Raw genomic sequence first — 40,395 nt, forward strand, 5'->3', positions numbered from 1 at the left:
TGGCTTTTTGGATGTTCCCCAAATTCAACCTTGCGAAACCGCGCGGGCACGAATGGCTGGGCTGGGCAACCTTCATCACGTTCAACGCGGGCCTGGTTTTGCGGATTGTCGCCGAACCGATCAACGCCGCCGCCCCCTCCGCGTTGACCGGCTGGACGTTGGTCGCCTCCGCTCTTTTGCAATGGCTCGCCGGCGTCGGCTTTGCCATCAACACCTGGACCCGCGTCAAGGAACGATAGATGCCCCGCCTGAGCGTTTACTTTATTCGCGCATCGCTGATCTATGCCGTGCTGGGGTTTACCGTTGGCGGGCTGTTGCTGGCAAATAAGGGAATTATGTACCTGCCAGCGCTTTGGAATTTATTGCCTCTGCATATCGAATTCGCGTTCATGGGCTGGATGGCGCAATTAGCCATGGGCATGGTCTTCTGGATCGCGCCCCGTTTTTCAAGCGACTCTCCGCGTGGAAACGAAAAACTAAGTTGGGCGGCATTTATGTTATTGAATAGCGGCATACTTCTCGCGGCTGGGCAGAGTCTGCTGGCGGCGACCGGGCTTGTCTTCGCGGGAAGAATCTTGGAATTGCTTGGGCTGGCGGCATTCGCGGCTGGGAATTGGAAGCGCATCAAACCGCTCGAAACCGCGCCGCGGTCGTGACGCCCGCGCGAAATCTACATGGATGTTTTTCATCCTGTTCTAAAATCTTCTGTGTATGATACTGCGAAATATAAAAGGAGATTTCATGGATAACGACGACAAACCCGTAGGATTGATCCTCAGCCGAAGAGATATGCTCAAGTTGTTGGGCGTGGGAGGCGCGGCATTTCTTGCGTCGTGCGCGGCTCCTCAACTGACAAGCACCTTGTTCCCCGCGTTGACTTCAACAGTCGCGCCAACTACGCAAAACTTGCCTGCAACTGCCGAGGCGCTTTCCTGTGTGGTACGCCCCGAGTTAACACTTGGACCGTATTTCGTGGATAAGCAATTGAATCGTTCCGACATCCGCGCTGAACCTTCGGATAATTCGGTAAAGGAAGGCGCGCCCCTGACGCTGGCAATTGGCGTGTACGATGTGTCGCAAAACAGTTGCAACCCTATTGAAAGCGCTCAGGTGGACATCTGGCACTGCGACGCGGCTGGCGTGTATTCGGGCGTAACAGATCGGGCATTCAACACCGTCGGTCAAAAATTTTTGCGCGGCTATCAACTGACGGACGCCACAGGCAAGGCGCAGTTCCTCACCATTTATCCGGGCTGGTATTCAGGCAGAACGGTTCACATCCACTTTATGATCCGCGCGACGGGCGCAAACGGGAACGCGTATGAGTTCGTATCGCAGTTCTTCTTCGACGAATCGCTTTCAGATCAAGTGTATTCCGCGCAACCCTACGCGGCGAGAGGGCAACGCAACACGTTCAACGCCTCCGATGGCATCTTCAACAACGGCGGCGACCAGTTATTGCTCGACATCGCAGGCGATCACACAAACGGTTATGCGGCGACGATCAACATCGGGCTCGATCTCACCCATACATAACGATCTAATGGTCGTAACGCGAGATTTATCTCGCGTTTTAGGCTGTTCCGCCGCAAGAGCGGCATACATGTCGCATTACGAGAGCCGCCTTGACTTCAACTGCGTAACAGCAGTTATTAATTTCCCGACCCCAAAACCGCTGGATCAACAGTTTGAGTTTGAACTGTCGTCTCCAGCATTTCGGTTACAATCGCTCCCTATGACCATGGAAAACATAGACGCGCTGAAGAAGAATCCGCGTGAGGGCGGGCGTTTGGCATACAAGTTGAAAAATGCGAATGTCTTCGTTTCAAAAAACGGATTCCATTTCATTGATTATCTCGACCCTGTGGAAGACATCCCGCCTGAGGTCGACGCCTCCCAACTGACCGATGAAGTTGCCGCGTACATCGAGACGCAGTTACAAGCGAACGCGAAAAAATTCGATACCCAGGCGAACATCGTCAAAGCGCACCTCCCCCTCCAAGATGCCAAAGTACTCGACATCGGTTGCGGCGGCGGATTATTTCTCTCATTGTTGAAACAACAAGGCGCGGAGGTGATCGGAATCGAACTCAGCGACAGCCGCGCGCGCTATGCCAAAGTCAAACACGGACTCGTTATAGAGAAACATCCGATAGAAAATGAGTATTGGCAATCTGGCTACGCGACTCACTTCGACGCGGTCACGTTGTGGGATGTGATCGAACATGTGAATTATCCGTTGCAGACGTTGCAATCCGCGGCGAGGGTGTTGAAGCAGGGAGGCTTGTTGCTGATCGATACTCCCTGCCGCGATAGTTTTTATCACCGTTTCGGCGCGTTGACGTACCGTCTCAGCGGCGGCAGGTTTCCGACATTTTTGAACGCGATGTACTCGTCGCATTTGTTCGGGCACAAGCAGATCTTTTCGACAAGCGAAATGAAGCGGTTGTTTGAGTCCGTTGGGTTTGAAGTGATCGACTTGCATAAATTCCACGAGTTGTCTTTCCCGTACGAATTTTATTTGAAGAAATTATTCAAGTCGCAATTGCTTGTCAATGTAATATTGCCGTTCGTAAAATTGTTTTTCAAAGTGTTCAAGATACAAAATAAGATGTTGGTGGTTGGAAAGAAGCGCTTCGACTACGGGTCTCGCTAACGCTCGACCCTCCGCTCAGCGCGAATCACAGGAGAACTTATGCCAGAAGAGTACACACCAAGAATCGCAATGACCATCCAAGCGCACCCCGACGACCAGGAGTTCGGCATCGGCGGCACGCTGGCGAAATGGGCAAAGGCGGGATGTGAAATTATTTGCGTTGTCATCACCAGCGGCGATTCAGGGTCGAACGATCCCGCGAAGGATGGACGTCACAAAAATGAACTCGCTGAACTGCGCGAAAAGGAACAACTCGCGGCATGCGCCGTGCTTGGAGTCAAAGAGACGATTTTCATGCGCTACCCCGATGGGGAATTGGAGCCGACGATGCAACTCCGCAAGGACCTGACGCGCCTCATCCGCCAATTCAAGCCTGATACAGTCCTCTGCGGCAACCCCGAAGCGTGGTTTTACGGCAATGAATATATCAACCACCCCGATCATCGCGCCTCGGCGGAGGCGGCAACGACGGCAGTCTTCCCGTCGGCGGGGAGTCGGCTGATGTTCACGGACCTGCTCGAAGCGGGGTATGAACCACATGAGGTGAAGCGCTTATACGTCCACGGCTCGGAAAAGTCGGACACGTGGGTTGACATCACCGAGACGTTGGAACTGAAGATCAAAGCGTTGCAACAACACGCGAGTCAAATTCCCGTTGATGAAGTCGGCAAATGGATAACAGATTGGGCGGCGGAGGAAGCGAAAGACAAAGGCATGAAGTATGCCGAGAGTTATCGCGTGATGATTTTGAAAAAGGATGAGGAAGAGCAGGTTGGTTGAAACATGACTCACCCTGAATTAAATCTTTCGAGCTTTTAGCCACGGATTTCACGAATTTACACGAAAAAAGCCGACCAGTTTCAATTTGGTCGGCTTTAGTCTTTCTCAACTCGAGACAGAAAAATTAAAATCCGCGAGAATCCGTGTAATCTGTGGCTGATTCCTTAAGCTTGGGAGTAATTATGTTGCTAGAATACGAGTTGTCCGATGAACGCGCAAGCGAGAGCGATGGTAATGTTGTCAATATCTTTGAACGGAAGCGACTCGATCAGCGTTGCCGCTAACGCTACAAGAGCAACAGGGATAACAAAGCGCGTGGTGGGTCCGCTGAACGCGCCCAGCCACACGTAAATTGTGAAGATGAACATGGTCAACAGCCAGCCGCCGAGGAAAACGCTGAGGGAGCCGGCAACGCTTTTTTCGCGCGACCAGAACCACTTCGGAGAATTGACGCGGCGCCCCACGATGTCGGCGATCCCGTCGCCGCCGCAGAGGATCATCAAGGCGGGGATGCCGATGAGCGAATCCTTCCAGTAGATCAACGTCATGGCGACAAACACGATCCCATAAAATAGCGGACCGCGCAAGATCTCGCGCGGATCGCCCGTCCGCGACATGGCTTTAACCGCGGCTTCGTCTTTGATGATGCCCAAGCCGACCAGCGCGAATTGAAGTGTGATGACCAGCGGCACGAGCGCGGCAAGCCAGCGAGAGATGGACACATCGGTAAACATGAGCCAGCACAAGACAAAGATGGGACCCGTGCCGATGTGGATGAGTTTTCGACTCAACCGGCTTTCGATCACGCCGCGATGGGCGAGAAAATCCATGAGGCGGAGGAAGGCGATGGCAATGGCAAAGGTAAGAAGAGTGGCAATATAAGGCGACATGATTCCTCGGGGTTGAAACCATGATAACATATCGGGCGTTCTGTGTGAAAAAACTTATCCTTTCGGATTTACGCAGTTGAACCTGTTGCGCCGTAGTTGCACTGCGGCGGCGGCAGTACAACTGCCCGCCAACTGCGTAAGCGATGTCCTTATGAAATGCCAATGAAAAAAAGCGGATTTTATATTCCCGAACTCGACAGCCTGCGTTTTTTTGCCTTCTTGTTGGTGCTTATCCATCACGCGGGATACTCAGCCCTTATTCCATCCTGGGAGGTCGTTGCAAAGTACGGTTGGATGGGCGTTGATCTGTTTCTATGCCTCTCCGCTTTTTTATTCTCGCGGTTGTTGTATGCAGAATACCAAGCGACAGGAACCGTAACGGTCAAGAATTTTTATATCCGCCGCGCATTCCGCATCTGGCCCCTGTATGTGTTGTTCTTCCTTATCGCAGTCACATTGACGGTTCAACAGGAGGGGTGGAGCAACTCGTTGACCACGCGCGCGCTGGGAATGTTGACCTTTACCGACAACTTCATGGCGGCGCGTTGGGGATACAACAACGCAATCCTCTACTCAAATCACCTATGGACTATTTCATACGAAGAACAGGTCTATTTATTCATCCCGTGGGTCTTGCTATTTTTATATCGTCGAAAGACGTCTGTCGCAGGTTTGATTCTGCTGGGCATGGGTTTGCTCGGGACGTTCATCCGCGCCTTCATGATCTATCGCGGCACGAACCATCCCGATATTTGGGTGTTGCCGTTTTCCCATTTTGATTCCGTACTTGGGGGAATCGTCATCGGGCTTGGCGTACTCGATAAGCCGTTGAAGAAAATCCCGAATCTCATCTGGCTGGCGCTCGGCATCCTCGCGCTGTGGCAGGTAACACAGCTGCCTAATGTGACAAAGATTCAATGGGACTTGATGCTAACCTATCCGCTCGTGGGAATCGGCACATCGCTCATCATCCATTCGCTGACGCAAGGAAATCTTTGGGCGCTCTCGCCCCTGCTCAGGGTCAAGCCGCTCGCCTACCTTGGAAAGATATCGTATGGGTTATATGTGTATCACAAGTTGGGGATTTATCTTGCTTATCAAGTTATCAAACAGAACATAGACCCGTCCAGCGATCTTCCGTATCGTGTCGCCGGGCTATTGCTTTCGTTTCTGATCACGGTGATTATGTCTGTCATCTCATACGAAGCATTTGAGAAGTTCTTCTTGCGGATGAAAGACCGCTTTTCCATCGTCAAGTCACGACCTGCTTGAGAGGCAAAACTCCCTGATCCGTTCGATCACAACATCGGCTTGTTCTCGTGTCACATGCGGACCGATCGGCAGGCTCAACACAGTGTTTGCAAGTTTTTCTGCAAGAGGAAAATCGCCCGCTTTGTAACCGAGGTCGGCATACGCTTTAGACAGATGCGGCGGGACGGGATAGTGAATCAACGTGTCCACGCCGTGTTCATCAAGATATGATTTGAGTTTATCGCGATTATCGTGGGTAACGACGAAGATGTGCCAGCCATGTTCCGTCTGCGGCGCGGTGATCGGCAAGCCAAGCCCGGGCAGTCCGTTGAGGCGTTCGCAATAGTAACTGGCAAGTTTCGCTCGACGCATATTCCATTCATCGAGATATTTCAACTTCACGCGCAAGAACGCGGCTTGCAATGGGTCGAGCCGCGAGTTATGTCCCCTCACCTCGTTGTAATATTTTTTACGCGATCCGTAATTTCGCAACACGCGAATTTTGTCCGCCAGTTCATCATCGTTGGTGGTTACCGCGCCTGCGTCGCCGAACGCGCCGAGATTCTTTGTGGGATAAAAACTGAACGCGGCGGCAGTGCCTAAATTTCCCGCCATCTTGTCCATGTACTTCACGCCGTGCGCTTGCGCGGAATCTTCCACAATGCGCAGTCCATGTCCCTCGGCAAGTTTCCAAATTTCAGTCATCTCCGTTGGCTGACCATATAGATGCACCGGCATGATCGCCTTCGTCCGCTTGGTGATGGCTTGGGCGATACGCGACGGATCACTGTTGTGAGTCAACGGATTCGGTTCGACGGGAATCGGTGTCGCTCCAGCATAGGAGACCGACAGCCACGACGCGATGTACGTGTTGGACGGCACGATCACTTCATCCCCCGCGCCAATTCCATACGCCATGAAAATTAATTGAAGCGCTTCAAGTCCATTGCCTACACCCACACAATGCTTGACGCCGATACGATCTGCAAATTCCTGCTCGAACGCGCGCACTTCGTCGCTGAGAATATACCAACCCGAATCCATCACGCGCTGATACGCCTGATCGATTTCCTCTCGCAGTTCATCGTACTGCGCTTTCATATCGAGAAAAGGAACGGATGTTTTCATTTGGAAACCGATTCCAAATATTCGTTGTAATTGCGGATGTAATCATCGGCTTTGTACACATCGGAGGCGAACACGAGAAGAGCCGCGTCGGACGTGAATTTGTACTGGGTCGCCCAAACCATCGGCGGGATGTGAAGCCCGAGGGTCGGCTTGTCCAGCCTCACTTCGGCGCGAACGTTTCCGTCATCCAACACAACAGAACACGCGCCTTTGATGCACACAAGAAGTTGATGCAATTCCTTGTGAGCATGTTCGCCGCGCACGTCCTTGCTCGGCACATCGTAGATCATAAAAAAACGGCGCGGCTCGAACGGAAGCAGACCGGGAAATTCAGCAAAGGACAAACTGCCGCGCAGGTCTGTGATCTCGGGCAGGCGAATCAACACACCGCCTTTCACCGGCAGATCCTGATTCCCGCTCGCGGGTTGCGCAAGAGTCTCTTCGGTGTGAAAACTTTCGGTCACATAGTTCACGATCCGCGCGGGGTTGCCCATGACGATTGAGTTCGGAGGAACATCCCTTGTGACCACCGCTCCCGCGCCCACCATCGCATTTTGCCCGATCGTGATGCCGGGCAAGATGGTCGCATTCGCGCCGATCGAAGCGCCTTTTTGAACGACGATTCTGGAAAATTCCTGCGGATATTTTTTACTGCGGGGAAACGGATCATTCGTGAACGTGGCGTTCGGTCCCACGAACACATCGTCTTCCAGGCGGATGCCGTCCCATAACTGCACGCCGCATTTGACCGTGACTCGATCCCCAACCACCACGTCATTTTCAATGAAGACATGGTCGCAAATGTTACAGTCTTCGCCGATCACCGCGCCGGGTAACACGTGGGCAAACGCCCACACGCGCGTCGCTTTTCCGACCTGCGTGGACTCAACAATTGAATTCGGATGTGAAAAAAAATCAGCCATTCAATCTCCGTTATTTTTGGAGTGGCGGCTTTGGCGCGTGAAGCCACAGAGCGCACAGAGATTTTGAGATTTTTTCTCTATGATCTCTGTGGCGAAGAAGCCTTTTGCGCACAGGTTTCGCCACTTTCTTATTTTTCAGAGTCTGCCTGTTGAGGTTCTTGATAAATTTCGTCAATCACAAATTGAGGTCGCCGGCGGACTTCGTCGAGTGTGCGCCACAGGTATTCGCCTAACACGCCGAGCATTGCCATTTGCAAACCCGAGTTAAACGCCAGCGCGACAACAATCGGCACATAGCCTTTGACCTCGATCCCGTAAAAATACCAGTAAAACAAAACGTAGCCGCCATAGATGAATGACCCCACCGCCACGAGCAGTCCCAGCGCGGAAAGGATGCGGATCGGGACAAAGGAAAAAGCCACAAAAGTATCAATGAAAAGTTTGACTTTCTTTGCCAGCGTCCAGCGGGATTTTCCTTTTGTCCTTTGCCTGCGGATGTAGGGAATCATCACAGGTTTATATCCCAGCCAGTAGACGAGGGTCATGATGTTCGTGTTTTTCTCTTGAATGCGGTTGAGGTCGGCAGCCACCTGACGGTCAACGAGGAAAAAGTCAAATCCGCCGTTGGGGTAATCGGCAAGCGCGAACTTTCGGATCAGCGAATAATAGGTATTGGACAACATCTTTTGAACTAGATGCTCCTCCCTATCCTGCCGAACGGCGAAGACGGCTTTGCTCCCCTTTTCCCAGTGAGAGATCATGTCCAGAAATATCTCCGGCGGATCCTGCAAGTCGGCGGAGATCATGCCGACGCAGTCGCCGGTCGCCACCGTGAACCCAGCCTGAATAGCGGACATCGAACCGAAGTTGCGAGTCAACTTGACGACTTTGATTCTCTCCGGGCTCCGGGATTGATAGTCCCGCAGAACGTCAAGCGAGCGATCTCCTGAGCCGTCGTCCACAAAAACAAGTTCGAGAGAATACTCCGCGAGTTTCTCCTCCAAGGAAAGAAGTTGAGGAATGGTATCAGGCAGGTTGGATTCGTTGAAATAGACGGGAATTACGATGGAAATCTTTTTCATGGCAAGCCAAATCTGGTTCTCATGTTAACACAAAATGCCGCCATCCAGCGCGGCACAAATCGTCCATCCATAATCGAAAATCGTCAATCTGAAATCGTAAATTGAAAGTGGGCCCAGTAGGATTCGAACCTACGACCAAGCGATTATGAGTCGCCTGCGCTAACCGCTGCGCCATGGGCCCTCGTTTCAGTGATAAAGTAATCAGTGATCAGCAATCAGCGCAACAGTAATTTCTACTGATAACTGACAAACTGATCACTGCTCACCGAACTTGAGCGGGAGATGGGATTCGAACCCACGAATATCAGCTTGGAAGGCTGATGCCTTACCACTTGGCGACTCCCGCGTGCGAGCGAGATTTTACCACATTCAAAAACGCAGTCACACTTATTATCCAGAGGAGAAGATCGAATCAAAATATGGCGCCACAATAATCGAACAAAAGCGACATCGCCACCCCAAGGCGGTAATCACTGGAAGCAACAGCTAAACGGATGAGACTTGGAATGGTTACGGGCTGGCGCATTCAAGTTCTATTTCGACCTGCCTGATCGTTTCGTCTCTTTTCACTGAATCGAATGTTGTTTGTTCTATTTCGTTCCAAAGAGGGCAAAGGATAGAACTCATGGCTTTCGAGAGTTTGTTGGCTGATACTGTCAACTCTGCCGCCATCTGCCAATCAGAAAGATGAGCAAAGCCATCAATAAAAGGAATATACTCCACGCCAATTGTCGTTTGCAGATTATTACTAACTGCGCCATTCCACAACGGCTTGATTTCGTCCCATTGTTGATATTGACGCGCTAATTCAGCTTTTTGATAAAAGTAACACCAGGTTTTCTTTCCGCTGTTAAAGATATCGTCTCGCAGGTTTATATTTTGTCTTGTTTCCGGGAGAATTCTATCAACCGCGACCTGTGATGCAATTTCTTTGATGGTCCCCGGATACTGCTTATAATACTGATCTTCAGGAGTAACCAAGTGCAAACAGCGATCGTTTCGTGGGTCATAATAAAAGAACAAACTATCGGATGAATTTCCCTCAAAATAGGTTGTTGCGTGCTCCATTCGCAACGGGCTATTATCCATTCCAGTGGCGGATTCACCCGATACGAAATAATACCAGTACGATAGTCTGTTTTCAGCAGCAACCGGATTTGGTTCATACAATGAATTTACAGCCAGACTAAGGGAGAAATCTCCATAAAACGCAAAGTTAGCCTCCGAGTTGCCAATATCGGGCAGGGAGGGCTGCCAAACAAATAACGCTGTATTCCCTTCTATTCCTGGAGCCCTCCATATCAGTTGCTGAAGAAAGTTAGACTGATACTCCCACACTTTTCTATAGTCATTTGTATATCGAATGTGCCAAGTGATCGCCGCGCCAAGAATCATCAAGATCATGAATTTCTTGTGGTTTTGTTTAGAAACGATTCGTTCGATCACTGCGACGGAAATAAGAGCCGCGCCCGGCAACATGCCCAGGGCTAACCGCGAATTATATGGGGGCTCCGTCCACTGGATTGAATAGGACGCAATATAAAACGGGAGAATTCCAAATAAGAGGCTGGGCAAGCCCAAGAAAACAGCCTGGGTTGACCATTGTTCAGGGTTTTGCGATAAGCGATCAACTTGACGCAGGTACATACTCCCGGCGATCAATATCAGAATCAGCAATAGAATTAAAGCAAGGTTGAAGGGCCGAGCCAGATACATGTATTCTGAACTAAAGGTTTTGTACCAGGAAGTAACAAGCACGATACTTGCATCGGGCAAGAAATTCGCGGTCCATACGAGAATGGTTCTTATGGGATCTGCAAACAGATCGCTCTGAACCTGAAAAGATTTACGCAACGGGGTATAAAAAAAGCCTCTCCATACTACTGCAGAAACAAAAATAGCCCCTGTGGGCACCCATGTTTTGGCGATATGAATGATTTTCTTCCCCGGTCTCTCATCGGAAGGAAGGGCAAGCCAAATCAATGCGGGGCGCATCAACTCAACGAACCATGTATATTCTGACGTAAATATGTGTCCAAGCGCCAACGCAACCGAAATGATCGTAAATATTCGGCTTCTTTTAAGATCCTGGACAGCAAGGATCGTAAACAAGAAAGATAAAAACAATAATACATACCCTAGCCATATTTCATAAAACGAAATCGGGAAAATTTGTAATGTGAAGACCGGGTGAATCGCAAATAAAGCGGAGGCGAAAAAAGTCTGACGGTGGTAATCGGGCCAGATTCGCTTCAGACATAACCAAAAAGAGAGAACTGCTAGCCAGCGCCAGAGTAACGAATAGAGATGCCAGGCAACAGGGTTATAGCCCAACAAGTAGAAACTAGGAATATACGACCATACTGCCTGGGGGTGACCGTCGTAGTTAAATATTTCAGTCAAGCCTTGCGCGCCGCGAGTAGCATAGTAAACAAAATGCCATTCGTCGAATTCATGCCCCAGCCACGGGATCATTAATCCAAACGAAAGGAACAATATGATCAAAAATATGAAGGGCGTTCCCCAAACTACCCACTTATGATTTTCTATCATGAATTAATTCCCATATATAGCGCATTCATTGATCGGTCATTTCATACATTTCGGCGCGACCATCCTTTGTCACAAACACCGCACGCGGAGAAAAGTATCCATCGACTTGTTTGCCTACCATATAGACATCTGACAAGTTGGGGAAATACTCCGGCGAATACTCTAAATTAAAGATCACCAAATAGTGATTGGGACCCGTCAGATAAAATACCAGGCGCGGGGTTTCGCTTATTTCGTAGCCCAACTTTGCCGTTTCAGGCTCTCCATCCCCCGCCGCGTAATATCGAGGGTAAATTGCGCGGCCATACAGCGCGATCTCTCCAGGTTGCGCTGTTGCTCCGATTTGCTCGAGGATTTCTTTTTGTGATTTTGGAGGGTATTTTTGCGGAAAAACAAATTCGGTCGTTGGCGTAAAACCACCTAAAACCAACAGCAACAGAAAACTTCCGATTAAATTTCGACGGGTGAAAGAAGGCAGGGATGGCAAGGATAAGCCAGCGCCGTTCCGCATCGGGAGCCAATACTTCAAACTGTCTTTCCCAATTTTTGTAAAAGAGAGAAGGAGTCCACATAACAACAATATGCCAAAGAATTGGTATAGATGAAAACCCCAATCTACTGGGATAATAAAGCGCGCACCCGAACTAAAGAATAGCGAAGTCCACAAGTTGTAAACAATACCCAGGCAAAGAGGAAATAGCCCGATCAGCCCCAGCCGCCGCCAAGCCGCGGAAAGCCCCAGGGAAAAAAATATAATGTTAATGGCAAGACGCGAGACCCGCTCGCTCGTGAACGGCAAATCCCAAAACGCATGTTGCGGCAAAAATAGTTCGGTTGGGGAAAGCAATTCATCGCGCACCGGGAACGCTAAAAGACTCGTGATCGTATTATCGACAAAATGATCGGCAGCCGTGCCTAAAATATAACCTGGATGCTGCAGAAGGCTCTTGAATGTCATCTGCGTGAGCCGGCTCGAGTACTGCGCGTCATTTTCACCCGGAAGGCGAGGTAGTATTTCGTTGCCCCAACTGCCGCTCCACCGACGCGCCATTGTCATTGTCTGAGATAGCGGATTGTCCAAAACGAAACCGCCAGCGGCTAAATAATTCCGCGCGAACCATGGGGCAACGACTACGCCAAGTCCCGTGACTAATAATAATGTGTTAATGAGCCATTGCTTACGATCAGAAAACATAAGAAACGTTATGGCGATCGCCACAAAAATAAACACAACACTTTGCAACCGAATAAGAACGGCGACTCCGATCACTCCGCCTATCAATGCGGAAAGCCAGACAGGTCTATGGATAGACCGCAGCCAAAGAAACAACAACAACGTAGCCAGGCTGATGAACAGCGCCGTAGGCAATTCCGAGAGAAACAATTTGGAATTTGTAACATTATTGGCAAGTAGAACAGCGCCGTTAGAATTCACGTCGCGGAAGATCGTCAATAGCGAAAGTCCCACGCCCAGGGGCCATCCGCCAATCTCCCTGCCCAACAGGTAGAGTATGACAGGAAAAAACGCAAGTAACAATGACTGAACGAATATGACACGGAGATAACTTTGGTTTCCAAGCAAGTGAAACCAGGTTAACAAAGCGTCGTAAAACGGTCGCGAGGGAATTTCGGGCCAATGAAAGCCGTTCCCGGTCAATGCTGATTGGGCATATTGAGCGTAGAAAAGAGGATCAGAAAAAGGATAAATTTCAAAATTAGGCGCGCGCGGAGGCGTCGCGGTAAAGCCAGGGTTGATAGGCTGGCTCCACCAAATAAACACAGTAAGCGCGTAGATCAACAAAGGCGCCCAAGATATGTTGATCAATAACTTTGCGCGAGATAAATAAGCAATGACTCCAATGATGAATAAAACAAACAGAATTTGCCATTCAAAATAAGGGACCGGTGGTCCGCCTAAGTTATCAATCGGAGTGATACCAACTCCGGTAATAATTATCAGAAAGCCCAAAATGACAAATAGACCAAGCGCGGCGACGAAGCCAATAAAAACAGGGCGCCACAGGTCAAAAATACCTTTAACTTGTTCATATCTGTTCCGCCCGATCAAGAATGCACATTCAAGCCCGCAAAGACCAAACCAGAGTTGTAACGGCTGTATTCTAAGCGCGTAAGCTTCATATCTAGAAGAATGGTGAAGTAAATTAAATAGTTCCAAACTAAGGATCGAAGAAAGCACGACCACAACAGAAGCAACATACAATGCGTCCCAAAACGCCTCGCGCTGTATAATCTTCAACCAGAAAGGCTGCCGCTCCAAAACCTTGTATCTGAGCGACAGTACAGCAAACAACGCCGCAGGGGCGAGCGCGGCGCTCATCAACATCAAGCGCGCGGGGGAAAAACCGAAAAGCGCGGGGTTTTCCGCATCCGTCGGAATCATGACGATCCACAGGAAGGCAATAAATCCCTGTAGACTCCACAAGCCAAACATCAATTTACACTGACGGGCGGACATCAACCTTATCCATTCAAATTATTCGGGTTCTGCGCTACGGAAATTGTCATTTCAGTTCAGGGAGCAATCATCAAGACAACCATTATATACGAATACCATTCACACAACCTCTTCTAACCAACCCGCTCTCCACCTCTCTCATGGATATCTTTGGAATCTATCTTCAAAATTGAAACCCCAATGCGCGCAATTCCTCTAGCAGAATTGATCGAGTCTGACAATTACACTTCCTTTTCGTGAATTCACCACTGATGTGCATGAACTTCATGAATCAATCTCCAATCTCCAGTCTCCAATCTCAAATTTCCAGTCTCTACTCCCAACTCTCAATTCTCCAATCCTCTAATTCTCCGCTCTTTCAGCCGCCAGTCTCAAATCTCTAATTACCACCCTTCGACAAGCTCAGGGCAGGCTTACCAATTACTCTCTGCTCCTCGGCTTCTCGGACTCCTCGATCAACTCTTGTGGAGTCGGCGCGCCGCAACTGGGACAAATATATTTTTCCTCAGAAGGCACATATCCGCGATTACAACTCGGACAATTGATCGAACGCGGTGCAACCGGCACTTCCACTTCTTTCACAACTTCTTTGGTCACTTCGCGTGTGCGTGTCCCACCGCCGCCTAAAACGACAACATTTCCAAGATTCGGCGCGTTCCATCCGCTCGAAGAAACCGAACTGGATTTCGATCCGCCTGACGACACCTTTGATTTCGATCCCGAAGACCGCGACGAGCCGCCGCCTTTCGACTCGCCCAACACGAAGAACAACACAGCGACGATCACCACCGCCGCCAACGTGAGGAACACAATGATCGCGGTTAATCGAATTGCGCGAGGGATGTTGTACAACTCATAGCCATAACTGAACAGGAACACGCCGCCGACATAAAATGGAAAGAGCAAGCCGATCAGAATCAGCCCTGTGCTTTGATCAAGCCGGGTTTCAATCCAGGTGAGATAAGCGACAAGGATGATCGTGCCTAACGCGCCCAACGCGACGAGTCCGCCGGGCACCATGATGTGCAATGGCTTGCCGGGCTTTGAATCATCGTGGTCGTATTCAACGACCTCATGCGTCTTCGCGGCAACCTGCCGCGCGCGATATTGTGATTGGGACATATTAACTCCTTCCGTCCTGAGCGGAGGACTGAGCGTTCGTTGCGAAGTCCGCAGACGAAGGACGCTTCGTCTGCGCTCGCCTAACGGCTCGCTCCGCTCAGCGCGACTTACTTCGACAACTCTTCCGCTGTCTGATCCATCTGAGTCAAAATGACAGGCACCTGCCCCTCTGTCAGATCGGGATGGCGGATGGTGTCAAACATATCACGGAAACCATCTTCCAACATGACTCGTACGAGCCGCCATGATGAAAGTTGCGGTGTCACTTCGCCGCTTGATAGATACGTCACTGCTTCTGCCCACTGGGGATGATCGGCTGAATAATCGGCGAGCAGGTCCACCGTCGAGGAACGAAGCGGGAAAAGTCCCGTGCTTCTCACCCAGTCCGCTTGAGTCTCCGAGGAAAGCATCCAGCGGATGAACAGCCACGAGGCGAGTTGAGTCGCGTCGTCCGAATTGAACACGATGAACGACGAGCCGTAGACGACGAGCGCGTCGCGATCGGCGCCGGGGAATGGGAGGGCGATCCATTCGTCGGTGTTGCTCGCGGCAGAAAACGCGCGGGAGAGATTCGGAAATTCTTCGAGGCTCGCGGTGACGAACAATGCCTGCCGCGCCGCGAAACGATCATACACAGAGAGATCGGGCGACGCGACCCACGCGCAACTTTTTTGTTGCAGTGATTTCAAATATTTGAACGCGTCAATGTTGCCGGGCGCGAGGAAACGATAACCATCTGCCTCTTGCGCGCCGCCGTTGAAGGCGAACATCCACGAAAGCGCGTTGTGCGCGTCCGCGTCGATCAACCAGCCGCCGAGCGAATCGTTGGCGGTATCGGAATCTTTCGTGAGCGCGATGTGCGCCGCGCAGGCTTGCGCCTCAAACTCGGAAGAATTTTGAGGCGGCGAGTCAAACCCAAGTTGGCGCGCCCAAGTTGAATTGTAGAGAATGAAGCGCGCTGTCCGTTGCGCGGGCGCGCCGAATCGTTTGCCGTCCACTTCATCCTGCCGCCAGATCACGTTCGCAAAATCCGACATGTCGAGCGCGCTCATCCCAAACTCGACATCGTGCGCATACGGATTCAGATCAAGCACATCGTCGCCCCACGCGAGCGCGTGCTCGGGCAACGCGATCACAATTTGCGGATTGCTGGACTCCTCCAGCGCGGCGGAGGTCTGCGAAAAAATTTCGTTGTAATTATCTTTTGATTCCGCGTTGACGACGATGCCCCACTCATTCGTCGAATTAAATTTTTCGACTTGCGACTCGAACAGACTCGCCTCCGCGCCGAACCATGGATGCCAGACGTTGACCTGCTTCCCGCGCAACGCTTCTTTCTCGACGCCAAGCTGGCTCGCGGCAGGCGTCGGCGTTTTCACGTCTTCAATATTTGGCGTCGCGCTCGGACGAGGCGTTTGCGTAGTTGAGTCGGTTGAGGTCGGTGCGCAGGCGGAAATAATGAAAATGAATAACAAAAATACGGTGAGGAATTTTCTGATTGGCATTGAAACTCGCATAAATTAGATTATAGCGTCAACGACCCCGAAGGGGTCGCATGATTATAGATGACGATATGAAAATTTCAAATCCCGAAGGGATGACATACATTGGTCGCTATGTCATCCCTTCGGGATTTCGTGTCATTTCATCTTCATCTAGAATCCTACCATCCCTTCGGGATTGGGAGTCATCAATACGCCATCATCGGGATCGGGGTGAAGAGCAAAACAAAAACGATGAGCATCACAAATCCCAACACGCGGCGGCGGGAGTCGAGTTCGGTGATGTCGTCAAGCGGCTGTGCGCGGACGTTGCCCAGCCAGTACAAGATGAACACCCACAGAAGCCAACTGAAGTTGAACGATTCGAGCGAAAGAGTCAGCAGGGATGGGAGAATGCTCAACGCGATCAACGTTCCGATGGCGAAGGGAAAAATCTTCCGCGCTTTATCGCCGAACAAGCCGTACGCCACGTGACCGCCATCGAGCGTCCCAACTGGGATGAGATTCAACGCGGTGACGAGCAGTCCCGCCCAGCCAGCGAGCGCGACCGAATGAAGTTGCACGTCCATGCCGCCGAAGGGAATGGGCGAACCTGAGAAAAAATATTGAAGCCAATACACGGCTTGCGACAATCCGCCGGTGCTGACGGGCGCGGGCAACAATTGACCGAACACCATGAACTTAGAAAACAGGTAAAAGATCGAATTCCCTTCGAGGAAACCAGACATACCTTCAGGCGCATGTTGAATTGGACCCAAATTCGAAAGCGACAATCCGATGAACAGAACGGGAAGCGCGACGATGAGACCCGCGATCGGTCCCGCCACGCCCACATCAAACAGCACACGTTTGTTCTTCGGGATGCCGCGCATGGCGATAAACGCGCCAAACGTCCCCAACGGGCTGATCATCGGCGCGGGCAAAAAATACGGCAACGTGGCAGGGACTTTATAAATGCGACAAGCAATGTAATGTCCCATTTCATGGGCGAACAAAATACCCATCATGCTCAGCGCGAAGGGCCAGCCCGAAAGAATATTGAGGAGCAGATACATGAAGGGAAACGATCCGTCCGCTGGCACGGCGCTTGGGGGAATTTCAACCCCCGTGAGCAACATGCTGATGATCGTGAGAATAAAAAGGATGATGTTGATGTGTACCCGCGTATTCGTCCGCGGCGTTGGGAGGCTTTGCACAAGAAAAATGACTTGCCTGCCGTCTTCGCCTTTTCTGAACAACGGGGTGAGGTTGAAGCCGCGAACCGCGTCGGCGAGTTGATCGTACGCGGCGACAGTGTCTTCGCCGAGCAGGTGTCCGCGATAACGGACGATCCACTCGCGCGGGTCGCCCGCGGTCACATCGTCAACGCGGAAGATTTTTGAAACGTGGGAGGTGAGAATTTCGATTTCGGGGAGGGACATGTGTTTCCTTGTTGGCATCATGTCACTCTGAGGGAGCGATAGCGACCGAAGAGTCTTGCTGGTCGTGTTGGAGATCCTTCGCTTCGCTCAGGATGACATGGGTAGTCTAGGCGAGAGTGGATGGGAGTCGAACCCACCGCGGCACGCAACGCGTCCCACCACAGGTTTTGAAGACCAGGAAGCCCACCGGGACCTAACCACTCCCAAGCGCAAGGATAATCGAAGCAAGAAGGCTTTGCAAGGAAGTTTATCAGTGAGCGTTAAGGTCTAGCTTGCTCAATCATTTGTTGAACGGTTTGAGAAATATACGGGAAGAGCAACACGCCCGCCGTAACAAAACATAACATGGCAAGCAAGGTAACACCGCCTGCCCAGACTGCGAATAACGCGAGCGCGCGTCCGTTTGTGCCGTCGGTGCGGGTTTCGCGGAGGGCGATGAATCCGAGGATCAGCGCGGCGAGGGAAAGGACAAAGCCCGGCGGGTAACAGATCAGCGCGGTGAGTGGGACGGGCAAGAAGCCCGCGCACAACGCGAGGACGGCGAGAATGGATAACACAAATCCGAGCAGGGCTTTGCGGTTGAAGGAGGAGATGGGGATGAATTCGGGAGTCATGTTTTTATCAAAAAGACCTCACAGGTCTCTCTAAATAGATACGACGGCAGTTCAACTGCCGTCGTATCGGATTCAGTCGGGGCGACAGGATTTGAACCTGCGACCCCTTGCACCCCATGCAAGTGCGCTACCGGGCTGCGCCACGCCCCGAATGATTCGTTGCGGATGTGACATAACGACCCTGGCGCTCTCAGCGCCATGCGCTTACCGATACGTCATTCTCCGATCAACTAGGGAAAAGTCCCCGGTGACAGGGCGGGATTATAGCCCCGTTTCATCATTCTTGCAACAAAATAATTTTTCCGTCATTGCTTCGTCGGCTGCTCTTCGTCTGCGCTCGTTGTCACTCGCTCCGCTCAGAGCGAGCCTTCTCGCAATGACGGGGGTGTTGTAACTGCAATGACATCCATCATTGAATGGTGTACAATAGAAAAACTCGTTTGGAGTTTCCCATGGCAAACATGATCGAAGTGCAAATAGACAGCGTCCGCGTTCACTTGATGACGCCCAACCGCTTGGTTGTGCTGAAACAAGTTAACGAAGATCGCTATTTACCCATCTGGGTCGGCGTGTATGAAGCGGAGGCGATCACGGTCGCGTTACAGGAAGTGGAAGTGAGCCGTCCGCTTACGCATGACCTGCTCAAGAATGTGTTCAACGCATTCAACGCGCGCATCACGCGCATCGAGATCGTCAAGCTGGAGAACGATACTTATTACGGCGCGATCATCGCGGATGTGAACGGTAAAGAAGTGCGGATCGACTCGCGCTCGTCGGACGCGATCGCGTTGTCGGTGCGGGCGCACGTGCCGATCCTCGTCCACGCGAGCGTGATGGACGTGGCGAGCATCGTCCCTGAGCAGGATATGCCCGAAGGGGAGATTCCGCCGCAGAAAAGCGAACCAGCTCCCCTGTCGAAAGAAGGAGCCGAGCGTTTATCCGTCTTCGAAAATTTTTTGGATAAACTCAACTTCGATAAACCCGATGAAAATAAATCCGAGGACGACTCTTCCGATAAACCGAAAAAGCCAAAGAAAAAATGAACGACTTCCTGCCCAATGAAACTGCCCCCGCCGCATCAACGGTAGTGCCGCATAGCCGCGAAGCCGAAGAAGCCGTCGTTGGGGCGGTGTTCATTAACCCTGAGGTGTATTACGATGTCGCGCAGTTTTTGAGCGCGGACGATTTTTACATCCACCGTCACAAGTGGATCTGGGAATCGTTCACGAGCCTGCACGAACAACGCATCCCCATCGACCTGCTGACTGTTTCGAACGAACTCGACAAGCGCGGTCAACTCGGCGAACTCGGCGGACCCGCGTACCTCACCGCGTTGGTGAATCAAGTGCCGTCGTCGCTCAACGCGGAATCGTACGGGCACATTGTGGAGGGACATTCGATCCGTCGCAAGATGATCGACGCGGCGAACAAGATCGCTTCGATTGCGTACAACGAGAAGACGAACGTTGACGATGTGATGGATGAGGCGGAGAAGGCGGTCTTCAACGTCAGCGAGCGGCGGCTCAAACACGACCTTCAGCCGATCTCCAATGTGTTGAGCGAGTATTATGACCGAATTGATACGCTCGCCAAACGCCCCGATAAAATTGTCGGTGTGCCGACGGGATTCATTGACCTCGACAAAATGCTCACGGGTTTACAACCATCGGACCTGTTGATTATCGCGGGCCGACCTGGCCAGGGTAAAACGGGCTTTCTTCTTTCCATCGCAAAGAACGCGGGGTTGACACACAAAAAGCATGTGGCTATTTTTTCATTGGAAATGTCCAACGAACAAGTTGTGCAGAGATTGATCGCGCAAGAGACGGGAATCGACTCGCAACGTCTGCGGACGGGAAAGTTGCAAGAGAACGAGTGGCCCCTGTTCACACACTCGATTGAAGTGTTCGGCGATACGCACATTTATCTCGACGACACGCCCGCGATCACGCCTTTGCAATTAAGAACAAAATGCAGAAGACTTCACCTTGAGTTTGGTCTCGACCTCATCATCATTGATTACCTCCAACTCATGGGCGGCGACACGCGCACCGATAACCGCGTGCAGGAAGTTTCATACATCTCGCGCAATCTCAAAGTGCTGGCGCGCGAGTTGAATGTACCCGTCCTTGCGGCGGCGCAGCTGAGTCGCGCGGTGGAGCAACGCTCGGATAAACGTCCTGTGCTATCGGATTTGAGAGAATCGGGATCTTTAGAGCAGGACGCCGACATCGTGATGTTCATCTATCGTCCCGACCAGTACGAGAAAGATACGGTGAAGCAAAACGTGGCTGAGATCATTGTGGCGAAGCATCGTAATGGTCCCGTTGGGAGCGTGGAGCTGGTCTTCCGCGGCGCGTTGGCGAAATTCGAGAATGCGGCGACGAGGGTGTTTAAACCTAACGAATGATACGAGTTACGGGATACGCAGTACGGAGTACGAAGTATTGCGTACTGCGTATTGCGTAGATGAAGGTTATGAAGACTTTCCGTGGATTTACCGACTCCGAGACATTCATTTCTCTGCCTGATAAGTTCTTTCACGAGTTGTTGAAAGAGATTGACGATGCGGCGGAGTTGAAAGTGACGCTGTATTTTCTCTGGCGCGCGGAGCATATGGACAGTCCGTTTCGGGCGTTGACGAAGATGGATTTCGATGTGAAGGAGTTGGGGCTGGGGGCGGAGGAGATCAAGCGCGGGCTGGAGAAAGCCGTCAAACGCGGGAGCCTGCTGACGGTCGAAAGAGAAGCGGTGGTTTACTTCCTGTTGAATTCTCCGAGGGGACGGGCGGGAATCCAAGCGATAGAAAGTGGAAAGTGGAATCCATCCAGTGTTGTTTCTGCGCCGCCGATGGAGCGACCGAATGTGTTTCGGTTGTACGAGGAGAATATCGGTCCGCTGACGCCGATGATCGCGGACGCGTTGAAAGATGCGGAAGGGACGTATCATGCGGAGTGGATCGCCGAGGCGATCGAGCTCGCGGTGAAAAATAACAAACGCAATTGGAAATATTGCGAAGCGATTTTGAAACGATGGAAAGATGAAGGCAGGCATGGAAAAACGAATCAACGGGACGCTCGACAAGGTTCTGAGCGCTACACAAAAAGCGAGTTCGCCGAATATCTCGATGGATAACGTCGCGCCGTTGCTCGGTAAGCCCGATTGCCCATACTGCGGAGGCGTGGGCTTCTTGCGCGTGGACGTGCCAGTGGGACACGAAAAATTCGGTCGGCTTGAACCGTGCGTGTGCCGCGCGAATGAGATCGCGGACAACGCGCGCCAGCGTTTGTACGAGATGAGCAATCTCGAACGGCTGAGTCATCTCACGTTTGCGAATTTCAACTCGTCGGGCAACCCCAAAGCGGAATTTGTCTCGCCGCAGGAAGTGGCGAGTCTGCGCGACGCGCTCGACGCTTCGGAACATTTTGCAAAAACATTGAGCGGATGGTTGTTGCTCGAAGGCTCGTACGGATGCGGCAAGACGCATCTCGCCGCGGCGATTGCAAATGAATGCGTGCAACGCGGCGTGCCGACGTTGTTTATCACTGTCCCCGATCTGCTCGATTCACTTCGCTTCGCGTATGCCGACCCCGAAACAACTTTTGAGGAACGCTTTGAAACCATCCGCACCGCAGACTTGCTCGTGATGGATGATTTCGGCACACAGAACGCAACCCCATGGGCGCAGGAAAAACTATTCCAGATCATCAACGCGCGGTACATCAACAAACTCCCGACGGTCATCACGACGAATTTGATTCTGGATGAAGTCGAGAGCCGCATCCGTTCGCGTTTGCAGGATGCGGAGTTCGTGAAATACATCCGCATCACCGCGCCCGACTTCCGCCGTCCCACCGAGACAAGCAACCCTGGCATCTCGATGCTGTCGCTTTCGCACATCAAGGACTTGTCATTTGGCAATTTTGAAACACGCGACGATGAGGTCGGCAAGGAAATTGTCACGACGATCACGAAGGAGCGACAAGATCGTTACGGACGTCCCGTCAAAGACAAAGAGATCGTGCGCGAGAAAGTCACCGCGCAACACATCAAGCGCTTGCACGAGGCGCTGGATGCGGCTGTCCATTTTGCGGAGGGTCCCAACGGCTGGCTGGTGATCCTCGGCGGATCGCACTCAGGCAAGACGCATCTCGCCGCGGCGGTTGGGAATTATCGCCTGCTCCTCGGCGGACAAGCGATCCTTGCGGAAGTATCGACTCTGTTGGATTATCTCAAAGCCACCTTTCGCCCCAACTCGGACGTGACGTTTGATCGCCGTTCCTACGAAATCCGCACCACACCCCTGCTCATGCTCGACGACCTGAAAGAAAGCGGAATCAGTTCCGTGTGGGCAGAGGATAAACTGCACCAGATTTTGAATCACCGCTACTACGCCAACCTGCCGACGGTGATCACGTCCACGCTTGACCCCGAGTCGTTTGCGAAGAGTTACCCGAGTTTGTGGAATAAGTTGCTGGATACGGGCAAGTGTCAGATCTGCGTGATTGATATGCCGCCGTATCGGAGAGTCGGCAAGACGAAGAAGGCGGCGAAGAAAACGTCTAAATGATTAGCCGAAAGGCAGTTCAATTTCACCTACTCCATCGCCAAAATAAGACTCTGCTGTTTGCGATATACTGAAATTTGGAGATTAAAACCATGACCCAATTCAATCGCATCACATTCGATCCGTTAGTGATGGGCGGGCGCCTTGGTCGTTAATCTCGTCGCTAACGGGATGAATGCCGCCGAGATCGTGAAGGATTATCCCTATCTCGAGGAGGAAGACGTTCGTCAGGCTCTGCAATACGCGGCGTGGCTCGCAGACGAATCGATTCAAATACTGGAACCGTCTGCCGCATGAGGTTTCGGCGGGTCGCGTAGCATCCTGCCTCAGTTCATGAAAGTCCGCTCAAGCGGACTCATTACGCCAGCCCCGAAGGGGCTTCCACATGCTGAGCCTTGGATTGAGCTTGTCGAAATCAGGTAGCTTTAGCCCCGCTCGTTGAAAATCGCTGAGCAGTTACTACATCTATCTGTAACTCAACAAAAAACAACCTCCACGCGGAGGTTGTTTTATTTCCAAAAATCATCAACCCAGTTGAAAACTCTCCTCAACGAGGCTTATGAGAATCTGCATAGGCACATCTGGAATAATCTTCCGCGTCTTGATATAAAGCGGCGGGAAATCAACTCTGTTGAGGAGAACTACTGAATGTTACCTACCTACTTACTGTCCCTGCGCGAAGGATTCGAAAGAGCGATCTACCATCTATCCGCAACGATTGATCGCCATGGAAAGGTTATAATGACGAGGAAGAGAAATTAAGCAAAGATACCCCGGCTCAAAGGCAAAAGCCGAAGGCTGGTAAACGAGAGATAGAAACGATCCTACAATTCAATATCCGAGATCAAGCAAAGTAAAGTAACGTATTTATCCATGGAGGTTAGATGACAACGCCTACACCGACAATCTCAGAGATTCGTCAATATCTAACGGGTTTTTCTCAAGAAGGCGGCGAAAACTGGCAGGAGGAGAATCAGCGGTATTTAGACGCCCACGCGCATCGTTTTCACGAATCCCTGCGCTTTATACCGTCTGGAAATCAGGGCGAGAGGCTGTTAGAACTGGGGGCGGCGCCTTATTTCACCACCTTGTTGCTGAAAAAGTATTTTCCGTACTCGTTGTCCCTGTCAAATGCGGTTATTCCCGGAGAACCGTCTGAAAGTTCGATCAAACTCACAAAGCCCGCCATCGGCGAGGAGCATGTGTTTAAGTATCAGACCTTCAACGTCGAACTGGACCGTTACCCATACCCCGACCATAGTTTCGATACCGTGTTGTGCTGGGAAATCATCGAGCACCTGGCGCTTGACCCTACGCATATGCTGATGGAAATCCATCGCGTGCTCAAGCCCGGCGGCAAGTTATTGATCACGACCCCCAACGTGCTTGTATTGCGCAATATCCTTGCCCTGCTTAAAAACAGGCAAAATATCTATCATCCCTACTCGGGTTATGGCGTGTACGGCCGCCACAACCGGGAATGGACGCTGGATGAATTGACCCAGATATTAACCGGTTGCGGCTATTCGATACGCGCCGCGGAAATTGTCGATACGTATGCTCATCGCGGATACTCGAAGATGCTAAAATGGTTCTTTCCATCCCTTCGCGATATGCTTGTGGTTCTCGCGCAGGCAGAAAACAACGCGCCACCATACTACCCGGAGAACCTCTATACCTCCCTGCCTAAAAATTACTTGAGTGAGAACCCGATACCCAGCCACTTGCAAGACTCTTGATCCTCATCCGTTGGGAGCGGCAATAAAATTGACTCAACCCCTCTCCATGTGGTACACTGCCGCCACAATTCAATAGCCCTGCAAGGCGCTCTTATCCAGAGAGGCGGAGGGAACGGCCCGACGATGCCTCGACAACCTATCAACAATGTTCTCATTAGACTACCGTTGAAAAGGTGCCAATTCCTACAGACGGATGTTCTGGGAGATGAGAGGGTTTCAAACCAAAAACTGATTTGCCCTTTCTGCTCGTCTGAAAGGGCAAATTTTTTTAAAGGAGTTAGAACGAAATGAGCAACACTTTTATGACCTCCCCCAAACTGATGTTCACGTCTGAATCAGTGACGGAGGGACACCCCGACAAAATGTGCGATCAGATCTCGGACGCGGTGCTGGACGCCTGCCTTGAGCAGGACCCCCGCTCGCGCGTGGCGTGTGAGACCGCCACCAAGACCGGCTTCGTGATGCTGTTGGGCGAGATTACCACCAACGCGAGTTTCAATTACGACGCGCTCGTCCGCAAGGTGGTGAACGAGATCGGCTACGACTCGAGCGAAAAAGGATTCGACGGCAACACCTGCGGCGTGCAGGTTGCCATTGCCAAACAATCCGGCGACATCGCCATGGGCGTGGATAAAGCCCTCGAAGCCAAAGCCGGCGAAATGACCGAAGCCGAAGTGGAAGCGGTCGGCGCAGGCGACCAAGGCATGATGTTCGGTTTCGCGTGCAACGAAACGCCCACCCTCATGCCCCTCCCCATCTACCTCGCGCACAAGTTGACCCGTAGACAAAGCGAACTCCGCAGAGATGGGAGCATCCCCTGGCTGAGACCCGATGCGAAGAGTCAGGTTACGATCGAATACTCGCAAGGCAAGCCCGTCCGCGTCGATACGGTTCTCATCTCCACACAACACGCGCCGGATGTTTCGCAAAACGAAATCACCGAGATCGTCACCGATCAGATCATCATGCCTGCGCTTCCCGAAAACATGGTGGACAAACATGTGAAGGTGTACGTCAACCCAACCGGGCGATTCGTGGTCGGCGGTCCGATGGGCGATGCGGGCGTCACCGGTCGCAAGATCATCGTAGATACCTACGGCGGCATGGGACGTCACGGCGGCGGCGCGTTCAGCGGCAAAGATCCCACAAAGGTGGATCGCTCCGCGGCATATGCGGCTCGCTACGTGGCGAAGAACATCGTCGCCGCGGGACTCGCGGATCGAGTCGAAGTGCAAGTTGCCTACGCGATTGGAGTCGCGCGTCCGCTTTCGGTGAACGTCGAAACCTTCGGCACCGCGAAGATTGCGGATGAAAAGATCGCCTCCCTTGTGGATGAGTATTTTGACCTCCGCCCCGGCGCGATCATCCGTGATTTGGGCTTGCGCGCGCCGATCTACCGCAAAACCGCCGCCTACGGTCACTTCGGTCGCGACGATATCGAATTCCCATGGGAACGGACCGACAAAGCCAGCGCGCTGAAACAAGCCGCGGGTCTATAATGAAAATCAAAAAACGGACAGCCGCTCGGCTGTCCGTTTTTTGATTCGTATGACGTTGCTACGGTGTGGCTGTTTCCGTCGGGCTTGGAACGATGATGGTCGGCGTCAGAGTTGGTTCAGGCAATGCTCCATTCGGCGCCGCAAGACCGAGGTGGATGGCTTCGTAATCGAGGAACGCGTCTCCATTCGCATTGTTAGATTTCAAGAGGATGCGGATCTCGCCACTGGATGAAATGTAGCGCGAAATGAACGGCAGTGCCATCAACTGCTTGCGCCACTCCACCGAACTATCCACGTTGGTGGCGCCGATCGTGAGCCATTTCTTAGATCTCCAATCGTACAGCGCAATGGTCCAAACCTGCGTCGAAGGTCCCGGCGATTTATAGTTGAGTTCCAGCGCCATGCCGGTCACCAGCGAGCGGTTTAAATCTGCCGGGATAAAGAATGACTGGTACCCGTCGTACACGCTAGACGGCGTCTGGAAGGCGACATACGCCTGAGGATTGTTATCCGCTCCCTTTTGGTCGAACAGGCTCAAACTGGCGAGCGAACCGGTGACCGATCCTTTGCTCGTTGTCCATGCGGTTGGGAAGATCGTGCGAACCAGCGGCGAACCGGGAATGGAGGTGTTCGTCGGCAATGGGCTGACCTGCGTAAGCGTATTGGTTGGCACAAACACCGGCGTATTCGTATTCACTGGCGGGTTTGTTACTCCGACCACCGGCGTGTTCGTGTTCACCGGCGGATTCGTCACTCCGATCACCGGCGTGTTCGTGATGGTCGGCAAACTCGTCGCCGGCGGCAATGGCGTGTTCGTGACCGTCGCGCTGGGGAGCGCGATACTCGTGGATGTTGCCGTATTCGATACAACAGTTGTCGGCGTGGATGTGAATGTGCTGGTCACCGGCACAGACGGCGTGTTGGTAGATGTTGACACAAACGTGGGAGTAACGTTCGGGCCCGCCGTTGCGGTTGGTCCGCCTGTGCCATTTGCCGCCTCAGCCCGGGCGATGACTTCGATCTCACCAAGGGCGGCGGCATTGCCACTCACCGAATTGAACTGAACGCGCACGACGCGAGTAAACACTTCAGGGAAGTCCACATTCGTGCCTGTGTCGGTCAACGGACCCGAGTTTTTATTGGCAACTTCAACAGTGCCTGCCGCGTCGCTATACAAACGGACGGTCGCATCCAACACCTTGTTCGATGAGTCGAAACTGGCAGGGTTATACAAACGCACCGTGCGCACAGTGACTGGAACAGGGAAGGTCAACGTCACCCATTGCGCGCTGGGGTTGCCGCCGCCACTCGACCAATAACGCGGGGTGGCGCCGTTGGGGATGCTCATTTTCACGCGACGGTCATTGATGCCGCTGGGCGAACCACTGCCTGTCGAAGAAACCGACACGGTCGCGCCGGTGGCGAGGTTGGTCCACTTGGCGGCTTCCGCATTAGGCACATCGATCATGGTATGCCCGGCATGACAACCGACACACGCAGTCACTGCGCCGGGGCGACCATAGTTTTCGCCCGCTACGTGCGCCGCGCCAGGGGATTCGAAGTAGAACTTGTTATTTCCAACCAGCGGAACTTCATAGCCCGGCTGAGCGGAACGGATCTGCTCGAACAGCGGCACATTGGCTGGGCTTTGCGCCGTCACAGAACCGTCCGGGTTAATCTGCACCTCCTCAAGCAGGATGGGCCAGTCGAAGGCTTCGATGGAGCCGGTCTGTTGCGAACGCTGGTGATCGATGAAAAAGCGGATGGTGTTCGCCGAACCCACAGGCATGGCGTTGAGAATATTCACATCCACCGGCGCATTGAAGTACACGTTCAACGCCTGGAAGGTAAACGTCCCATCGGTGTTGTAAGGACCTTGCGCCAGCGGAGGCAGTTGGCTGGGGTTTTGGGTGATCTTGTCGGCGATCACCGGCGCGGAACGAGGGCGGATCGCGCGCGCGCGGAGTTCGGTGGTGCCAACGTTATCGTACAGTTTGGTCAAGCCACTGCCATCGGCATTGATGATGTATAAGCCGTAATCCTGTGTCGCATCTTGCGCCCACGAGATGATCACGCGACCATCGGGCAAGACATCCGGTTCACCGGCGTAATTGCCCACGTACACGCCGTACGAGTTGGGGTTCGTCTTCACAAACTGTTGAACGCTTTCATCGCGAGTAGTAATGCCGATGATGTGTGAATAGCCATTGGGTCCGCGCTGGTAGCGTCGGATTCCGCCAAAGCCTGCGGCTTCCGTTCCGTTCGCCATCGGGAAGAAGGTGGTGTAAATGGAACCGTCCGGCGCGATCGACCCGCCGTACGCATGGTTAATGTTGCTTCCGTTGAACGTCGTGTTGGATTGCCCGGCAAACTGTTCGAGATCGGTGCCATCGGGGTTGATGGAGGCAAGGAACCAGGAATTGCGTTCCATGTTGAACTTGCCGCCCGGCTCGAAACAGCGCGCGCCGGAACTGTTGAGGGCGCACAAGCCGTCTTTCATAATATATCCGCCGCGCGGGTCTGGGATGGTGCCCATATCGTTGGTAGCGACATGATGGTTGCGCCACCAGCGCGAAAAAACGATCTTCCCGGTCAACGGGTCGACGAGCGGACGATCCGCGCCGTTACGTTCGGATGTGATGCGGTGCAGGTTGGATCCATCGCCGTTGACAACATACAGGTTGCTGGTGCGCGCCGCGCCATACATGCCGAACGAGGGCCAGCGCGTGGACGAAAACGCAACGCGCCCATCCGGAAGCCAGGCGGGATCTGTATCGTCGTAGCGAGAGAGGGATGAAGCCACCCCGCCAAACTGCGACATGTTCAGGTTTTGATCTGCAAAGGTGAGTTGCCTTAGCCCGGTGCCGTCCACATTGATCACGTAAAGCCGCCAGGCGCCCGGGTTATTCATCGGATTTGACGAATAGGAACCGTTTGCCAAGCCGGCGAACACGATCTTTGTTCCATCGAACGAAACGTCCGGCGCGTTAACGTCGATCAGGTTCATCGACGCGGCGGTTGGGGCGGCGCCATCGATCAAAGTGCGCGTGGCGCCGCTCGCTTCACGGACGATCAACTTGCCCGGGGCGGCAACTTGAAAGCGGCTATATGGCATTACGCCCGGCATTGAGCCGCCGGCGGGGTAGTACACGCTTCCGTTCGTCGGGATCTTGCGCGAGACGAACACGATCGCGTAACTGAGCGATTGCTCGCTGGCGCTGGCTTGCGCTGGCGCCACTGCTCCAAACCCTGTGGAGAGAAGCATGAGAAGGAGTAAGCCGACATTCATGACTTTCCTTGCAATCTTTGTCGAAATAGTAAACATGGGACCTCCAGGAAATGAATTGCCACACGAGTGGGCAAACCCTTTTCGATCAGGGTGTGCCTAAAGGTTACATGCCAACCACTTGTATTGAAAGTTTCGCTAAGCAAAAGTTACAAACATTTTTGTAAGAGTCGTCTGAACGAAAGTACTGGGCAGACCAGAGTACCGGCGCGCCTCGTTTGAACTGCCTAACAAACATGCAAAGTGGAAAAATCGCTCCGATTCCCCAGAAGCAAATGCGTGTTTTAAAACCTTTCCGCCGACAGCGGAGTCAAACCCAATTGCGACGCCTCTCCCCGCGCCAGCTGTGAAACCAGTTTGCCGGTGATCGGTCCCAGCGACATACCCAGCATGGCGTGACCAGCCGCGACGATCACATTTTCAAGCTTCTTCACGCGCGAGACGATCGGCAAGCCATCGGGCGTGCACGGGCGAAGACCGCGCCAAATCTCGATGACCCTCGCCTCCGCCAAACCAGGCAGGTAGTCCGACGAGGCGTTTCGCATTGCCGCCACCCGCCGGGGATTGAGCGAAAAATCCATGCCAGCCAGCTCAAGCGTCCCGGCGATGCGAAGCGCGTGACCAAGGGGGTTGATCACCACACGCGCCTCCGAAAACAATAGGGGCAGGCGCGGCGTCACCGGCGGATTTTCCACCGTAACGCTGTATCCCTTGGCAGGCTGAATCGGGATACGCAACTTCAACGCCCGCGCCACCTGTGGCGACCACGAACCGCTCGCAAGGATGATCTGCTCCGCAGTGAACTCGCCGCGCGTGGTGTGAACTTTCGTCACCCGCCCGCCTTGGGATTCAAACTCAAGCGCCTCTGTCTTTGTGTGGAGTTGGGCTCCCAACTCTTGAGCCTTTTCCGCCAACCCGACGACAAAGCGCCGCGGGTCGATACGCCCATCGCGCGGGTAATACACGCCGCCCGCGATCGACGGCAACAGCGCAGGCTCGAGTTCGAGCGCTTCATCACGGTTCACCATGCTGACGGGAATCTTGAACTCTTCGAAGAGGCGTGTCTCACGCCGTTCTTTTTCGAGCGCTTGTTTTGTAAGACATACCAGCAATGAGCCTTTGCCCTCGAAGCCAAAATCAAAGCCAGCCGTTTGCGACAGTTCTTCATACAGAGCGCGGCTGGCAAACAACAGATCGCGCAAGACCGGCAGAGATTTCAACATCTGCCCTTCGCGGCTCGCCCACACAAAACGCGCTAACCAGCGGATTAACTCAGCATCCATGCGCGGCTTGATGTAAAACGGACTTTCAGAGTCGAACAGCCAGCGCAACCCATCGCCCAACGCGCCAGGTGACGCGAGCGGCACGGCATGACTGGGCGCGATCAACCCGCCGTTGCCATACGAACATCCCGAAGCGATCTCGTCCTTTTCGATGAGCGTCACCCGCGCGCCTTGTTTTGCCAGAAAATAGGCTGAGCACACGCCGACTACTCCCCCGCCGATGATGAGAATTTCTGCGTTGGACTTCATGAAGTTATTATAGCAAACCGCTCATCGGTGTGGAATCGGAGGGAAGGGTAGAGTTATCACATGTGGTTTTGTTGTCCGCTAAAAGTTACCTTTACTCCGTGTGTTCCGTGATATCCGCGCGCAAAAGAGCATGGCTCCAGACTTAAGAAACGCTTGCTTAGGCTACTCAACCAGCGAGGGTTGGATGTGGTGTATAATCTCCGCATCAATAATCTACATCAGCAGTCCACCGCTGTTTTCGACTGAGGGATACTCACTCTTTACACGTGCAAGGCTTCTGAAGAACAGGAAACCATTTTGAACTTCACACAATTTAATTTAGATTCCCGCCTCATGCAGGGAATCAAAGTCGCGGGGTATGAAACTGCCACACCGATCCAAGAGGCGGCGATTCCCGCCGCATTGCGCGGACGCGACATCATTGGCACCGCGCAGACGGGAACGGGCAAAACCGCTGCGTTCGTCCTCCCCATTCTCAACAAACTGCTGGATGGACAACGAGGAATGCCGCGCGCGCTCATCGTCACGCCGACGCGCGAACTCGCCGAGCAGATCAATCAGGTCGTGCGCGCGCTGTCGGCGGGGACGGGGCTGAGGAGCGCGACCATCTACGGGGGCGTCGGAGCCGACCGTCAGATCAAGGCATTGCGTCAGGGTGTGGAAATCCTGGTGGCTACGCCGGGGCGTCTGCTCGACCTCATCGGGCAACGCCATGCGAAAATGAATCGCATCGAAATTTTGGTGCTCGATGAAGCCGACCGTATGTTCGACATGGGCTTTCTACCCGATGTGCGCCGCATCATCAAAGCCGTGCCTGAACAGCGGCAAACGATGCTGTTCTCCGCGACCTTCCCCGCCGAAGTGGAACAACTCGCGGCGCAATCGCTCGTTGAGCCGCAAAAAATTGCGATGGGTATCAGCAAGCCCGCGGTCACGGTGAGTCATGCGTTATATCCCGTGCCGCAACATTTGAAAACGGGGTTGTTATTGCGCCTGCTCAAACAAACCGATTCGGATTCGATTCTCGTTTTCGTGCGCACGAAACATCGCGCCGACAAGGTGGCGAAACAGATCGCGCACGCGGGTTATCGCGTCACGAGTCTGCATGGCAACCGCACGCAGGGACAACGCGAGCGCGCGCTTCACGGTTTCAAAACGGGACACTTCCACATCATGGTCGCCACCGACATCGCGGCGCGCGGTCTCGACATTGACAGCATCACGCACGTCATCAACTACGACATGCCCGACACCGCCGACGCCTACATCCATCGCATCGGACGCACGGGGCGCGCGCAACGCACAGGCGACGCGTTCACTCTGGTCACCGATGAAGACAAGGATATGATCCGCGCTCTCGAACGCATCATGGGGCATCCATTGGAGAAAAAGACTCTGCCCGACTTCGACTACTCGCCTCCCGCCCCGCCTCGGTCTGGTCACCAGCGCCGTGAAGGGACTCGCCCCCCACGCCCCGCCCCCACGCCGACGAGGTTCTCGAAGAATCGACTCGCGCCGAGGCGAAGATCGTAATCGGCGAATAGTATGACAAACAAAAAGAAAATTGACCCCATTCCCGAGGAATTCGGCAGTTACGAAGAAGCCGCCGAATTCTGGGACAAACACGATACAACAAAGTACCTGCAAAATTCGCGCCCTGTAAAAGTCATCAGCGAATTTCGTGAGCGTCGCTACGAAATTGCCATTGATGAAAACGTCGCTCAGGTGCTTCGGAAAGCGGCAAGGAAAAAGGGCGTTACACCCAGCCGCCTTGCAAACGACTTGCTACGTCAACGACTTGCCACAAGAGCATGACAAACTCCATTCCGAACACAGCTGACGATAACATGCTGGAAGAATATAATTTCAGCAAGGGTATTCGGGGTAAATACGTTGACCGCTTCAAGGAGGGGAGCAACCTCGTCGTCCTTTCGCCCGATGTGGCTGAGGTATTCACAGATTCCGAATCCGTGAATGAAGCTCTGCGAACGCTTATTAAAATTACGCGTGAAAGTAAAAAGATACCTGCGTAACAACGAACCCGTCTCAATGAGAGGCGGGTTTTGAATCAAAAACAGCCCCGCGAAATCGCGGGGCTGTTCTCTTGTCAAACTAGCTCACTGTGGTGACGTTGCTAGCCTGCGGACCCTTCGGTCCCTGTTCCACGGTGAATTCGACTTTCTGGCCTTCCGTCAGATTCTTGAACCCATCGCCTTGAATGACGGAGAAATGGACGAACACGTCCTTGCGGCCTTCGCGCTCGATGAAGCCGAAGCCTTTTGTTCCGTTGAACCACTTGACCGTTCCGATAATTCTGTCAGACATTGTATTTGCCTCCTTTGGCAAAAGTAAAGATGTAGGCGTCCTGTTCGTTCCATCGGAGGTAAAACAAAACTGAAGTCGGTCTGATCTCCGTAACGCGACATTCATGTCGCTCTTGCGCAAGAACAACCTGAAAGACGAGATAAATCTCGCCTTACAGCTTTACCGCGTAAGGTGAGTTACTAACCCGAGATCACGTATTATAAGGAAACAAAACGGGACGAAGGTTTTGCCTTCGTCCCGTTTGAGTCCAACGTGTATTGAAGTGAATATCTCTGCATTTCCAAATCTGGCTAATCTTCCACTGGGGCGCAAAAAGTTCCAGTAATCGTCCAGGTTTGGCCATCTTTTTCTGCCGTATCATCAAAGTATCCCGATTCCTCTAATGCCTCCCACTGCTCAACCATCATTCCGCCGTTCTGCCAAAATTTCCCGTACACATAGGAGTTCCAGGAATACCAGAATACCTCACCCTCGCCGCATCCTGCCGCGGGCGCGTCAGCTACAACGGGCGCTTTCGGCTGAGGCACGTGAACCATGATTACCTGCCCCGCCACACGCAACACCCCATCTAGACCGGCATACTTGCCTGGAACGCGGCAAACCACCTTGCCCGTTTCAGCATCCTTGAGAACGCACTCCACAGGGATAGACGTTCCACTGGAAGTCATGTGGGCATTCTTCAATTGCTGTGGGGTGACCCCGGGTATATAAAAAACCACGCGCGAACCAGCCGCGCTGGCTGAGCCAACATTCACCCCCAAGGCTGTCGCAAATACCGCCAAAACCATTACGTATGCAAACCATTTCTTCATTGTTTTACCATCTCCTTTTTATATAGATTGATAACGATGCCATATTCTTGCATATCTTTTTTTAAATGGCAATGGCTATAACCGACAGCCGCGCAAAGCCACAAATAAAATGCAAAGCGTAAAGTTGTAACCTTTTTTAGCGTGTCGAACACGGAACGCCCGGCCGATTAAATGATCACGCCCCGGAAGTTCCGGGGCGTGTTTTGATTCGTCCGGCGGTTACTTATCCGCTTCCGCTTTCACAAGGACAGCGCGCGCCACCACGCGCTTGCGATCCTTAGGATTATGCGACTACCGTAGGAACCAAGGCAAAGTAAATAACCAACCCTGCGATCAGAGCCGCCAATCCCAATAGAGAGAAGAACCCGCGCATCTTACTTTCCGCATGAAGCAGGGACGCCCATGCGGTCAGGGCAAGCCCAAGCGCCATGATCAACATAACAAGTTGAAGCTGGTCGCCGCGTTCGTCCCATTGAGAGCCAATCTCGAAGTTATAGTCTGAGTCATCCCAGTAGGCGATGGCGTCGGCATACAACTCATCGGAATATTGTTCATCCATTGGGTATTCGTCGCCGTTGCGCGCTATCGCATCGAACAGGCTTTGCGAAAAGTTCCCTTCATAATACTCGGCGGCTTCGGGGTTGTTGCCGCTGTTGATATACCAATTATCGTAGTTGCCCTCGTCTTGAATCCAATTCTGATTCGCGCTGAGATATTCAGCATTCCCGTCGTTGAGCGCCTGCATCCCCTTGATCTCGTACTTGTTTTGCTCAGAATCCGCCATGGCGCCCTGATAACTCGAAAAGGCGGTCAGCGCGCTCAACAACGCGATCATGGCGCCTAGAAAAACTTCATTACGCAAAAAACCAAATAAATTCTTCATGTTCCTACTCCTTGAATATGTAGCGATTTGTTTACGAGCGGGATTATATTCAATTAGAGAAATAGTCTGACTTTCAAAATTGTCGGCAGATCGCCGGATATTGAAACGCGTAATTCACTCATTCGCGCCTTTCGCGTTACAACATTCCCCACTTTGCCAAAGCCATGCGCGCCCCGGAAGGAACGGTGAAACAAACGTATAAAAAACCATCCTTGCCACAGAGCGCGCAGAGAACCTCTGAGAAAAACCTATAAAAAATCTCTGTGGACTCGGTGTTCTCCCCTGGCGCCGCCCGCCAGGGCAGGTGTGTGGCTGAGGTTCTTTTTCAGCCTTCAAGAAACACTCTGAGGCCGCAGAGATAAAATCTCAAATTCTCTATGATCTCTGTGGCTTTGGCTTTACACACCCAAATAGCCACTCCCCCAGAAAACAACCTTGTTTGTCGAATTATCAGGTGATATAATCCCGCCGCTTCACATGGAGCCTGTAGCTCAACGGCAGAGCGCTACACTGTGGCTGTAGATGTTGTGGGTTCGAAACCCATCAGGCTCCCAGTACATAGACTTCCGAAGTCTCGAAGATTTCGGAAGTCTGCTTTTAATCCTGCGAACTGATTACTTTACAGAATGCTTTGGGACGCAGACCCTTGCACCGCCCCCAAGGGCAGGTGAAAACGCTGATTCGCCGATTCGAAAGAAAGAAATCTGCGTTTTCCGCGCGAATCAGCGTCCCGAGTTTGAAAGTCAGGACTTACACAGTTGGCGGGCAGTTGTACTGCCGCCGCCGCAGTGCAACTACGGCGCAACAGGTTTAACTGCGTAAGTCCTAAAGTGTAAGGTTATCTACCCGGCGCGTATTTTTTCTCCAAGCCCAAACTCCGCGTCTTTTAAAAACGAGTACAATAGCCCACATGCCCCAAACAATCAACGTTCTATTTCTTGCGGCAGAAGCGGAACCTTTTGTCAAAGTTGGGGGGCTGGGTGATGTGGCAGGCACATTGCCGCGCGAATTGCGCGCAATTTCAGGGGAGGAGATCAAGATCGATATACGGCTTGTGTTGCCGTTGCACCCGGTGATCAAAACGGAAGCCCTGAAACCCCTGGCGATCTATTCCCTACCGAGAGGCAGTTCCGAGGTCCAGGTAGAGGCGTTTGAAGGAACGCTGGGCGGACTCCCGGTATATTTCATCAACGGCGACCCGATCAAGGCTAGCGGCTCGGTATATTCATCCAATAACAAGTTAGACGCTGAAAAGTATGTTTTTTTCTCTTTAGCCGCATTGGAGTTGCCCCACCAAATCGACTGGATGCCGAGCATCCTGCATTGCAACGACTGGCATACCGCCCTTGCGGCTTATGGCAACCTGGTCAAACGCTGGGAGGATAAAAAGAACCGCGTCGCTTCGGTGATCTCGATCCATAACCTGCCTTTCCTCGGTCCAGACATTCGGGAACTCCTCGAGGACTATGGTTTGCCGCTTGCCAAAACCGACCTGCCAGACTGGGCGCGCACGCTGCCTATGCCGCTCGGCTTATGGGCGGCAGATGCGATCATCGCTGTTTCGCCCACGTACGCCGACGAAATCCTGCACGAGGAGTTTGGCTCCGGTTTACAGGACTTCTTCAAGAATCGCGCCGATACGCTAAGCGGCATCCTCAATGGATTGGATGTCGTTTCGTTCGACCCTCAAACTGATTCAGCCCTTTCGGCGCCTTTCAACGCCGAGACGCTCCCCCTTCGTTCCGCAAATAAACTTGCCCTCCAGCGCCGGGTTGGCTTGCCCGAATTGCCAGATACCCCCCTGCTTGGAATGGTCACGCGCATGGACATGCAAAAAGGCGTGGATATTGCCCTCAAAGGCTTGCGCATGTTGAAGAAGCAAAACTGGCAATTCGTTTTGCTCGGCGCGGGCGACCCTAAACTCGAGACGGCGGCTAAAAAAATACAAGAGGAATTGCCGGATCGCGCGCGCGTGGAAACCCGCTACGACGCCAACCTCGCCCGCCAGATCTACGCCGGGGCAGACCTGTTCCTCATGCCTTCGCGCTACGAACCGTGCGGCACCTCGCAAATGATCGCCATGCGCTACGGATGCGCGCCGCTCGTGCGCGCCGTAGGCGGACTGCACGATACGGTCACCGACGGCGAAACCGGGTTCGTATTTGTGGATATAAAAGTCAAATCGTTCAACGAGGCGGTACGACGCGCATTACAGCTCTTTCCAGATCGACCCCGCTGGGCGGCTCTGCAAAAAGCGGGCATGGCAAAAGATTTCAGCTGGCGCGCCTCGGCGGAACAATATGTCGAAGCGTATAAAAAATTGATCGCCGAATCAGCCGCCCCGGCGCGTGAAGCGTATCCGGCTTCGGCAGAGAAACCGCGCAGGCAAATCCGTGAAAGGCAAGCCACAACTCCAGTAGTCCATGGCGAGGCAGAATGAAAACACGAGCAATCATTTTAGCGGGCGGCGAAGGTTCGCGGCTGGGCGCCCTCACCGTCAAACGGACAAAACCCGCCGTCCCCTTCGCGGGCAAATATCGCATCATTGATTTTGCATTATCAAACTGCGTCAATTCGGGAATCTTCGACTTGATGGTATTGGCGCAATACCGCCCACAATCCCTGGTCGAACACATCGGCGTTGGCGCGCCCTGGGATTTAAACCGCGACTTCACAGGCGGCATCAAAATCCTCACGCCGTACAAAGCCCGCAACGAATCGGATTGGTACGCCGGCACCGCCGACGCCGTGCAACAAAATTTCGGCTTCATCAAACAAGGCTCGCCAGACCTGGTGTTGATCCTCTCGGGCGACCACATCTACACCATGGACTATGAGCCAATGATCTCGTTCCACCTCGACCATGAGGCAGACCTGACCATGGGCGTGATCACCGTCCCCATCGAAGAAGCGTCGCGGTTTGGCATCCTTGCCACAGACGACAAATATCGCGTCACCTCATTTGTCGAGAAACCGCCACAGCCGCCATCGAACCTTGCGAACATGGGCGTGTATTTGTTCAAACGCGAAGTGCTCGATAAAGCCCTCTGGGAAGACCGCCAGCGAAAAGGATCGTCGCACGACTTCGGCAAGGATATCTTGCCGCGCTTGATCAAATCAAAAACTCGCGTCTTTGCTTATCCATACAGCGGTTACTGGATGGATGTGGGAACGCTGGCGTCGTATTGGCAGGCGCACATGGATTTGCTCGCGCCTTCGCCCCGCTTGAAACTGTACAATCGAAGTTGGATCATCCACACCCGCACCGCCGAACGCCCGCCGGCGCGCTTCCCCGCCAAAAGCTATGTGTATGCCAGCATGATCTGTGACGGCTGTTTCATTGAAGAAGGCGCGATCGTGGAGAGCAGTGTGCTATCGCCGGGCGTCATCGTTCGGTCTGGCGCGGTGGTGCGCGAATCGATCGTATTGACCGACGCGGAAATCAGACCCGGCGCGGTTGTGGAACGATCCGTGCTCGACAAACAAGCGCGCGTGGAAGAACACGCCCGCGTAGGCTGGGGCGTAACCGATCAAAACATCCGCATCGCATTGGTGGGCAAGAATAGCGTTGTGCCGTCAGGCTATGTGATCGAGCCCGAAGCCGAGATCGGCACCGACGTGATTCAAAGCGACTATCCCGATTCAACCATTCGCGCGGGTCAGGTCATTCAAACGAAAAGACAGCCAAATGAAATTTGACCGCGCGGGCGGAATCCTCATACATCCCACAAGTTTTCCAAGCCCATACGGCATCGGCGATCTCGGTCCGCAAGCCTATCGCTTTGTAGATTGGCTGGCGTCGTCACAATGCAAACTTTGGCAAATCCTTCCGCTCGGTCCAACGGGATATGGCGATTCGCCTTACCAATGTTTTTCCGCGTTCGCGGGCAACCCCTATTTGATCAGCCCCGATGTTTTGATTCAAGATGGACTTCTGACTCAGGATGACCTACGCGACGTGCCAGCCTTTCCCGCCTCTCGCGCGGACTTCGGCCTGCTCATCCCGTGGAAACTGACTCTACTCCTCAAGGCTTTCTCCCGCTTCCCTGCCGCGACAAAAGACCTCCGCGACGGCTTCGATTATTACTGCGCGCAAAACGCTTCATGGCTCAATGATTACGCCCTCTTCATGGCGTTGAAAGATTCGCACGGCGGCAAAGCATGGAACACGTGGGAAAAGCCGCTTCGGATGCGGGAGCAATCCGCGTTGGACAAAGCCCGTAAAGAATTATCCAACGACATCCATCGCCATTCTTTCTATCAATATTTATTTTCGCGCCAATGGGAAAATCTGCGAAAGTATGCCAACGAAAAGGGATTGAAAATCATCGGCGACATGCCGATCTTTGTCGCCTACGACAGCGCGGACGTATGGTCGCACCCCGAATTATTTTTTCTCGATGAAACGGGCAACCCAACCGTCGTCGCGGGCGTTCCGCCCGACCTGTTCTCACCCACCGGTCAACTGTGGGGCAATCCGCTGTATCGCTGGGATATTCACAAAGAATCAGGGTACGCATGGTGGCTCGAGCGGATCAAGTTCGCGTTGAAGACGATTGACATCTTGCGGCTCGATCACTTCCGTGGCTTTGCGGGGTATTATGAAATTCCCGCCAGCGATAAGACTGCCGAACACGGGCATTGGGTTCCGGGACCCGGCTCCGATTTCTTCCGCGCGGTCGACTCAAAACTCAGCGATGGCGCATCCACCGCCGAAATCACACTTCCCATCATCGCCGAGGATTTGGGGCTGATTACACCCGATGTCATCGCGCTCTTGGAAGAGTTTCAACTACCGGGGATGAAGGTTTTGCAGTTCGGCTTCTCCGATCCGAAGAATCCCTTCCTGCCTCACAACTATGTGGAAAATTGCGTTGCCTATACCGGCACTCACGATAACGATACGGCTAAAGGCTGGTTTGAATCAACGACCAGTGAAGAACGTGAGTTCGCGCTTCGGTATTTGAATATTCAGCCTTGCGAAGGTTCCAAACCTTCGCAAGGCTTTGCATGGGACTTGATCCGCGCGGTCTGGTCGTCTGTGGCGACAATCGCCATGACTCCCATGCAAGACGTGTTGAACCTGGGCGGCGAGGCGCGTATGAACTTCCCCTCCAAACTTGGCGGCAACTGGGAATGGCGAATGAGCGAGGGAGATTTGAGCGAGTCGCTGGCAAATAAGTTGCGTGAATTGAATTGGCTGTATTTGAGGTAACAAATAAAAAAGACCTGGGGCTGTCTAAAAAGGGGAGGACAGCCCCTCCTCAGTTGGGGAAAAGTTTAATACAATAGGGAGATGAACAACCGAAACCTCACCTTCAAGCCGTACGCAATGGAGCAGTTGAGTCTGCTGC

Annotated in this window: 34 protein-coding genes, 5 tRNA genes and 1 riboswitch (1 of these 40 cut by a window edge); of the genes, 20 read left to right on the forward strand and 19 right to left on the reverse strand. The window is 52.9% G+C overall.

Going from position 1 to position 40,395, the window contains the following annotated elements; all coding sequences use genetic code 11:
- The 5 genes from AC16KF_RS10765 to AC16KF_RS10785 form a co-directional block, all read left to right on the forward strand.
- A protein-coding gene (locus tag AC16KF_RS10765) for a hypothetical protein (RefSeq protein WP_484037318.1) crosses the window boundary here: on the forward strand, nt 1-239 show its 3' portion. 169 nt of this gene lie to the left of the window's left edge; only the last 239 of its 408 coding nucleotides appear in the window; the start codon falls outside the window, past its left edge; its stop codon occupies nt 237-239.
- Nucleotides 240-656, forward strand: coding sequence for a hypothetical protein (locus AC16KF_RS10770; protein WP_484037319.1), 417 nt, complete (start codon nt 240-242; stop codon nt 654-656). It begins immediately after the preceding gene.
- Nucleotides 657-741: 85 nt separating this feature from the next.
- The gene (locus AC16KF_RS10775) at nt 742-1,536 is read left to right on the forward strand and encodes an intradiol ring-cleavage dioxygenase (protein ID WP_484037320.1); all 795 of its coding nucleotides are present in this window, start codon (nt 742-744) and stop codon (nt 1,534-1,536) included.
- 199 nt (nt 1,537-1,735) lie between these two features.
- Nucleotides 1,736-2,656: a class I SAM-dependent methyltransferase gene (locus tag AC16KF_RS10780; RefSeq protein WP_484037321.1), complete on the forward strand. Its 921-nt coding sequence runs from the start codon at nt 1,736-1,738 to the stop codon at nt 2,654-2,656.
- A 39-nt stretch (nt 2,657-2,695) separates the two neighbouring features.
- Nucleotides 2,696-3,436 (forward strand): PIG-L deacetylase family protein, encoded by a 741-nt coding sequence (locus tag AC16KF_RS10785; RefSeq protein WP_484037322.1) that lies wholly within the window; start codon nt 2,696-2,698, stop codon nt 3,434-3,436.
- 188 nt (nt 3,437-3,624) lie between these two features.
- On the opposite strand, the gene AC16KF_RS10790 is transcribed toward AC16KF_RS10785, so the two are convergent.
- Entirely contained in the window at nt 3,625-4,326 is a 702-nt protein-coding gene (locus AC16KF_RS10790; RefSeq protein WP_484037323.1) for a diacylglycerol/polyprenol kinase family protein, read from the reverse strand.
- A gap of 162 nt (nt 4,327-4,488) precedes the next feature.
- Between AC16KF_RS10790 and AC16KF_RS10795 the strand changes: the two genes are divergently transcribed.
- Nucleotides 4,489-5,598 (forward strand): acyltransferase family protein, encoded by a 1,110-nt coding sequence (locus tag AC16KF_RS10795; protein ID WP_484037324.1) that lies wholly within the window; start codon nt 4,489-4,491, stop codon nt 5,596-5,598.
- Here the strand turns inward: AC16KF_RS10795 and AC16KF_RS10800 are convergent.
- From AC16KF_RS10800 to AC16KF_RS10860, 13 genes are all read right to left on the reverse strand, one after another.
- On the reverse strand, nt 5,584-6,705 hold the full coding sequence (locus tag AC16KF_RS10800) for a DegT/DnrJ/EryC1/StrS family aminotransferase (protein ID WP_484037325.1): 1,122 nt from the start codon (nt 6,703-6,705) through the stop codon (nt 5,584-5,586). The genes AC16KF_RS10795 and AC16KF_RS10800 overlap by 15 nt on opposite strands.
- Nucleotides 6,702-7,628: a WxcM-like domain-containing protein gene (locus AC16KF_RS10805; RefSeq protein WP_484037326.1), complete on the reverse strand. Its 927-nt coding sequence runs from the start codon at nt 7,626-7,628 to the stop codon at nt 6,702-6,704. The genes AC16KF_RS10800 and AC16KF_RS10805 overlap by 4 nt, the downstream gene beginning before the upstream one ends.
- 128 nt (nt 7,629-7,756) lie before the next feature.
- A complete protein-coding gene (locus AC16KF_RS10810; RefSeq protein ID WP_484037327.1) occupies nt 7,757-8,710 on the reverse strand; it encodes a glycosyltransferase family 2 protein in 954 nt (317 codons plus the stop codon).
- Between the two features lie 108 nt (nt 8,711-8,818).
- Nucleotides 8,819-8,891: transfer RNA gene (locus AC16KF_RS10815), tRNA-Ile, on the reverse strand.
- 93 nt (nt 8,892-8,984) lie between these two features.
- Nucleotides 8,985-9,056, reverse strand: a tRNA-Gly gene (locus AC16KF_RS10820).
- A 164-nt stretch (nt 9,057-9,220) separates the two neighbouring features.
- Nucleotides 9,221-11,263 (reverse strand): hypothetical protein, encoded by a 2,043-nt coding sequence (locus AC16KF_RS10825; protein WP_484037328.1) that lies wholly within the window; start codon nt 11,261-11,263, stop codon nt 9,221-9,223.
- Between the two features lie 25 nt (nt 11,264-11,288).
- Nucleotides 11,289-13,739 (reverse strand): hypothetical protein, encoded by a 2,451-nt coding sequence (locus AC16KF_RS10830; protein ID WP_484037329.1) that lies wholly within the window; start codon nt 13,737-13,739, stop codon nt 11,289-11,291.
- A 420-nt stretch (nt 13,740-14,159) separates the two neighbouring features.
- Nucleotides 14,160-14,861 (reverse strand): hypothetical protein, encoded by a 702-nt coding sequence (locus tag AC16KF_RS10835; protein WP_484037330.1) that lies wholly within the window; start codon nt 14,859-14,861, stop codon nt 14,160-14,162.
- A gap of 107 nt (nt 14,862-14,968) precedes the next feature.
- Nucleotides 14,969-16,366 (reverse strand): extracellular solute-binding protein, encoded by a 1,398-nt coding sequence (locus tag AC16KF_RS10840; RefSeq protein ID WP_484037331.1) that lies wholly within the window; start codon nt 16,364-16,366, stop codon nt 14,969-14,971.
- A 185-nt stretch (nt 16,367-16,551) separates the two neighbouring features.
- Nucleotides 16,552-17,784 (reverse strand): site-2 protease family protein, encoded by a 1,233-nt coding sequence (locus AC16KF_RS10845; RefSeq protein ID WP_484037332.1) that lies wholly within the window; start codon nt 17,782-17,784, stop codon nt 16,552-16,554.
- A 111-nt stretch (nt 17,785-17,895) separates the two neighbouring features.
- Nucleotides 17,896-17,989 (reverse strand) — tRNA-Sec (locus AC16KF_RS10850).
- Between the two features lie 55 nt (nt 17,990-18,044).
- A complete protein-coding gene (locus AC16KF_RS10855; RefSeq protein WP_484037333.1) occupies nt 18,045-18,398 on the reverse strand; it encodes a DUF4190 domain-containing protein in 354 nt (117 codons plus the stop codon).
- A gap of 76 nt (nt 18,399-18,474) precedes the next feature.
- Nucleotides 18,475-18,548 (reverse strand) — tRNA-Pro (locus AC16KF_RS10860).
- Between the two features lie 302 nt (nt 18,549-18,850).
- Between AC16KF_RS10860 and AC16KF_RS10865 the strand changes: the two genes are divergently transcribed.
- The 7 genes from AC16KF_RS10865 (at nt 18,851) to metK (ending at nt 26,203) form a co-directional block, all read left to right on the forward strand.
- Nucleotides 18,851-19,441, forward strand: coding sequence for a bifunctional nuclease family protein (locus tag AC16KF_RS10865; protein WP_484037334.1), 591 nt, complete (start codon nt 18,851-18,853; stop codon nt 19,439-19,441).
- On the forward strand, nt 19,438-20,808 hold the full coding sequence (gene dnaB, locus AC16KF_RS10870) for a replicative DNA helicase (protein WP_484037335.1): 1,371 nt from the start codon (nt 19,438-19,440) through the stop codon (nt 20,806-20,808). Before AC16KF_RS10865 ends, dnaB begins: the two co-directional genes overlap by 4 nt.
- 68 nt (nt 20,809-20,876) lie before the next feature.
- The gene (locus AC16KF_RS10875) at nt 20,877-21,533 is read left to right on the forward strand and encodes a DnaD domain-containing protein (protein WP_484037336.1); all 657 of its coding nucleotides are present in this window, start codon (nt 20,877-20,879) and stop codon (nt 21,531-21,533) included.
- Nucleotides 21,451-22,968, forward strand: coding sequence for an ATP-binding protein (locus tag AC16KF_RS10880; RefSeq protein WP_484037337.1), 1,518 nt, complete (start codon nt 21,451-21,453; stop codon nt 22,966-22,968). Before AC16KF_RS10875 ends, AC16KF_RS10880 begins: the two co-directional genes overlap by 83 nt.
- A gap of 141 nt (nt 22,969-23,109) precedes the next feature.
- Nucleotides 23,110-23,262, forward strand: coding sequence for a DUF433 domain-containing protein (locus AC16KF_RS10885; RefSeq protein WP_484037338.1), 153 nt, complete (start codon nt 23,110-23,112; stop codon nt 23,260-23,262).
- A 587-nt stretch (nt 23,263-23,849) separates the two neighbouring features.
- Nucleotides 23,850-24,704, forward strand: coding sequence for a class I SAM-dependent methyltransferase (locus AC16KF_RS10890; RefSeq protein ID WP_484037339.1), 855 nt, complete (start codon nt 23,850-23,852; stop codon nt 24,702-24,704).
- An 88-nt stretch (nt 24,705-24,792) separates the two neighbouring features.
- Nucleotides 24,793-24,916: riboswitch (SAM riboswitch) on the forward strand.
- Between the two features lie 75 nt (nt 24,917-24,991).
- Nucleotides 24,992-26,203 carry a methionine adenosyltransferase gene (metK, locus tag AC16KF_RS10895; protein WP_484037340.1) on the forward strand — a complete coding sequence of 404 codons (1,212 nt, stop codon included), beginning with the start codon at nt 24,992-24,994 and terminating at the stop codon, nt 26,201-26,203.
- A gap of 58 nt (nt 26,204-26,261) precedes the next feature.
- Here the strand turns inward: metK and AC16KF_RS10900 are convergent, their stop codons facing one another.
- A complete protein-coding gene (locus AC16KF_RS10900; RefSeq protein ID WP_484037341.1) occupies nt 26,262-29,492 on the reverse strand; it encodes a DUF7402 domain-containing protein in 3,231 nt (1,076 codons plus the stop codon).
- A gap of 281 nt (nt 29,493-29,773) precedes the next feature.
- Nucleotides 29,774-31,021, reverse strand: coding sequence for an NAD(P)/FAD-dependent oxidoreductase (locus tag AC16KF_RS10905; protein ID WP_484037342.1), 1,248 nt, complete (start codon nt 31,019-31,021; stop codon nt 29,774-29,776).
- 297 nt (nt 31,022-31,318) lie between these two features.
- Between AC16KF_RS10905 and AC16KF_RS10910 the strand changes: the two genes are divergently transcribed.
- From AC16KF_RS10910 to AC16KF_RS10920, 3 genes are read left to right on the forward strand one after another with little or no spacing between them, the layout of a single operon-like run.
- The gene (locus tag AC16KF_RS10910; RefSeq protein WP_484037343.1) at nt 31,319-32,554 is read left to right on the forward strand and encodes a DEAD/DEAH box helicase; all 1,236 of its coding nucleotides are present in this window, start codon (nt 31,319-31,321) and stop codon (nt 32,552-32,554) included.
- 12 nt (nt 32,555-32,566) lie between these two features.
- Nucleotides 32,567-32,836 (forward strand): CopG family antitoxin, encoded by a 270-nt coding sequence (locus tag AC16KF_RS10915; protein ID WP_484037344.1) that lies wholly within the window; start codon nt 32,567-32,569, stop codon nt 32,834-32,836.
- A complete protein-coding gene (locus AC16KF_RS10920) occupies nt 32,833-33,054 on the forward strand; it encodes a hypothetical protein (RefSeq protein WP_484037345.1) in 222 nt (73 codons plus the stop codon). The genes AC16KF_RS10915 and AC16KF_RS10920 overlap by 4 nt, the downstream gene beginning before the upstream one ends.
- Nucleotides 33,055-33,133: 79 nt before the next feature.
- Here AC16KF_RS10920 and AC16KF_RS10925 read toward each other — a convergent pair whose 3' ends face one another.
- The 3 genes from AC16KF_RS10925 to AC16KF_RS10935 form a co-directional block, all read right to left on the reverse strand.
- Nucleotides 33,134-33,346: a cold-shock protein gene (locus AC16KF_RS10925; RefSeq protein WP_484037346.1), complete on the reverse strand. Its 213-nt coding sequence runs from the start codon at nt 33,344-33,346 to the stop codon at nt 33,134-33,136.
- Nucleotides 33,347-33,636: 290 nt separating this feature from the next.
- Nucleotides 33,637-34,158, reverse strand: a complete 522-nt coding sequence (locus tag AC16KF_RS10930; RefSeq protein ID WP_484037347.1) for a hypothetical protein — start codon at nt 34,156-34,158, stop codon at nt 33,637-33,639.
- 283 nt (nt 34,159-34,441) lie between these two features.
- Entirely contained in the window at nt 34,442-35,041 is a 600-nt protein-coding gene (locus AC16KF_RS10935) for a hypothetical protein (RefSeq protein WP_484037348.1), read from the reverse strand.
- A gap of 480 nt (nt 35,042-35,521) precedes the next feature.
- Here AC16KF_RS10935 and AC16KF_RS10940 point away from each other — a divergent pair.
- The 4 genes from AC16KF_RS10940 (at nt 35,522) to malQ (ending at nt 40,256) form a co-directional block, all read left to right on the forward strand.
- Nucleotides 35,522-35,593 (forward strand) — tRNA-His (locus AC16KF_RS10940).
- Nucleotides 35,594-35,951: 358 nt separating this feature from the next.
- Complete coding sequence (locus tag AC16KF_RS10945) at nt 35,952-37,481, forward strand: glycogen synthase (protein WP_484037349.1); 1,530 nt, start codon at nt 35,952-35,954, stop codon at nt 37,479-37,481.
- Entirely contained in the window at nt 37,478-38,740 is a 1,263-nt protein-coding gene (gene glgC / locus AC16KF_RS10950; RefSeq protein WP_484037350.1) for a glucose-1-phosphate adenylyltransferase, read from the forward strand. Before AC16KF_RS10945 ends, glgC begins: the two co-directional genes overlap by 4 nt.
- Nucleotides 38,730-40,256, forward strand: coding sequence for a 4-alpha-glucanotransferase (gene malQ, locus AC16KF_RS10955; protein ID WP_484037351.1), 1,527 nt, complete (start codon nt 38,730-38,732; stop codon nt 40,254-40,256). Before glgC ends, malQ begins: the two co-directional genes overlap by 11 nt.
- Nucleotides 40,257-40,395 lie beyond the last annotated feature (139 nt).

The organism is Candidatus Defluviilinea gracilis, assembly GCF_057138825.1.

Coding starts and splice junctions, on each gene's coding strand:
- AC16KF_RS10805 (WP_484037326.1), bottom strand. CDS start 7,628: ATGGCTGATTTTTTTTCACATCCGAATTCAATTGTTGAGTCCACGCAG.
- AC16KF_RS10945 (WP_484037349.1), top strand. CDS start 35,952: ATGCCCCAAACAATCAACGTTCTATTTCTTGCGGCAGAAGCGGAACCT.
- AC16KF_RS10770 (WP_484037319.1), top strand. CDS start 240: ATGCCCCGCCTGAGCGTTTACTTTATTCGCGCATCGCTGATCTATGCC.
- glgC (WP_484037350.1), top strand. CDS start 37,478: ATGAAAACACGAGCAATCATTTTAGCGGGCGGCGAAGGTTCGCGGCTG.
- AC16KF_RS10795 (WP_484037324.1), top strand. CDS start 4,489: ATGAAAAAAAGCGGATTTTATATTCCCGAACTCGACAGCCTGCGTTTT.
- AC16KF_RS10905 (WP_484037342.1), bottom strand. CDS start 31,021: ATGAAGTCCAACGCAGAAATTCTCATCATCGGCGGGGGAGTAGTCGGC.
- AC16KF_RS10785 (WP_484037322.1), top strand. CDS start 2,696: ATGCCAGAAGAGTACACACCAAGAATCGCAATGACCATCCAAGCGCAC.
- AC16KF_RS10835 (WP_484037330.1), bottom strand. CDS start 14,861: ATGTCCCAATCACAATATCGCGCGCGGCAGGTTGCCGCGAAGACGCAT.
- AC16KF_RS10925 (WP_484037346.1), bottom strand. CDS start 33,346: ATGTCTGACAGAATTATCGGAACGGTCAAGTGGTTCAACGGAACAAAA.
- AC16KF_RS10840 (WP_484037331.1), bottom strand. CDS start 16,366: ATGCCAATCAGAAAATTCCTCACCGTATTTTTGTTATTCATTTTCATT.
- AC16KF_RS10900 (WP_484037341.1), bottom strand. CDS start 29,492: ATGAATGTCGGCTTACTCCTTCTCATGCTTCTCTCCACAGGGTTTGGA.
- AC16KF_RS10780 (WP_484037321.1), top strand. CDS start 1,736: ATGACCATGGAAAACATAGACGCGCTGAAGAAGAATCCGCGTGAGGGC.
- AC16KF_RS10865 (WP_484037334.1), top strand. CDS start 18,851: ATGGCAAACATGATCGAAGTGCAAATAGACAGCGTCCGCGTTCACTTG.
- dnaB (WP_484037335.1), top strand. CDS start 19,438: ATGAACGACTTCCTGCCCAATGAAACTGCCCCCGCCGCATCAACGGTA.
- AC16KF_RS10810 (WP_484037327.1), bottom strand. CDS start 8,710: ATGAAAAAGATTTCCATCGTAATTCCCGTCTATTTCAACGAATCCAAC.
- AC16KF_RS10800 (WP_484037325.1), bottom strand. CDS start 6,705: ATGAAAACATCCGTTCCTTTTCTCGATATGAAAGCGCAGTACGATGAA.
- AC16KF_RS10825 (WP_484037328.1), bottom strand. CDS start 11,263: ATGATAGAAAATCATAAGTGGGTAGTTTGGGGAACGCCCTTCATATTT.
- AC16KF_RS10920 (WP_484037345.1), top strand. CDS start 32,833: ATGACAAACTCCATTCCGAACACAGCTGACGATAACATGCTGGAAGAA.
- AC16KF_RS10830 (WP_484037329.1), bottom strand. CDS start 13,739: ATGTCCGCCCGTCAGTGTAAATTGATGTTTGGCTTGTGGAGTCTACAG.
- malQ (WP_484037351.1), top strand. CDS start 38,730: ATGAAATTTGACCGCGCGGGCGGAATCCTCATACATCCCACAAGTTTT.
- AC16KF_RS10880 (WP_484037337.1), top strand. CDS start 21,451: ATGGAAAAACGAATCAACGGGACGCTCGACAAGGTTCTGAGCGCTACA.
- metK (WP_484037340.1), top strand. CDS start 24,992: ATGAGCAACACTTTTATGACCTCCCCCAAACTGATGTTCACGTCTGAA.
- AC16KF_RS10855 (WP_484037333.1), bottom strand. CDS start 18,398: ATGACTCCCGAATTCATCCCCATCTCCTCCTTCAACCGCAAAGCCCTG.
- AC16KF_RS10890 (WP_484037339.1), top strand. CDS start 23,850: ATGACAACGCCTACACCGACAATCTCAGAGATTCGTCAATATCTAACG.
- AC16KF_RS10935 (WP_484037348.1), bottom strand. CDS start 35,041: ATGAAGAATTTATTTGGTTTTTTGCGTAATGAAGTTTTTCTAGGCGCC.
- AC16KF_RS10930 (WP_484037347.1), bottom strand. CDS start 34,158: ATGAAGAAATGGTTTGCATACGTAATGGTTTTGGCGGTATTTGCGACA.
- AC16KF_RS10875 (WP_484037336.1), top strand. CDS start 20,877: ATGAAGACTTTCCGTGGATTTACCGACTCCGAGACATTCATTTCTCTG.
- AC16KF_RS10915 (WP_484037344.1), top strand. CDS start 32,567: ATGACAAACAAAAAGAAAATTGACCCCATTCCCGAGGAATTCGGCAGT.
- AC16KF_RS10845 (WP_484037332.1), bottom strand. CDS start 17,784: ATGTCCCTCCCCGAAATCGAAATTCTCACCTCCCACGTTTCAAAAATC.
- AC16KF_RS10775 (WP_484037320.1), top strand. CDS start 742: ATGGATAACGACGACAAACCCGTAGGATTGATCCTCAGCCGAAGAGAT.
- AC16KF_RS10790 (WP_484037323.1), bottom strand. CDS start 4,326: ATGTCGCCTTATATTGCCACTCTTCTTACCTTTGCCATTGCCATCGCC.